Origin of the sequence: Deinococcus sp. Marseille-Q6407 (genome assembly GCF_946848805.1) — a bacterium.
Lineage (GTDB): Bacteria > Deinococcota > Deinococci > Deinococcales > Deinococcaceae > Deinococcus.
In genome coordinates this window covers 252,939-307,275 of the sequence record NZ_CAMPFU010000001.1, presented here as the reverse complement: position 1 = coordinate 307,275, position 54,337 = coordinate 252,939, and the positions used below count along the sequence as shown (strand labels likewise).

The following is a 54,337-nucleotide window of genomic DNA, read 5'->3' as shown; positions in this document are numbered from 1 at the left end:
TCGTGGGCAGCGTACTTCTGGCTGCGGGTCACGACCTTGCCGTACAGGGGGTGGGCAAAGCGGCGTTCCACTTTCACGCTCACCGTCTTGTCGGCCTTGTCGCTGACCACAGTGCCCTGGAAGGTCTTTCTCAGGGCGACTTTTTTCTGTTCACTCATTGCTGACCTTCCTTGCGCTGACGTTCACCGCGGATGGTGTTCAGCTGGGCCACTTCACGGCGCAGCTTGCTGACGCGGTGGGGCTGGGGCAGGTTGCCCATCGAAGCTTGGAAGCGCAGTTCCATCAGCTCCTTCTTGCGGTTTTCGATTTCCTGATCGAAGTCGGCCAGCGCCAAATCACGCATTTCACTGGGCTTCATCGTATACCTCGCGCTTGACCATCTTGGTCTTGATCGGCAGCTTGTGGCTGGCCAGACGGAAAGCTTCCTTGGCCTGGGCCTCGGTCACACCGGCCACCTCAAACATCACGCGGCCGGGCTTGACCACAGCCACCCAGAATTCCACGGCGCCTTTCCCCTTACCCATTCGGACTTCCAGGGGCTTTTTGGTCACAGGCTTATCGGGGAAGATCCGAATGTAGATCTTACCGCCACGGCGGAAGTGACGGCTCATCACGATACGGCAGGCTTCGATGTGGTTGGAGCGAATCCAGCCGGGTTCCATGGCCACCAGGCCATAGTCACCGAAGGCCACATAATCGCCGCCCTTGGCTTCACCGCGCATGCGGCCACGGAACTGCTTACGGTATTTGGTGCGCTTAGGAAGCAGCATTGGGTCCTCCTTGACGGCGGCGAGCAGTGGGGCGGCGGCGTCCGGCGGGGCGGTCGCTGCGGCCACGGCGTTCGCTGCCTTCACCGTCGTGTCTGCCGGAGCGGCCGTGACGGGGCTGAGCGGTTTCGGTACGTCCACCAATCACTTCGCCGTTGAACACCAGGACCTTGATGCCCAGCTGACCGTAGGTGGTGCTGGCAGTCGCGGTGCCGTAGTCGATGTCGGCGCGCAGGGTGTGCAGGGGCACGCGGCCTTCCAGCACTTTCTCTGTACGGGCCTGCTCGGCGCCACCCAGACGGCCGCTCAGGATCACCTTGACGCCACGGGCGCCGGATTCCATCACGCGCTGGGCCGCCTGCTTCATGGCACGGCGGAACGCGAAGCGACGTTCGATCTGTTCGGCGATACGCAGGGCCACCAGGGGAGCGCTGGTGTTGGGGTTCGGGATTTCCGCGACGTTCACAGCCACGGTTCCGGCTTCCACCATGCTTTCGATCTTCTGGCGGATGGCCTTGATGCTTTCGCCACCCTTACCGATCACGATGCCCGGCTTGGCCGCACTGATGATCACGTTGATCTGCTGACCGGCGCGCTCGATTTCGATGCGGGCGATACCGGCAGCCTGCAACTCGCGGTGAACCAGCTGGCGAATCTTTTCGTCTTCGCGCAGCAGTTGGCTGTAGTTCTTCTTGCCAGCGTACCAGCGGCTGTTCCAGCCACGGGTCACGCCGAGGCGGAAGCCGTTGGGGTTGATTTTATTACCCATTAGTTGGCTCCTTTTTCGCCGACCACGATGGTGATGTGGCTGGTGCGCTTGCGGATGATGTTGGCGGCGCCGCGGGCCCGGGGAATCAGGCGCTTCAGAGTGGGGCCGGCGTCCACATAAGCTTCCTTGACGAACAGCTGGTCTTCCAGCATGTTGTCATTGTGCAGAGCGTTGGCCTTGGCCGAGTTCAGCACCTTGCTGATGGGCTCACTGGCAATATGAGGCAGGAAGCGCAGGATGTCTTCAGCCTCCTGAACGCTCTTGCCGCGAATCAGGTCTACGACCAGGCGCACCTTGCGGGGGCTCATGCGCACGTACTTGGCACGGGCGTAGCCGGGCTTACGCAGCTTGTGCTCCTGCTTGCGCTGCTTCTTGTTGCGGTATTCAGCGGTCTGGGTAGCGGTCATTTCCTCTTGCTCCCTTTCGCATTCTTATCGGTGCCGTGACCGCGGTAGGTGCGGGTAGGGGCAAACTCGCCCAGCTTGTGGCCGATCATCTGTTCGTTCACGAATACCGGGGTGTGCTGTTTGCCGTTGTGCACCGCAATGGTGTGGCCGATCATTTCGGGCACGACCGTTGAGCGGCGGCTCCAGGTCTTGATGACTTTCTTCTCTTTGCGCTCGTTCTGGGCATCCACCTTTTTCAGGAGGTGGTCATCCACGAACGGGCCTTTTTTGAGGCTACGGGGCATTCTCTACCTTCCCTTACTTGCGGCCCTTACGGCGGCTGATGATGAAACGGTCACTGTTCTTGCGCTTGCGGCGGGTCTTCAGCCCCTTGGCCGGCTGGCCCCAGGGGCTGACAGGCACACGGCCGGTGCTGGTACGTCCTTCACCACCACCGTGAGGGTGATCCACCGGGTTCATGGCGCTACCGCGCTGGTGAGGCTTACGGCCCAGCCAGCGGCTGCGGCCGGCTTTACCCAGCACAACGTTCTTGTGCTCGGCGTTGCCTACAGCACCGATGGTGGCGTAGCACTCGGAGTGAACGCGGCGCAGTTCGCCGCTGGGCAGACGCAGGATGACGTAGTCGCCTTCCTTACCCTGAACCTGCACGCTGGTACCAGCGCTGCGGGCCATCTGGGCACCTTTACCGGGGACCAGTTCTACAGCGTGAACCACAGCACCGACCGGCACGAAACGCAGAGGCAGGGCGTTGCCCAGCTTGGGTTCGGCTTCGGGGCCAGCATTGACCTTCTGGCCGACCTTCATGCCTTCAGGGGCCAGGATGTAGCGCTTGACGCCGTCAGCGTAGTGCAGCAGGGCGATGCGGGCGCTGCGGTTGGGATCGTATTCGATTGCAGCCACAGTCGCGGTCACGCCAGCTTTGTCACGGCGCTTAAAGTCAATAACGCGGTACAGGCGCTTGTGGCCACCGCCGATGAAACGGCTGGTGATACGGCCACAGTTGTTACGGCCACCAGTCTTGGGCAGCGGCTGGGTGAGGGCCTTTTCAGGGCGCTTTTTGGTCAGGCCCGAGAAGTCGGCCGTGGTCATCTGACGGCGACTGGGGGTATAGGGACGGTACTTCTTCATAGCCATGCTGAATCTCCTTAGACCAGTCCTTCGAGGGCTTCGATTTTCTGGCCATCGGCGAGGCGAACCACGGCCTTCTTACGGTCGTTGCGCTGGCCCATGAAACGGCCCACACGCTTGCGCTTGCCGCGCACGTTCATGGTGCTGATGCCGGTCACCTGTACACCGAAAGCCTTCTGAATGGCTTCGCGAATTTCAAGCTTGGTGGCCTTGGGGGACACCCAGAACGAGTACACGCCCTTTTCCATGCCGGCGAATGCTTTTTCACTGACCACGGGGGCCTGGATAATGTCGTAGTGGCTCACTGCTGTGCCTCCTCTTGCAGGTCCTGAGCAGGTTCCAGAGCCACAGCGTCGATGACCAGGCGGTCGTGACGCAGGATGTCGTAGGTGTTCAGCCCGGCCACCGGCAGAGCGGTTGCCCAGGAAACGTTACGGGCGCTGCGCAGAACATTTTCGTCGTCGGTGATGATCAGCACTTTGTCGCTGCCGTCCATCCCGTTGTCCTTGGCCCACTTCACGAAGCTCTTGGTCTTGCCGTCGAGATCGAAGCCGTCTACAGCGGTCAGCATGCCGGCAGCCTGGCGGTCGGCCAGGGCCATCGCCAGACCCAGCTGACGGACCTTGCGGGGCAGGGTGTAAGCGTAGGTCCGGGGCTTGGGGCCAAAGGCCACGCCACCGCCCACGAAGGTCGGCACGGTACGGTCGCCGTGACGGGCGTTGCCGGTGCCCTTCTGGGAGAACATCTTCCGGCCGGTGCGGGCCACCTGAGCGCGGGTCTTGGTGCTGGCGGTGCCGCGGCGGCGACCGGCCAGCTGCCAGGTAACGACCTCGTGCAGCACGTGGGGGTTCACTTCAGGCAGGTCCAGCTCGATAGAGCGGCCGCCGTTCTTACCAACAACTTGAATCTGAGCCATTACTGGCCTCCCTTAACGGCGCCGCGCAGAATCACCAGGCCGCCATTGGCTCCGGGCACAGCGCCCTTGACCAGGATCAGGTTCTCGTCGGGGCGCACTTCGACCACTTCCAGGTTCTGGACAGTCACGCGCTCGTCGCCCATGTGACCGGCCATCTTCTTGCCTTTGTACACACGGCCGGGGGTCTTACGCTGACCGATCGAACCGGGACGGCGGTGCCACTTCTTGGCACCGTGGCTGGCAGGACCGCCGGCGAAGTTCCAGCGCTTCATAACGCCCTGAAAACCCTTACCTTTGCTGGTGCCGGTCACGTCGATCTTTTCACCTTCGCCAAACACGTCCACACGCACTTCGTCGCCTTCAGGATTGAAGTCGCGGAATTCACGCAGGTAACGCACAGGGCTCAGGTTGGCCTTTTTCAGGTGGCCCAGTTTGGGCTTGTTCAGGCCCTTTTCCTTGCGGTCGCCAAAGCCGATTTGCACAGCTTCATAGCCGTCTACTTCGTTGGTCTTGCGCTGAACCACGGGGCAGGGGCCGGCCAGGATCACCGTGACAGGCACGGCACGGTCGTCTTTCCAGATCTGCGTCATGCCGATCTTGGTACCGAGGATTCCCTTCATGCGCCGCCTCCAACAGTCTTGATTTCAATGTCCACGCCGGTCGGCAGGTCCAGGGTCATCAGGCTATCGATGGTCTTCTTGGTGGGGTTCTTGATGTCCACCAGGCGGTTGTGGGTCCGGATTTCAAAGTGCTCGCGGCTGTCCTTGTTGACAAAGGGGCTACGCAGCACGCAGAAACGGCGGATGCGGGTGGGCAGCGGCACGGGACCGCTCACGTCAGCGCCGGTGCGGCGGACGGTGTCCACGATCTTGCTGGCGGACTGGTCCAGAGCGCGGTGGTCGAAACCACGCAGTTTGATACGAATCTTGGGGGCAACCATTCTCTACACCAATTCCTTACTGGATAACCTTGGTCACGACGCCGGCGCCGACGGTGCGGCCACCTTCGCGGATGGCGAAGCGCAGGCCTTCTTCCATGGCGATGGGCTTGATCAGCTCCACGGTGAACTCGATGTTGTCACCGGGCATCACCATTTCCACGCCTTCTTTCAGCTCCACCACGCCAGTCACGTCCGTGGTCCGGAAGTAGAACTGGGGGCGGTAACCGCCGAAGAACGCGCTGTGACGGCCACCTTCGTCCTTGCTCAGGATGTACACGCTGGCTTCGAACTTGGTGTGCGGGGTGATGCTGCCGGGCTTGGCCAGCACCTGTCCGCGTTCCACGTCGTCACGGTTCACACCGCGCAGCAGCACGCCCACGTTGTCGCCCGCCATGCCCTGATCCAGCAGCTTACGGTGCATTTCCACGCCGGTCACGGTGGTCTTCTTGGTGTCGGTCAGACCCACGATTTCCACTTCGTCGCCAACCTTCACGATGCCACGCTCCACACGGCCGGTCGCCACAGTACCGCGGCCGGTGATGGTGAACACGTCTTCGACAGGCATCAGGAAGCTCTTATCGGTGTCGCGTTCCGGGGTGGGGATGTAAGAGTCGATCGCGTCCAGCAGTTCCCAGATGCGGTCCACCCATTCGTCTTCGCCGCGGGCGGTCTTGGGGTTGGCCTGCAGGGCTTCGAGAGCCTTCAGGGCGCTGCCCTTGATGATCGGCAGATCATCGCCGGGGAATTCGTAGTTGCTGAGCAGTTCGCGAACTTCCATTTCGACCAGCTCGAGCAGTTCTTCGTCGTCGACCATGTCGACCTTGTTCATGAACACGACGATGTAAGGCACGCCGACCTGACGGGCGAGCAGGATGTGCTCGCGGGTCTGGGGCATAGGGCCGTCAGCGGAGCTGACGACCAGGATGGCGCCGTCCATCTGAGCTGCGCCGGTGATCATGTTCTTGACGTAGTCGGCGTGACCGGGGCAGTCCACGTGGGAGTAGTGACGGCCTTCGGTGTTGTATTCGACGTGGCTGGTGTTGATGGTGATACCGCGGGCCTTTTCTTCAGGGGCCTTGTCGATCTGGTCGTAAGCCAGGGTTTCGATGGTGTCGTCCATCGCAGCAGCGGTGAAGGTGATGGCCGCGGTCAGGGTAGTCTTACCGTGGTCAACGTGTCCGATGGTGCCCACGTTCACGTGGGGCTTGGTGCGTTCAAACGTACCTTTTGCCATAGTTACTCTCCTCCAAGCGGTGGCACACACAAAAAGACCCTTTGATCGGGTTTGCCAGAAAGGACCTGGGAGGTCCAGTTGGGTTTTGCGGCCCACATTGGGTTGGTTCTCGCCGAGGCGGCAGTGTCCTGCCGGCTGGCACACGCTACGCAGAGACTTGCGTACCGACGTAAAAGTCTAGCGGATCTGCAGCTCAGGGGCAAGTTGGCAGCCGGGTGCTGGCCCAGACTGACACTGAGCGACTAGAAGTATAAAGTCTTGGTTAAGAAAATTCAGGCTCTGCCTGATCTTCAGGTGTCGGCCAGTTCCTCATGGTGCCAGTGTCCATGCTCACGCTCAGGGAAACCTTCTTCAGACAGCACCCGCAGGCGGCTGAGGGCAGCTGTGATGCTAGGGCCTTCGCCGTACATCTTGCAGGCTGAAGGGGTGATCAGGATTTCAGCACCCTGCTGCTCCTGAAAGGCACGGATCAGAATGCCGGCTTCGCTCTCTTCACGCTCGACAGTCACGCTGGCCGGGAGACCTTCGCGCTGGGCCATCTCTTTAAGGTTCATGCCTGTCATTGTGCCGTGTTCCGCGCTCAGGAGTATGGGCGGGCTTTAACGTGAGGGAATGACGCTGTTCGATCCCCCCGCTCCCCTGGCCGAACGCCTGCGCCCCCAGACCACTGCCGAAGTCGTGGGGCAGCGGCACCTGCTGGGCCCCGGCAAACCGCTGACCCGCCTGCTGGAATCCGGCCGGCTCCCCTCGCTGATTCTGTGGGGGCCACCGGGGGTCGGCAAGACCACCCTGGCCCGGCTGCTGGCCGGTGAAGTGGGAGCGCATTTTATCCAGCTCTCGGCCGTCAGTGCCGGGGTCAAGGACGTGCGCGAGACGGTGGTGGAAGCGCAGGCGCGGCGCGGACGTGGGCAGAAGACCGTGCTGTTTCTGGACGAGATTCACCGCTTTAACAAAGCCCAGCAAGATGCCCTGCTGCCGCACGTGGAGTCGGGCCTGCTGACCCTGATCGGCGCCACCACCGAAAACCCCAGTTTCGAGGTCAACCCGGCGCTGCGCTCGCGGGCGCGGACGCTGGTGCTGGAGCCACTGAGTCAAGACGACCTGCGAGGGTTGATCGAACGGGCGCTGAGCGACCCGCGCGGGCTGGAAGGCGTGAGCATAGAGCCGGACGCCCTGAACCTGTTGGCCCGGCTGGCCGACGGCGACGCGCGGCGGGCCCTGGGCACGCTGGAAGCAGCCGCAGTCCTGGCCAACCCGGTAGACGGGGAAGCCGTGACCGAGGCTTTCGGCCGGCATCTGCCAGCAATGGACAAGGGCGGCGAGGATTTTTACAACCTGATTTCGGCGCTGCACAAGTCGGTGCGGGGCAGCCATGTGGACGCTTCGCTGTACTGGCTGGCGCGGATGCTGGAAGGCGGCGCGGACCCCCTCTATGTGGCGCGGCGCATCGTGCGGATTGCCAGTGAAGATGTGGGTCTGGCTGACCCGCAGGCGCTGCGGCTGGCGATTGCCGCCCGCGATACCGCCGAGTTCCTGGGACGGCCCGAAGGAGACCTGGCGCTGGCGCAAGCCGTGGTATACCTGGCACTGGCGCCCAAGAGCAACAGCGTATATACCGCCTGGAAGCGTACCGTCCGTGCCGTGCAGGAAGGCGAAACACTGCCGGTGCCGCTGCACCTGCGCAACGCCCCCACCGAATTGATGCGTGTTCAGGGCTACAGCAAAAGCTACGCCTACTACTTCGACAACCTGGCGGGATCATTTGCCCAGGCTTACCTGCCGGAAGGTGCTGACCTGGACTTGTACCATCCCGGCAGCGAGGGCTGGGAAGGACGCGTGCAGGAGCGTTGGCGTAAGCTGCGGGCGGCACACGGAGAAGGTGAAGGCGCGGACGAATTGGACGAATAAAGCTGACGCTGCCTGCCTTTTCCAGCCAGAAAAAAGCTCCTCGCCGGAAAAGGCAGGGAGCCGGTGGGTCAGTGGCCGGAAGCGTCAGGGCTGTGGAAGTGAAAGTGAAAAAAAACAGTGCCCATGTGCAGCGTGCTGGGGAAGACAGTAGGTGTGACTGGCCCCCACCAGTCTGCATGGTTGCGGCTTGGCCCCCGCTGGGCTTCAGCCCTCGCCCGCCGGCCAGCCACTGACCCACGCCGGCAGTATAGCTAAGCCTCCTGCAGCTCGGTCAGCCAGTTGGCCTGCTGCAGGGCCGTGTCCAGTTCGCGGCGCTGCTTGGCCAGAGCGTCCGCCTGAGCCTGCCACTCACGGGCGTTGATCACCGGCACCCAGCGCACCTCACTCATGCTGTGGCGCTGGCGCTGCACTGAGGCTTCATCCACCACGCGGCGCAGCAGGTTCAGCTGGCCGTCCAGCAGGTCGCGCTCGGTCAGGGCCTGGGTCAGCGTGCGGCCATCGGCCAGGTGGGTGTCCAGGTTGGTGTGGTGAATGGCGGGAATGAGAAGGGCCAGCTGCCGCGACAGCTCGGCGTGTTCGGCCAGCAGGGCGGCGGGGTCTTCTGCGGGGGCGTCGCCTTCTTGCACCAGCACGTTCTGGGTCAGGCGAGCAGCCACCTGCGCCAAACGCTTTTGCAGGTCGGCACGTAGAATCAGAGCTTCGGCCAGTTTCATGGGGACAGTCTAGAGGGTGCGGGGTGAGTAAAGTCGGGAAGACCAAGGCCACCGCCCTATGCTCCCCGCCCTCTCCCCTGCGCTCAGCCGGTGTTCCTCACCCCGGCCGAAATGCCCTGCAAGGTCAGCATCAGCGCGTGCTCGTAGCGGTCCAGGCCGCCTTCCTCGGCACGGGCGCGGCGCAGCAGCTCAATCTGAATGCGGTGGATGGGGTCCACATAGGGGTTGCGCAGCAGAATGCTCTGGGCCAGGCGGGGCTCCTGGGCCAGCAGTTCGCCGCCCACCACTTCGCTGACCAGGGCGGCGGTGTCGCGGTGAGCGTCCTCAATCAGGGCCGCCAGTTCCTCGCCGCCGCGCAGCGTTTCGGGCGATTCGGCCCCGTGCAGCAGGGCCACGTACTCACGGAAAATGGTGGGGTCGGTCTTGGCCAGGCTCATCTGGGCGTTGTCCAGCATGGACCGGAAAAAGGGCCATTCGGCGTACATCTGCCGGGCCTGCTCGGTACCGATTTCGCGCAGGCCCACGTTCAGACCGTACCAGCCGGGCAGATTGGCGCGGGTCTGGGTCCAGCTCATCACCCAGGGAATGGCCCGCAGGTTGCTGAGGGTCGGGCTGCCCGGGCGGCGCACCGGCCGGCTGGCAATGTTCAGGCGGCTGATCTCGTGAATCGGCGTGACCTGCTCGAAAAAGGGCAAGAAGGCCGGGTCCTGCACAAAAGCGCGGTAAGCGGCGGCAGCAGCCTGAGCCGCCCGGTCCAGCGCGGCCATCCACTCGGCCGGCGGGTCCTGTGGCGGGCGGGCTGCCGCCAGAATCATGCCGTAAAGGGCCTGTTCCAGGTTGCGGCGGGCCAGCACCGGATGGCTGTACTTGTCGGCCAGCGCCTCGCCCTGCTCGGTGATGCGCAGCCCGGCGTCGATGGTGCCGGCCGGCTGTCCCAGAATGGCGCGGCTGGCCGGGCCACCGCCGCGTCCGATAGAAGTACCGCGCCCGTGGAAAAAGCGCCAGTGCACGCCAGCCTCACGGCACACGGCGCTGATCTGCCGCTGCGCCTCGTGCAGCGCCCAGTTGGCCGCCAGGAACCCGGCGTCCTTGTTGGAATCCGAGTAGCCCAGCATGATTTCCTGCACGTCGTCTCCCAGATGAGCGCGGTATTCGGGCAGCGCCAGCAGCCGGGTCATCACCTGCGGGGCACGCTGCAGGTCGTCCAGGGTTTCGAACAGCGGCACTGGCAGGATGCGGAATCCCACCTCGCGGGCCAGCAGCAACGGCTCCAGAATGTCGCTGACACTTTCAGACATGGAAATCACGTAGTGCCCGAAAGCCGCCGGGCCCACCTCACGGACACCGGCCTGCACCTCGCGCAGAGGGCCGACGGCCGTTTCCAGCGTTTCGGTGAGCGGCTCGCCGGCAGGCCACAGCGGGCGGCGGGAGCGCAGTTCACGCCGCAGCAGGGCCAGCTTGTCTTCCTCGTCCAGCGCCAGATAGTCCGCTTCGACGCCGGCCGCTTGCAGCAGCTCGGCCACCGCCTTGCCGGTCTGACCGGAATGCTCGCGGATATCCAGGCTGACCAGGTGCTGCCCGAAGATGCGGACCAGCGTCAGCGCCGGCAGCAGCAGCTGTTCGGCGGTGCGCTGCTGTCCGTCGCGCAGCAGCTGCTGGTACAGCTCGCTGAGCCGTGGGTAAAGGTCCACCGGCTCGCCGGCCTGCACCGCCACAAACAGCGCCCGCAGCTCCTGGCGGTAGGTGGGCTGCTCCTCGCCGGCCTCCAGGTCTTCCTGGCTCACCTCGGCGTAGGCCTGGCTTAGGGCCGCTGCCAGCAGTTCGCGGGCCCGCCCACGGTGCAGTTCAAGCGCGGCGCGGGTGGCTTCCGGCGTCACGAAAGGGTTACCGTCGCGGTCGCCGCCCATCCAGGAGCTAAAGCGCAGTGGCAGCTGGGTGGTGACCCCGGCCGCGCCGGACTCGCCGTAGACCGTCTCGAAAGCGTGGTCCAGGTCGCGTTCCAGCTCCGGTAGGGCGCGGGAAATCGAGGAAATATAGGTCAGCCCGGCCTTGACCTCATCGGTGACGGTGGGCTTGATGCGGCGCAGTTCCGGCGTGCCCCACAGCGCCTCGATATGCGCCAGCACCCGTTCCTGCGCCCCAGGCTGTTCCAGGCGCGGCAGCTGCTCTACCACGTCCACCAGATGCTGACGCACGGTGCGCCGGCGCATCTCGGTGGGGTGGGCGGTAAAGGTCAGCTCCAGCCGCAAGGTGGCAAGCAAGTCGCGGGCTTGCTGGGCGCTGAGGCCCTGGCGCTGCAGTTCCTCCACAGCCTGCTGCAAGCTCTGGGGCCGGGTGCCCTGGCGTTCCTGCAGGGTGCGGACCCGCTCGTATTCCTCGGCCAGGTTGACCAGCTGAAAGTACCAGCTGAACGCGCGGGCCAGGTTGGACGCCTCCCGCTCGCCGAGGCTCTGGAGCAGCCGGTTCAGCTCGGCCGGGTCGCCGCCGGCCCGCACCTCACGGACCAGGGCGCGGGTTCTCTCAACCAATTCGAAGAATTCCTCGCCTTCCTGTTCGCGCAGAATCTGTCCCAGCAGGCGGCCCAGCGTACTCACGTCACGGTTCAGTGCCATCATTCCTCTCCCCTCGCCGCCGGCGCCCGGGCAGGCGGGCCGGCATAATGTTTCCCTCCGTTTATCACATCGGCGCTGCCAGGGCCGAAATTGCCGCCTAACCGCGCTGCGAAAGCCCCCGGCGGAGGCCACATCCCGGGCCAGTCAAAGGAGTAGGAGTAGACTGGGCCAGTTTTTCCGCGCTGCTCGGGGCTGCTCAGAAGCTGTTCAGGGCCGGTGCTTTTTTTCTTCTTCTGCCATGAACAGCGTCTTTTCTTTTCGCCTGAGAAATCTTGGACTGGGCCGTTTCAGCCCCGCCCAGCTGATTGCCCTGACCTTTGGTGCCGCCATCCTGGCCGGCACGCTGCTGCTGTGGCTGCCGCTCAGCCATGAACCGGGCCAGACGGTCACTTTCCTGCAGGCCCTCTTTATGGCCACCAGCGCCGTCTGCGTGACCGGGCTGGGCGTGGTGGATGTCGGCAGCACCTTCTCGCCGTTCGGTGAAGTGGTCATGATGCTGCTGGTGCAGTTTGGTGGCCTGGGCCTGATCACGGTGGGCACCATGACCGCGCTGCTGCTGCGCCGCCGGGTGGGCGTGCGCAGCCGCCTGAATGCCGCCCAGCAGGTGAACGCTTCGCGCCTGGGTGAAGCGCCGCAGCTGGTGCGCACCGTGGTGCTGAGTGCCCTGGGCATCGAGCTGGCCGGCGCCCTGCTGCTCTCCCCCGACTTCATCGCCCGTGAGGGCCTGGGGCGGGGGCTCTATTTCGCGCTGTTTCACTCGGTCAGCGCCTTTAACAACGCCGGCTTCAGCCTCTACCCCACCGGGCTGCTGGGGCTGATCGGTGACCCCTGGATCAACCTGATCATTCCGCTGCTGATTATTCTGGGCGGCACCGGGTTTCTGGTGCAGGTTAACGTGCTGGCCTGGCTGCGCGACCGGCGCAATCAGCTGAGCACCAACACCCGCATCTCGCTGGCGATGATGTTCTTTCTGCTGCTGACCGCGCCGGTGCTGTTCGGGATGATGGAGTGGAACAACCCCGCCACACTGGGCAACCTCCCGTTGGAGCAGAAGCTGCTGGCGTCCTGGTTCCAGGGCATCACACCGCGCACCGCCGGGTTCAACACCCTCGATTACGCCCAGATGACTTTTGCAGGCCTGTTCTACTCGATGCTGCTGATGCTGATCGGCGGGAATTCCGGCTCCACCGCCGGCGGCATCAAGACCAACACGGTGTTCGTGATGGTGGTCAGCGCCTGGTCGCTGATCCGGGGCCGAAAAGACGCGGTGGTGTTCGACCGGCGCCTGGGCACCGATATCATCCTGCGGGCCATGAGCGTGGGGCTGCTCAGCCTGGTCATGCTGGCGCTGGGCATCCTGCTGCTGCTGGTCTTTAACCGCCACGGCCGGGATGGGCTGCAGTTTATTCAGCTGGTGTTCGAGGCGGTCAGCGCCTTTGCCACAGTGGGCCTCAGCATGAACGCCACCACCCACCTGAATTCGGCGCAGGAACTGGTAATCATCGCGCTGATGTTCCTGGGCCGCATCGGGCCGCTCACGCTGGCGGTCGCCTTTGCGCAGCGTGAGCTGCCGCCGCCCGTGCGCTTCCCCGAAACCAGCGACGTCTTGATCGGCTAAAAAGTTCCCGGAAGGCCCCCCGCTTTCCCTGCCGGCAAACTGTGCCGGCCGTGGGGACTGGGAACCGCTAGAGTAGATGCTCTGCCCTGAACAAAGACCAGTCCAGAGGAGAAAGAACGCTTTGAACGAACTGGAACTCGCCCAACGGGCCGAAAAAACGGCCGAGAAACTGATTGCCGACCGCCGGGTGCGCGCCGTGGCGGCCGCCGGCAGCTTTGATACCGACGACGCCTGGACCGGCAGCGTGCCCACCTACCTGGCTTTCGAGCGTGGCGTGCAGAGCATGCAAGAGGATCTGCGCAGCGGCGTGCGGGTTATCCGCTTTCCTTACGAGCAGCTGGAACGCTGGCGCGAATGGGACGTGGCCCGCGCCGAAGCCCCACTAGGTCTGCTGGCCAGCAGCCGTGCCCTGTACGACCCCACCGGCTACTTTGCCCGCATTCAGCGCCAGCTGTGGACCCTCAGCGAGGAGCGCCGGGCCGACTGGCGGGCAGAGACCCTCCGCAGCGTCAGCGAGGAACTGGTCGCCGTCAAGCAGACTTTCCGGGCAGGTGGAGCGGGCCCAGCCGAGCAGATCATGGCGCTGGGCGAGGCCCGCCGCTGGGCCACCGAGGCACTTTACCCGGCGCTGCTGACCCACGCGGGCCTCTGGCCGGAATTCGAGCTGCGGCTGCCACACGCCTGGCGCGCTGCCGCCGGGCTGAAATTTCCCAAATCGGTGTATCTGCTCGAGCAGCTGTATGGCTTCGGGGGCCGCGACGAGGCCCGCGCCGCGCTGCTGGCCACCCGTGGCCTGAAAATGTTGCCGCAGGAAAAACTGGCCCATGCCGCTTTCAATGCCGGCTACTACGACGGCGCCGTGCGCTACTTGCGCGACGAAACCTACGCCCTGCACCGCACTGACATCACCCGCTGGGCCCACCTTTCGGGCATGCGCCAGAACAAGCTCAGTATCCTGCTGGGCATCACCCGCTCGCCGCTGGGGCCAGCTGCGCTGAAAGTGACCGAGGAACTGCTCGCCACAGTGCGCGAGGGAGAGTAAGCAACACGAGCATAAGCCATAAAGCCAACTTCAGAGCATAAAAAAAGCCGCCCCGGAGGGCGGTTTTCTTATCCTGCTCTGGTCTTACTTCTCGGCGTTGACAACCAGCTTGAGAGGAATGCTCACTTCAGGGTGAGCCTTGTAGCTGATGTCGTACTCGCCAATTTCCTTGACGGCCTTGGGCATTTCGATCTTGCGGCGGTCCACGTCGAAGCCCAGGCGGTCCAGGGCGTCGGCCACGTCGCCGGAAGTCACGGCGCCGTAAACCTTGCCTTCACCGGCGCGCACGCTCAGCTCGATGGCAACGTTTTCCAGGCGGCTGGCGAGGTCTTCGGCGGTGGCCTTTTCCTCGGCCAGAATCTTCTGGCGGCTGCGGATGCGGGCCTCCAGCGACTTCATGTTGGTGGCGTTGGCCGGAACGGCCATGCCACGGGGAATCAGGAAGTTGCGGGCGTAGCCGGGCTTGACGGTCACGATTTCGCCGGTCTGTCCCAGCTTGCCGGGTTCAAGAAGAATCACTTGCATTGCTTCTCTCCTTACTTCCGGACCAGCTTCTCGGTGTAGGGCAGCAGGGCCATCTGACGCGCGACCTTCACGGTCTGCGAGATACGGCGCTGGTGCTTGGCCGAGAGGCCCGTGCGGCGGCGGGGAAGAATCTTGCCGGTATCGCTCACGAAGCGGCGCAGCATCTTCACATCTTTGTAGTCAGTAATTTCCAGTTCGCCGATGGAAAAAGGATCCACTTTCGGCTTGCGGGGGCGCTTGGGGCCCTTGCCGCGGGGTTTACGGTCAGGTTTGGTCATTTTGATTCCTTATAAATATCCGTTGAGGTCGGCAGAAGAGCGGGAATCAGGCTCGGGGATAGCCCCCCTGACCACATTTGATCCTCGCTCTCGTTTGTGCGCCAGCTTAGGCCAGCGCAGTCAACTCAGAACGGCATATCGTCTTCTTCTGGCGGAATGTCATTGAGGCCTTGATCAATATCCAAGCCCCCCGAACGGTTCCCCGTGCCGGCTCCTCCATAACTGGGGGCCGAGTACGCAGCACTGCCCGTGGCCTGACGGGGTGCTGCGGGGGTGGCTGCGGTGCTGCCAGTGCCCGCACCTCGGGAAAGGGCTTCGACTCGCGTCGCCTCTACTTTGGTACTGCTACGCTTGTTGCCGTCTTTGTCGGTCCACGACTCGTTCATCAGGCGTCCCTTGACCATCACCGGATCCCCTTTACGGAGATTCTGCATAGCTTCGGCCAGTTCGCGCCACAGGGTCACGTCAATCCAGTGGGTCTTTTCCTGCTTTTCGCCGGAGCGGTCCGTCCAGCTTTCGTTGACGGCCAGACCCAGGCTCAGGACAGCGTCGCCGCCAGGGGTGTAACGCAGTTCAGGGTCGCGGGTCAGATTGCCCACCACCAGCACTTCGTTCATACCACCTGCCATTCGCACGCCGCCGCCGGCATCTTCAGTCAGCGGAGCTTGTCCTGCCAGCTGCTCAATGCGCAGCGCCTTGACACGGACGATGCTGCGTTTGCCACCTTCCGGGGCGTCCCAGGCGTTGTATTCCAGGCTGCCTTCGACCAGCACCGGATCGCCGGCGCGGTAGCCTCGCTCGCCCTGCCATTCGGCGGGCTTGCCCAGCATGGAAACGCGGTGGTAATACGGCAGTCGCCGCTCCTTACCGTCGTGCCCCACGATATGGTCTTCACCGGCCACGGTGGCTTCGAACACAGCCAGTCCACTTTGGGTGTAGCGCAGTTCGGGGTCGCGGGCCAGTGCACCAACCAGAAAAACGTGATTCATTCCTCGGGCCATAGTCATTTCTCCTTTTACGTCGCTAGCGAGCTTACATGTGAATTGATATGTCTGAGGCTAGCGGCCCTGAATTTGCCCCTGTCTCTGCTCGCGGCCTGCTCTTTAAGCGGCCGGGCGAGGGGTGAATAAAGCATAGTGTGGATGCCGTATTATGTCAATGACATAAAAGGGCGAGCAAGCCGGAAAAGTTTGAACCGGGAAAAAAGGGCGCTCAGGCGCTCTTCTTGGTCTTCCACTCGGGACGGTCCTTGACCACCAACACGCGGTACACGTTGTCGCGCAGACGCAGGTTGCTGGCAATGTCCTTTTCAGGGTTGCCTTCCACGTTGATGGTGTACATCAGGTAGTAGCCTTCGCGGGTCTTGTTGATCGCGTAGGCCAGGCGGCGGTTGCCGAGTTCGTCCAGGTTGGTGATCTCGCCTCCCGCGTTGCTCACGGCGCGCTGGATGAATTCCTTTTCGGTTTCCACCTGCTCGGCGCTGATGTTGGGGTTCAGGATCAGGTTCAGGTCGTACTGTGCCATTGTTCATTCACCTCGCTCTCTGCCGCAGCGGAGCAGGTCAGACAGATGTCAGCCTCGCCCGGGCGGCGCAAGTGCGGATTATAGCAGAATCTAAGCGACGCCTCAGCCATACGCTACGCCTTTCCGCTATTACTGGAGCTATGGCCCGTTATCAGAAAGCTTCCCGAAGCACCTCCCGCAAATCCACCCTGCGCCGGCTGCTGCCCCTGCTGTTGCCTGTCGGACTGGAACTGCTGACCCAGTACCGGAGCAGCCAGCGTGCCCGGCAAAGCCGGCTCTACCGCCCCGGCCGGCGCGAACAGCTGTTCGACACCCTGCTAGATACTGCTAATCGCCGCTTTGGCCGCCGGAGCCAGAGCAGCCGTAAGGGACGTGGCTTCTTCTAGGCTAGGCGCTGAGATAAATACAGAAGAACCTCGAAGAGAGGCGGCAGGAAAACAATGTTCCTGCCGCCTTTCGCTTTCAGTCTCTCTTACTCAGTTCAGCGCCAGCGTTCCGGCAAGCCGTACACATTCCATAGGCGGTCCACCCGCGCCCTGACCGCCGGGTCCATCACGATCTTGGGAGGCCACTCGCGCACAAAGCCTTCTTGCGGGAGTTTGCGGGCGCCGTCCCAGGCCAGCAGCTTGCCTCCGCCAGGCGCATCCAGCACCCAGACATCGCGCTCGGCGTCAATGTTGTTCAGGACAGTCCACCACACGTCACCCGTGTCCTGCACATCGGTCTGCTCATCACAGATCAGTAGGTGCCGTATGCCAGCGGCAGCCGGGTGCGCCGCGAACGCTTCGGCCAGAGCGCGGGCCTGCTCAGCCTCGGTCTTGTTCAGGGCCACATACCAGTAGCCATCCGGCGTCTGCCGCTGCGCCAGCACTCCGGGGAAAGTGGGCAGCTCAGCGGCAGTGAAAGGCTCAAACACTTCGGCCACCACATCCTGCGCCTGGTCCTCACGGCTGCTGACACCCGCGCCAGTTTCTTCCGGCCGCTTGGTGGTCGCGTCAAGAATCAGCTTGCCGCCGTAGCCCCAGCCGCGGCTGGAATGGTCCAGCACGTCAATGGGGCCACGGGTGGTCAGGGTGTCGCGGCCCGGCACTGCCTTATGCACCACCTCGCGCCAGACGGCATCCATATCGTGGACCGGCACGCCGGCGTCTACCACCACCACCACCTTGGCGTTCATCATCTGCCCCAGCCCGAACAGGCCGTTGGCGACCTTGTAAGCCTGCCCAGGAAATTCCTTCTTGATGCTGACCACCACCAGGTTGTGGGCCACGCCAGCCGGCGGCATATGGTAGTCCACAATTTCCGGCTGAATCAGCTGCGCCGCAGGCAGGAACAGCCGCTCGGACGCTTCGATCAAGTAGGCGTCTTCCATCGGCGGGCGGCCCACGATGGTCGCCGGGTAAATCGGGTCACGCCGCATGGTGACGGCCGTGACGTGAAACAGCGGATACAGGTCCGGCAGGGTGTAAAAGCCGGTGTGGTCCCCAAACGGCCCTTCCACCACCCAATCTTCCTGCGGGTCCACGTAGCCTTCCAGGATGAATTCGGCGTTGGCAGGCACGTCCAGGTCCACCGTCAAGCCCTTCACCACCGGGTAACGCTGCCCGCGCAGGTAGCCGGCCAGCGCAAATTCGTCTAGGCCCGGAATGGGCGGCAGCGGCGCGGTCGCGGCATAGACCAATGCCGGGTCGCCGCCGATAGCCACCGCCACCTCAAGGCGCTGCCCCAGCTTCCTGGCTTTTTCCAAGTGCCGGGTGCCGGTCTTGTGCCGCTGCCAGTGCATGCCGGTGGTGTTGCGGCTCATCACCTGCATGCGGTACATCCCCATGTTGCGCTCGCCGGTTTCCGGGTCTTTGGTCATGACCAGCGGCAAGGTAATGAACGGGCCGCCGTCCTCGGGCCAGCATTTCAGCACCGGAATCTTGCTCAGGTCCACCTCGTCGCCGCGCCACACCACGTCCTGCACCGGCGCCGACCGTACGTGCCGGGGGGGCAGATTCATGGCGTCGCCCAGCTTGGGCACGTTGCTCAGCAGGCCCCGGACACCGCCCTGGCCTTTGAGGTCAATCAGGCGGTTCACTTTGGTCGCCAGCTCATCCAGGTCATCCACGCCCAGCGCCAGCGCCACACGCTCGCGGGTGCCGAGTGCCCCGATCAGCAGCGGGAAGTCGCTGCCCAGGACATTCTCAAACAGCACGGCTGGGCCTCCCTTTTTCACCAGTCGGTCGGCAATCTCGGTGATTTCCAGGTCGCGGGACACGGGCGCAGACACCCGCAGCAACTCGCCGCGGCTGTCGAGCAGCTGCATAAAGGACTGAAAGTCGGGGAAAGCCATAAGCCACAGCATACGGGCCGGGGCCGGGCCTTTCTGGAAGCAAGGTTCCGGCCGGGGCCACGAGGGAAGCCCCAGAAAAAGGCGCCCTACTCAGGCGTCGAAAGCATGCTGAACTGCGAAAAGGCAGTCAAAAGCTAGTGGCCGCGCGGCAGCCGCATGACTTCGCCCCAGTAGGAGGTCATCAGGCGGAGCATTTCGGTGTACTCCTGAAAAGAAGTCGGCTTGACCAGGTAGCCGCTGGCATGGGCCTGATAGGCCCGCTGCACGTCGTCGGCGTGGTCAGAAGTGCTCAGCACCAGCACCGGAATATCGCTGAGACGCTCGTCCTTCTTGGCATGTTCCAGGAAAGTATGACCGTTCATCACCGGCATGTTCAGGTCCAGCACGATCAGGTTGGGCCGCGACTGCGGCTGATCGTCGGAGAGGTCGTCGTTCAGCTGTTGCAGGTAGTCCAGCGCTTCTTGCCCGTTGGCCATATGAACGACCGTGGCATGCGCGGCCACATCACTCAATAGTTCCTGGAACAGCTCCGCGTCGGCCTGTTCGTCTTCCACCAACAACAGACAAAGAGGTTTTGAGGTGGTGTCTGACATCGGCATGAGGAGAAGTATAATGTAAAGGTGAACGCGCTGGCATCACTTCTGTCCTGCGCCTGCTCCTCACCGAGTGGAAGGTAGGCAGCAAATGGGCGCTGGCTTAGGTATATAGCCCGAACCAGCGCCTTGTGACGAAGGACCACTCAGTAGGTGTATTTGACGTTGGGCGTGCCGCGGCCGAACACCTGCACCCAGGAATACTGATGCCGCCGGGGCTGCACTTGCACGTTGGGCTCAGCGTTATAGACGTAGGCCGTACCGACGAAATCCCAGTCAGGGTTCATCAGGTTGTGGCAGTGAGAAGGGCTCTGCATCCAGGCTTCCATGACTTCGCGGGGAGTGGCGTAGCCGGTCGTCGTCTCGCCGCTGGCCGTCTGTCCAGGGGTGCCGCCCGCCACGTTCTCACCGGAGTTGCCAGCCACGAAATCGTAAGTGGGCGACAGGCCCGCTTCGTTCAGGCTGCGCTGGACCCGCTCACGCCGGGTGCTGCCATAAAAGAACCCACTATTGCCCGCCAGGGCGCGGTCCTCGTCGTGGGCCTGGTAGCCTACCCGGCTCATGTACTGGGCGTGACGGCCAGCGGCGCGGGCCAGAACACCGCTATAGGAGAGAGCTTTGAGCTGACCGGCCACAAAAGTATCTGCGACGCAGCTGCCTGGAATCACGTTCTTGCCGGCCACCGTGCCCCGGGTCCGCACCTCGTTGATCAGGAGCAAAAGCTCAGCTTCCTCGGCGGAGGGAGACACCGTCATGACACTGAGGGGATGAAGCTTGCTGCTCTGCCCGGCTGAAATACCGGCGGCCGGCGTGGCCTGGGCCCCGATGTTGGGCGCACCTCCGGTTCCACAGCCTGTCAGACCCAGCGCCACTGCCATTCCTACCCCTGCCCAGTCGTCTCCAGATCGCTCTCACTTCATCCACCTTGTTGCCTTTCTGGAAAAGGCATGGAATCTAGTTTCTGTATCGGTTAAGACAGCTTGTAATAATTAAAATCTGTATTTGGAATATTCCAAATATACTTCCTCTTGCTCCAATACCTCTGGGACACGCTTATTCAAAAAATATATTCCTCTTCTGCTTGGTCCATAATCCGCTCCCCGCTTCTGTCAGAGAAAACCTTGAAGGATTTAGTTTTGATTAAGGCAGAAGTCCGAAGCCGAAAAGGCAGCACCGTAACCGCAAAATGAGGGGACTTTCCAAAAGTTGCCCTGCCTCAGACTTGGAGACTGGTCTGAAGCAGGGCAGCTTGTGTTCGTACAGTTAGACTCATAACTTGCACCTTGCATAGCTGAGCGAATAGCCGTGCTGGAGAAGAAATTCTCGTTCTTTTTGGAGCTGACTCAGAAGATGGTTGAGCCTGACTACGGGGAACAGGGTGTAGAGGGCCAGGCGTGCCGCCTCTTTCAGGGTCATGTCCTCAGAGCGGTACAGCATGGTTAGGGTGAAGGCCAGGAAGACCATCAAAATCCAGCGGTCCAGACCCCTGGCAGTTCGCAGCGCGAACTGCGCCAACCCAAACTGATGCTTCCCTTCTTTGAAAAACGACTCCAGTGCCCAGCGCCGTTTTCCTTCAGCAAGGATGTCCTTCCCCTCTAACAGCTCAGACGACACCGCGAAGAATTCGCGGTCCCCACGGTCTATTCTCCCCAGGGTCAGCGTTTCCAGAGGCCAGTTGGCGAGGTTGACATACCCTCCGTGCGGACAATCCGCCACTGTCACCTGTCCAGGATGGTCTGTGCGCCGGTTGCTCCGCACACCCACCACGAACTCGAAACCGAGACGCTGCACACCGTCCAGAAAGACAGCGGATTCGAATCCGCTGTCCGCCAGTACGCAGACCTGAAAGCGTTTCCCCACGAAGTCTGGCACCTCTTCCAGCAAGTCGAGGGCCAGCGTGACCGGGGTGCTGGTGTGCTTGCCCTGGTAGATCCGGTAAGAAATGGGGAACTTCAGTTCCCCATACTCGGCGAACAGGACCACCAGATGGATGCCGTGCCTGCCGTTGTAGACGCTGACGTAGGGCAGTTGAGTCCCCACCTTTTCCACCGTGGTCAGGTCCACACTGAGACGCAGACGAGGTCTGCGTTTGTGACGAGCCGCGTCCAGCAACATGCGCCATTGGGTGTCCTGCATCTCTTCCCAGCAGCGGTCTGAATCCCAGTCGTAGATGTTGAAGAAACGGCTGAGTGCACTGGGGCTGACTCCCTCTGCCTGGCTGAACTTGGTCTTCTGACCTGGACTGTGGAAGAGGTGCAGCGAAGCCTCCAGGCTTCGCCGTTGGTACAGCGTCTCTGGAATGTCCAGAATCCGCTGTGAGAGAATATGGTTGCGCTCCCCTGAAGCCTGTTTGTACACACTTCCAGAATTTCAGCTCTGGGAGCGCTTTTTGTCCGCCTATTCAGGTGCAAGTTCTGAGTTAGACCCAAAGGCAGGCAGAGTTCAGCCGTCTTCGGCAGCGTCCGGTACCCGTTGGGCGTAGCGGTCCGCGAACTTGCTGCGCAGCGCCTGGGCACTGGCAGGCGGCACCATCGTCTCTATCGGGCCACCGTAACTGGCCACTTCCTTCACCATGCTGGAACTGACATAGCTCCAGTGGGTGGCCGCCATGATAAAGACCGTTTCCACACCGCCGATTTCGCGGTTGAGATGGGCAATCTGGAGTTCATACTCGTAGTCGCTGACGGCGCGCAGGCCCCGGACAATGATGCCGTGGTCGCTTTCCTTCATATAGTCCACCAGTAGGCCGTCGAAACTGTCGACCGTGACGTTGGGCAGATGCGCGGTGGCTTCCCGGAGAATCGCCAGGCGTTCTTCCAGGGTAAACAGGTGCTTCCCGCTCTTGCGGGCATTGTGCATCACAGTGACGGTCACCTTGCCGAACATCCGGCTGGCCCGCTCCAGCACGTCGAGGTGGCCGTTGGTGATGGGATCGAAGGAACCGGAAAAGACGGCATTCATGCGGGTTCCAGACTAGCAGCCTCGCTGCCGCTCGCCTGCGCCCCGGAACCCGGTGCATGATCCTGCTCGGCCGCGTGGGTATAGATGCTCAGGCTGTTGCTGCCGTAATGCCGGGTTTCACGCTCGAAGCCGGGCACGTCCGGCAAGGTCAGGCGCTTGTCGTGCTGAGCGATCAGCATTCCACCGGGCGCCAGCATGCCGGCTGCCAGAATCTGCTCCGTCAGCAGAGGAATATCCTGCGCATAAGGCGGGTCGCTAAACACAATGTCGGCCGGTTCCAGCCGTCCAGCCAAGGCGCCGGCGTCCCCTTTGAGAATGCGGACATTTTCCCACAGGCCCAGCTCGCGGGCGTTCTGTTCCAGAGCCTTCACGCTGCGCCCCTCTTTCTCGATCAGGGTGACCTGATACCCCCGGCTGGCCGCCTCCAGACCGATAGCCCCGCTGCCGCCATGCAGATCCACGAAGGTGACCGGGCGGCTGCCTTCGGGTGGGCGGCGATTTTGTAGCAGGTCAAAAAGGCTTTTGCGGACGCGGGCCCCGCTGGGGCGGGCCGACTCGGGCACTTTGAGGGCACGGCCTTTGGCACTGCCGCCCAGAATTCGCAGGCTCATGGGGGACAGCGTAGCAAAGGCCGCCTGGCCCTGACGCTGACCCGCAGATGTCTGTTATAATTTCCGTTTGGGAAAGCCGCCCGCGACCTCTTGCCAGCTGGTGCTCAAGCGTCGCCCCGATCTGGAACTGGCCCCTACATCGCCTGCCGGCCACTGCGCCGGGGCGGGGGCTGGCGCGGACACGGTAAATTCTTTGCTCCCGTAACGCTAAAAGGAGACGTCATGTCCTACATCAGCATGAAGCAACTGCTGGAAGCCGGTGTGCACTTCGGTCACGAGACCAAGCGCTGGAACCCCAAGTTCGGCCGGTTCATCTTTGGTGAGCGCAACGGTATTTTCATCATCGACCTGCAAAAGACCCTCAAGCAGGTGGACCGTTCCTTCGACTACATCAAGGAACTGGCCGAAAAGGGCGGCACCATCCTGTTCGTGGGCACCAAGAAGCAGGCCCAGGAAATCGTGGAACTGGAAGCCCGCCGCACCGGCATGCCCTTCGTGACCAGCCGCTGGCTGGGCGGCATGCTCACCAACTACCGCACCATCCGCACCCGCGTGGAGCGCCTAGACGAGCTGGACGAGCTGTTCGAATCGGGCCGCATCAACGACCGTCCCAAGGCCGAACGTGTTCAGCTGGGCACCGAGCGCGACCGTCTGCAGCGCTTCGTGGGCGGTATCCGCAAGATGAACCGTCTGCCCGACGCCATCTTCGTGATTGACCCCACCAAGGAAGTCATTGCGGTCAAGGAAGCCAACAAGTTGGGTATTCCCGTGATCGCCCTGGCCGACACCGACTCTGACCCCGATGTGATCGACTACATCGTTCCCGGCAACGACGACGCCATCCGCTCCATCCAGCTGATCACCCACCGCATCGGTGACCTGCTGGTCGAAGCCCGCGGCGCCGACGAGGACGTGGAGCAGGGCGAAGGCGGCGAACGCGTGGAAGACAGCAACGCCGACATCGAAGCCGCCGAAGCTGGCGAAGGTGTGGAGAACGTTCAGCACACCAGCAGCCAGGGCCGTTCCTAAGGGGAAAGCCCCCGCAGTGAAAGGGGAGCGGCTCCTGTGTGCCTCTCCCCTTTTTTAGGAACTCTATTTTCAGGGACGCTTTTTTGGGAACTCGTTTAGTCAAGGGAGCCCGGCGGCCGGCAAGCCGCTAGACTTGTCTAGGCTTCTGTCCCGTATCACACACACCTGACCCCCAGGAGGTCATCACCATGATGAAATCAATCAAGAAACTGCGCGAAATGACCGGCGCTGGCATGATGGACGTCAAAAAGGCCCTGAGCGACGCCGAGGGCAACGAAGAAAAGGCTGTGGCCCTGCTGCGCGAACGCGGCATTGTCAAGGCAGCCAAGAAGGCTGACCGCGAAGCCAAGGAAGGCATCGTGCGCTTTGTGGTGGAAGGCAACAAGGCTGCCATCGTCGAAGTGAACAGCGAAACCGACTTTGTAGCCCGCAACTCCGATTTCCAGAGCGCCGTGGAGCAGCTGGCCCAGGCGGCCCTGAAGGCCGGCACCAGCGATCTGGACACCTTCCGCGAGTTCCAGATGGACAACGGTGAAAAAGTGGGCGACTTTGTGTCGGCCCTGTCGGGCAAGATCGGTGAAAACATCGTGCTGAACCGCGTGGACTACCTGGAAGGCGACAACCTGGCCGGCTACGTACACTCGAACGGCAAGATCGGCGTGCTGGTGGACGTCCAGGGCGGCACCCAGGACCAGGCCAAGGACGTGGCTCTGCACGTGGCCGCTGAAAAGCCCGAGTACCTGACCCGCGACGAAGTGAACGCCGAGGACATCGAAAAGGAACGCGAAGTGCTGACCAACAAGGCGCTGGCCGAAGGCAAGCCCGAAAACATGGTCGAACGCATCGTGGGCGGCCAGATCGGCAAGTTCTACGAAGAGCGCGTGCTGCCCGAGCAGAAGTTCGTCAAGGACAACTCGCTGACCGTAGCGAAGTACCTCGGTGAAGCCACCGTCAACCGCTTCATCCGCTTCGAAGTCGGCACCAAGTAAAGCCCCCGCTTGCAGGGCGGCCGGCCGTGGCGAGAGCGCCGCCACCGCCCTGGCACGCAGGCGAGAGCCAAAAGAAAAACCCGGAGCCAGCCTGCGCGCTGCCCCGGGCTTTTTTTAGAACGCCCAACAAGAGACTCCTTTTCCCCTTCACTTTTCCGGTTTCCCTCTTTCGCCTTTTTCACTATCTATCTTCTGAGGTAACCCCATGTATAAGCGAGTTCTGCTGAAACTGTCCGGCGAGTTCCTGTCGGACGAAAGCGGCTTTGGCATCAACCCCGACACCACCCGGCAACTGGCGCAACTGATTATCAGCGCGCTGGACGGCACCGACGTGGAACTGGCCGTGGTGATCGGCGGCGGCAACCTGTGGCGCGGCACCCGCAACGGCAAGGGCATGGACCCGGCCACTGCCGACTACATCGGCATGCTGGGCACCGTAATGAACGCCATGGCCCTGCAAGACGCCATGGAAGCGGCCGGCAAACCCACCCGTGTGATGAGTGCCATTCAGATGCAGGCGGTGGCTGAGCCGTATATTCGCCGCCGGGCCATTCGCCATCTGGAAAAAGAACGGGTGGTCATCTTCGGCGGCGGCAACGGCGCGCCCTTTTTCACCACCGACACCACATCCACCCTGCGCGCCCTGGAAATCGGCGCCGACGTGGTGCTGATGGCGAAAAACAAGGTGGACGGCGTGTACGACAAGGACCCACAGAAGTATGCGGACGCGGTGCGCTTCGGTGCGCTGACCCACATGGACGTGGTGGAGCAGCGCCTGGCCGTGATGGACGCCACTGCCCTGACCCTCTGCATGGATAAGGGCCTGCCCATCGTGGTGTTCGACATTTTCCAGGAAGGCAACCTGAGCCGGCTGTTCCGCGGCGAGCGGGTCGGCACCCTGATCAGCACGCCGGATATCGTGGCTGCGGCGCGCGGCGCCCTGGACGCTCTAGAAGCTTCCGCCGAGTCCAAGGCCCAAAGCTAAACGGATGCAGCGCTAAAGGTGGGCCGGGGGAAGCCACAGCCCACCGCGCTAGACTAAAGCCATCAATCCAACCGAGGAGGACGAGAAACCATGAGTGACACCAACGCAATTTACAAGGACGCCCGTGACCGCATGGGCAAGAGCATTGAGGCCCTGGAAAGCAACCTGGGAGTGCTGCGCACCGGCCGCGCCCACCCCGGCCTGCTGAAAAAAGTAATGGTGGAGTATTTCGGCTCGACCATGCCTATCGATCAGGTGGCCACCGTCAACGCCCCCGACGCCCGCACCCTGACCGTGACCCCCTGGGACCGCGGCGCGCTGAACCCCATCGAGAAGGCCATCCGCGACTCTGACCTGGGTCTGAACCCCAACAACAAGGGCGACATGATCTTTATTTCCATTCCTGCGCTGACCGAAGAGCGCCGCAAGGAAATGGTCAAGAACGCCAAGGGCTACGCCGAAGAAGCCCGCATCAGCATTCGCAACGTGCGTAAATCGGCGCTGGACGAGGTCAAGAAGCTGGACGACCTGGGCGAAGATGAAGTTAAGCGCGCCGAAGCCGAAGTGCAGAAGATCACCGACGAGTTCGTGAAGAAGGTGGACGACGTGTTCGACCGCAAGGAATCCGAAATCCTGGGCTGAGGCCCTGCCCCCGCTCCTGAAACGGCAGTGCCGGCCTTCCATCTGGGGCCGGCGCTGCCGTTTCTTTACAGCCGGGGCGGCCGGAAGTGGGCTGGACCCGCTATAGTGACCGGGTTGCCCGCTGCAGGCGGAGCCGGACCCAGACGTCCGGACACGACACCCCCGGAGGCCCCCTGTTGGAAACCCTGAGTAGCCGCGTCAGCACCGCCATTATTGGTTTTCTGGTGGTCAGCGCCGTCGTGTACCTGGGCTGGTGGGCGATGCTGCCAGCGCTGCTGCTGGTGTCGGTGATGGGGCTGTTCGAGTATGTCCGGATGCTGGACTACAACGATATCGACGTGCGGCGCGGCACCCTGGCGGTGTTCGGCAGCGCCATCATCATCGCCAGCCTGCCGATGCTGCCGGGCGTGCCCTGGCCCGGCGGGTCGTGGCGCGAGGTGGTGCTGACGGTGGCGGTGGGCTACCTACTGGTGATCGAGGTGATCAAGCCTGGCGAGCGCCCGCTGGAGCGGATCGTGTACTCGGCTTTTGGGCTGCTGTATGTTCCGTGGCTGCTGGGCTATTTCCTGATGCTGCGCTACACGCCCGACGGCGAACTGGGGCTGCTTTATTTTGCGCTGCCGCTGCTGGCGACCTTCGCGGCCGATATCGGCGGGTTTTTCGGCGGCTACCGCTTCGGCAAGCGCAAGCTAGCACCCGAAATCAGCCCGGCCAAGACGGTGGAAGGCGCCATCAGCGGCCTGCTGCTCAGCTTTGTGGTGATTACGGCGCTGACCGAGTTCATCTACCCCATCTGGACGCCAATGGAGGCGTTCCTGTACGCCGTGCTGGTCGCCAGCGCTTCTCAGCTGGGCGACCTGGCCGAAAGTCTGCTCAAACGGGCGCTAAAGACCAAAGACAGCGGCACTGCGCTGCCGGGGCACGGCGGGTTTCTGGACCGGCTCGACAGCCTGCTGTTCGCCGTGCCGGCCACCTATCTGTACCTGCACATCAGCCTGCTGGGGGGCTAAGGCCCCCTCTTTCTTCAGGCAGGCCAGAGCGGTTACTGCAGAAAAGTCCGGTAAGCCGGGTTGCTGCTCTGCTCGGTAAAGTCGTAACCGACCTCTGCCAGTGACGCCTGAAAGGCCGGCAGCTCGGCGTCTGGCACCCGAAAGCCGGCCAGCACCCGGCCATAGTCGGAGCCGTGGTTGCGGTAGTGAAACAGGCTGATGTTCCAGCGGCCCCCCAGCCGCAGCAGAAAATCCAGCAGGGCGCCGGGGCGCTCGGGGAAGTCGAAGGAATAGAGCCGCTCGTACGCTGCCTCGGGGGCGCGGCCACCCACCATGTGCCGCACATGCACCTTGGCGACCTCGTCGCCGGTAAGGTCCAGCACCGGATAGCCGGCCTGCTCCAGCTGCTGCACGATGGCCGTGCGGTCGGCCGGCCGGGGCAGCTGTACCCCCACAAAAATGCGGGCGTTGCGGCGCGGCGCGTAGCGGTAGTTGAATTCGGTGATGGCAAGCGGACCCAGCTGCTGGCAAAAGCGCACGAAGGCGCCGGGCTGCTCGGGGATGGTGACGGCCAGCACCGCTTCTTTCTGTTCGCCCACTTCGGCGCGCTCGGCCACGTGGCGCAGCCGGTCGAAGTTCATGTTGGCACCGCAGGTAAGGGCCACCAGGGTCTGCCCCTCCTCTTCCAGCTGCCGGGCGTAGCGCTTGAGGCCCGCCACCGCCAGCGCCCCGGCCGGCTCCATGATGGAGCGGGTATCGTCGAACACGTCCTTGATGGCGGCGCAGACCTCGTCGGTGCTGACGGTTATCCACTCATCCACGTACTCCTGACAGAGGGCGAAGGTGTGCTCACCCACCTGCTTGACGGCCACACCGTCCACAAACAGGCCCACCTGATCCAGCCAGACCCGCTCGCCCGCCTGAATGCTGAGGCCCATGGCGGCGCTGTCCTCAGGTTCTACGCCCACGATCCTGACGGCCGGGTTCAGCGTCTTGAGAAAACCCGCCACACCCGCGATCAGTCCGCCGCCACCCACCGGGGCAAAGACCGTGTAGGCACCGCCGCTGCTGCCTTCCGCCTGCACCTGCGAAAGCAGCTCCAGCCCGATGGTGCCCTGTCCAGCAATCACCGCCGGGTCGTCGAAGGGGTGGATAAAGGTCAGGTCACGCTGCGCCTGGACCTCGAAGGCGTGGGCGGCCGCGTCGCTGAACGAGTCACCGTGCAGAATCACCTCGGCGCCGCGGTCACGGCAGGCCCGCACCTTGATTTCGGGGGTGGTCGCCGGCATCACGATCACGGCCTGCACGCCCAGTTGCTGCGCCGAGTAGGCCACTCCCTGCGCGTGGTTGCCCGCCGAAGCGCAGATGACGCCGGCAGCCCGCTCGGCCGCGCTCAGCTGCGCCATCCGGTTATAGGCACCGCGCAGCTTGAACGAAAAGACCGGCTGCTGGTCCTCGCGCTTGAAATAGACCTGCTGGCCCAACCGGCCCGAGAGCCGGGGCGCAGGCTGGAGCGGCGTGCGGACCGCCACGTCGTAGACCCGGCTGTTGAGGACATCGCGGACCAGGTCCATGCCGAAAGGAGTTGAAGAAGAAAGGGGCTGGGGATGTGGTGCAGTCATAAAAAGGTTCCTCGTGTTGGGGCAGAAACGGCAAAGAGAATCAAATGAAAAAGCGGAAGGCGCCGCCAAGTCTGCTGCGCCTTCCGCCTGCCTGGGGGCTGGCCCTCAGACTTCCAGTTCTTCTTGGTTGATAAACGGCATCCGGCTGCGCAGTTCCTTGCCCACCGTTTCGATCTGGTGGTTATGCATTTTGCCGCGCTGCTCATTCATGAACTCGAAGCCGCCCTGGTAGTCGGCGGTGAAGCGGTCGGCGAAAGTACCGCTCTGGGTATCTTCCAGCACCTTCTTCATTTCGGCCTTGGTGTCGCCGTTTACGATGCGCGGGCCGGTCACATAGTCACCGAACTCGGCGGTGTTGGAAATGGAGTGGCGCATGCCCTCGAAGCCCTTTTCGTAGATCAGGTCCACGATCAGCTTGACCTCGTGCAGCGTTTCAAAATAGGCGATTTCCGGCTGTTAGCCGGCTTCCACCAGGGTTTCGAAGCCGTTCTGGATCAGCTGGTTCACGCCGCCGCACAGCACCGCCTGCTCGCCGAACAGGTCGGTTTCGGTTTCTTCCTTGAAGCTGGTTTCCAGCACGCCGGCGCGGGTACAGCCGATGGCGCGGGCATAGGCCAGTGCCGTTTCACGGGCGTGACCCGAAGCGTCCTGCCCCACGGCAAAAATACCAGGCATTCCGGCACCTTCCTTGTATACGCGGCGCAGCATGTGGCCGGGGCCCTTGGGCGCCACCAGAATCACGTCCACACTCTCTGGCGGGGTGATGCGGCCGAAATGCACATTGAAGCCGTGGCCGAACAGCAGGGTCTTGCCTTCTTTCAGCTGCGGGGCGATCTGCTCCTCGTAGACCTTGGCCTGCTCCTCGTCGGGAATCAGCAGGGCGATCAGGTCGGCGGCCTCGGTCGCCTCGGCGATGGGCAGCACCTTCAGGCCAGCCTGCTCGGCCTTGGCGCGGCTGCTGCTGCCTTCGCGCAGACCGATGACCACGTTGACCCCGCTGTCATGCATGTTCTGGGCGTGGGCGTGGGCCTGCGAGCCGTAGCCGATCACGGCCACGGTCTTGTCTTCGAGAGGCTGCAGGGAAACGTCGGCGTCATAGTACATTTTTGCGGTCATGAGGGCTCTCCTTGGGAAGGAATGGAAGAGGCGAGGAAAAGACAAAAGGTCCGGAAAGGGAGAGAAGAAAAAGCGTGGTGGCTACTGCTCACCTCCGTCCCGGCTGCTGGCCTCGCGAGGTTCGGGGGCCGGTGCCAAGGCGTCCGGCGCCGGGGCCGCCAGTGCCTGCGACTCGCCGCCATAGACATGGCTGGCGATATCGGCATTGGAGCCACGAATCAGGGCGACCCGGCCGGTGCGCATGGTTTCCAGAATCCCGAAAGGCCGCATCTGCTCGATAAAAGCTGTGATCTTGCCCTCGTCGCCGGTGACCTCGAAGGTCAGGGCCTGCCGCCCGGCGTCCACGATCCGGGCGCGGAAGTCCTCGGCCATCTGCCGCACTTCCAGCCGGGTGTCGCGGTCCACCCGCACCTTGAGCAGCACCAGCTCGCGGTCCACGTATTTCTCGGCGCTGTGGTCAATGATTTTCAGGACGTCGTGCAGCTTTTCCAGCTGCCGGATGGCCTGCTCCACGATGCCGCGTTCACCGGCCACCACGAAGGTCATCCGCGAGACGCCGGGCGTTTCGGTGCTGCCCACGCTGAGGCTCTTGATGTTGTAGCCGCGCCGGCCAAACAGCGCGGTGATGCGGGTCAGCACGCGAGGTTCGTCGCGCACCAGCGCCGAGACGAGGTGGTCCTGGGCCAGCAAATGTGGCTGCTGCGGGCCTGCGGTCATGCGTCACCTCCGTCGGTCACCGCAAAGATGGGCGCGGCTTCCATGTCGTCGCCGGGCGCTTCCACGCCGTCAGGGGTGTCCTGCACCCGGCCGCTGCCCCTCTCTCCCCCGGCGCGGGCCAGCTTGGCGTGGGCCGGGTCGTCTTCCAGCATCTCGGCCAGCGAGGCGCCAGTCGGCACCATCGGGAACACGTGATGCTGGCTGGGCACCACCACTTCCAGCAGGGCCGAGCCGGGATGGTTCAGCCACTCGTCCAGCGCCGTTTCCAGGCCGGCGCTGTCCTCGGCGCGCCAGCCGGGCACTCCATAAGCGTCCGCCAGTTTCAGGAAGTCGGGGTTGGAAGGCCCGATTTCCACTTCCGAGTAGCGCTCACCGTGAAACATCTCCTGCCACTGCCGGACCATACCCAGGTAAGCGTTGTTGATGATGCAGATTTTGACGTTGCGGATGCCGGCGTGCGTCAAGGTCGCCAGTTCCTGGGCAGTCATCTGAAAGCCGCCGTCGCCGGCAATCACCATGGTCACCACGTCCGGCTCGGCCAGGGCGGCACCGATGGCGGCCGGAAAGCCGAAGCCCATGGTGCCCAGCCCGCCGGAGTTCAGCCAGCGGCGCGGGCGCTCGAAGCGGGCCAGCTGCGCGGCCAGCATCTGATGCGGCCCCACGTCACTGGAGAGGATGTCCTGGGGCCGCAGCCGGGCCACCACCTGCCGCACCGCCTGCGCGGCGCCCCAGTTTTCCGAATGCTGGCCGCGGGTTTTCCATTCTTCCAGCTGCCGGGTCCAGGCCTCGTGCGGGGCCGGCCGGGCGTCTTCCGCCAGGGCGCGGGCAGCCAGGGCAGCATCGGCGCGGACCGGGCAATGGGTTGCCACGATCTTGCCGATTTCAGCGGCGTCCACGTCCACGTGGATGATGTTGGCGTGCGGAGCAAAGTCGTGTACCCGCCCAGTCACGCGGTCATCAAAGCGCAGGCCAATACCCAGCAGCAGGTCCGCCTCGCTGATGGCGCGGTTGGCCGCCACGCTGCCGTGCATGCCCGGCATGCCCAGCCAGAGGGGGTCAGAAGCCGGAAAAGCGCCCAAGCCCATTAGGGTGGTGGCGACCGGAATATTCCAGGCCCGCGCCAGCGCCGTGACCTCTTCCGCAGCGTCCAGGGCGCCGCCGCCCACCATCATCACCGGCTTGCTGGCTGCCTGCAGCAGCTCACGGGCCGCCGCCAGAGAAGCCGCTTCGGGAGTGCGGGGCGGCGCCTTGTGGCGGGGGCGCAGCCCACTGAAGTCCAGCGCCAGCGGGCCAGCTGCACGTCCTTGGGAATGTCCACCAGCACCGGCCCGGGGCGGCCGCTGAGGGCCAGATAGATCGCCTCGGTCAGGATTTCGGTGACATCCTCGGCGCGGCGCACCACATAGTTGTGCTTGGTCACCGGCAGGGTAATGCCGGTGATGTCGGCTTCCTGAAAGGCATCGGTACCCATCAGGTAGCTGGGCACGTTGCCGGTAATTGCCAGCAGCGGCACGCTGTCCAGCATAGCGTCGGCCAGGCCAGTCACCAGATTGGTGGCGCCGGGGCCGGACGTCGCCAGGACCACGCCCAGCTGTCCGGTGGCCTTGGCCCAGCCTTCGGCAGCGTGAATACAGCCCTGCTCGTGACGGCCCAGAATGTGGCGAATCTGCGGGTAAAAGGTCAGGGCGTCGTACACCGGCATGATGGCGCCGCCGGGATAACCAAACACGGTGGAGATACCGTGGGCGTCCAGGGTGGCCCAGACGGCACCGGCGCCGGTCTGCCGGATGTCCGGCTGGGCGGGAGCGGCCTGGTTCTGCGGGGAATCTGGGGGTGGGGTCATTGACAGTTCTCCAGGGAGGCAAAAGCGGAAACCATGTTCCCGGTCAGGTGACAAGAGCGGCAAAGCGGCTGAGGTAATTCAGTACGCCGTTTAGGGCCTAGCGAGGTTGTGCGCGAGCTCAGTAGGTGACAACTTCACTTCCAGCCCCTCCTGGTGGGCAAAAAGGCTGGGTCAACAGGTCTAGGACAGCCATGAACTGTTGTGGTTTCCATCGTAAGGCATCCACGAGATGCTGAGCACCGTACCGCACCAGACTGACCGCTCTACGACCATGCTTGAGAATGGGGATGGACTGGGTCTGGCTGAGCCAGACCCCCAAGCGCAAACAAAACATCCAGGCCAGTGTCACAAGGCCGAAGAGCCGCTGAAGACGGCTCCTTTCCGTCATCCCAGTCCGCTCCAGGTCGAAGCCTCGCTTCTTGAAGCTGCTGAAGGTGCACTCGATTGACCAGCGCTGCTTGTACAGCTTCCAGGTCTTCCGAGCGCTGAAATCTGTGGCAATGATGACGAGGTCACCTGTGGATGACCTCGTCGCGACCACCCGCATGAGTTCGCCAAACACGAACACCTTTTCGTCGATTTCATGGAAATGACCGTGCTGGACGTGCTTAAACCATTCCTTCCCATTCATGTCGTCCAGCATGTCGCTGTGCCGAATGCGGATCGCCCGCTTGATGCCTTGACGACGGAGAAAACGGAACCACTCCGCACCGATGAACTCACGGTCAGCCACCAGGCCTTGCCAGCGTTTCGCTGGCAAGACGCGGAGGAGCTTCAATACCAACCACATACGGGCGTAGGTGTGGCTGTTCCCGGACTCATCAAGAGGAACCCAAATCAGGGGCAGGGTGAAGCCATGAACCACGGCTCCAAGCACCAGAAAATTGATGGGCGTTTCCCCATGCTCCCAATTGGTGCGGTCCAGACTCAGCAACACCTTCCCCGGTGGAAGATGGACGACGAGCAGAGCGATGAAAAAGTCCATGTCCAGCTGCTCATCCCGGAAGGTGCGGTCTGCCCGCCTTTTCTTAGCCTGGGGCATGCTGATACCCGGCATGTGGGCACTCAGGTCGTGATGATTGATGCTCCTCGCGGCAATCATCGCCAGAAGGACGTCAATCAAGCGCTGAAGGGTGTCAATGCGGAGATGACTGGCGTGCGCTTTGAAGTGCTGGGTGAGTGCGGTAGCCTGCTGAGCAGCGGATTCTGTTGTTTTCACACTCTCAGGAAACCGTGAACAGTCGGCCCCATCAAGCTTGATGGGGCCGACTGTTGGTTTTTGCCTTCTGGAACGAGGTCAAACTGAAGTTGTCACCTACTGAGGTGCGCGAGTACAGCCAGAACGACGCGGAGCTTGAGTGACGCCAGAGTTTTGGTCTGAACGGAACGAATTTGCGCTTCTACGAGCGCAGAGAAGACCGTTTCAATGCGTTTGCGAATTCTGGGATGGCGAGATTCTCGCCATCCCGTGTCGTATTTGGTGTTCTTCTTGGGTGGATACACGTAGCCTAGACAGCAATAGCCTTTGTCGCCAATGATGGTTGGGCCTTCAAACTCTGGCCACCTGAGATTCAGCTCGTAACTCACCGTAACGTCGTGGAGGTTTGCAGGTCGGATGACGTACTGAACGATTTGTCCACCTGGTGTGACCCAGGCGTGCAACTTGTATCCGAAGAACTCACCCTGAGTTCCGAAACCCCACTTTGCTCCTGGGAATTGACAAAGATGAGTGCGTTTGGGACGGCAAATGGGGAGGGGCATCGAATCAATCACAACCTCGGCGCACGGCTGAGCTGGGCTGGCAACATGTTCCAAGAGTGGTAAAAGCTTGATGCCCCTGGTGTAAGCCTGTGTGTAGGAAGGAAGACCGGGACGGTCTTCCTTGAGGATGTTCCACCAGATGGAAGCAAATGGATGCTTGAAGATGAGACGGGAGAGCAGCAGAGCAACCAGCATGGCATCTGTGACCTTCTGGTGCTGGCAGGATTTCCGGTCACTGAAGTGCTTCCTGGCCCAGAGATAGAGGTGGCGAATGACGTGTCGACGTCCTAAACTATGGTGGAGACGATATTTAGCCATGTCGTCTCTATTTTTATGTGCCTGAGACGCACTTCAACAGTGGTCGGTCAGCCCTAAACGGCGTTCAGTGTGGAACGACTATGTGACGCGGAAGCAAGCAGCGCAGACAGCTAAAAAAATTCCCCACCTCGGCGAAAGCGGGTGGGGAAAAATTCAACGACAGCAGGTCTGGTCTTATTTTTCCCCTGGACCAGAAATGCTTAGTACGTTGTTGACCGTAAGTAACATAGCTAAGAGAACTTTACGCGCAGCGGCAGGGAGCGTCAAGCCCTTCTCATAGACGCAAAAGAGATTTTATGCAGCTGAGTGTCTTCCTCTGGTCAGGCGGTGCTGACCGGAATATGGCCGGCTCAAGGCAGGGAAAGCTCATAACTGCTGGGGCGTTTATGGGTAGACCGTGCGCCAGACTGAGAAAACCCTAGCGAGCAGAGAAAGGTCAGCTGCCGAAGCATCGGCTGAGTAAGAAGCATTCGCACCTGGGAAGCCCTCTGTTACCAGCCGGGTCACAGAGCCGAGAGGGCACCGGGATGGTCAGATGTGTCGCCTGACTATCCCGGGCAGCCTTGCGCATCGCTGCGCAGCTGCCGCAGGTAAGTGCTGACCCGGCTCGCCTCTTCTGCTGGAAGGGCATAGCCGGTGCAGGCAGCGACCTCAGTGGCCGCCTCCTGAAACAGCGCCGTCATGGTCATCAGGGCGTTCCAGTTGGCTGTAGCTGCGGCGCCTGCGTAGGTGGCATCCAGGCGGGTCAGCCAATCTGGGGGCAATACGCCCACGAACCGTGAACTAAACTTGCCCGGATTCCTCGCCCAGCCACTGCGGCAGCCAAAAGCCCATTCCAGCATCCGCAGCAGTTCACCGCGCATCAGCGCGTCGAGGTGGTACTTGGCGTAGCCGGTCTGTCCGCGGCGCAAACCCTTGGCGACATAGGGCGCCAGCCACCAGAACTCGTTGCAACAATCGGCAAAAGCCTGGGCGTCCGGCGGCTGCGGGAAATGGTCGCCCTCATGCGGGCCTGGCAGATCGGCAAACAGCCTGTCCTTGTCCAGCAGCACTTTGGAGAGACTTTCCGGCTGGACCTGGGCCCGGCACTCCAGCGGCACCAGGCCCAGGTCCAGCCGGCTGCCATCCAGAAACTGCATCAGATAAAGGATGGGCGAGGCATGATCGTATTTTTTTTCGCCCATCAGCGCCGGAATCTGAAGAATCATTCGCTCGCCGAAGCGGTCTATCCAGCTCTGGTCAGCCGTGAACGACGGCAGGTGACGTACATACAGGGTGACGTCGAAGTCCTGAAAAGGGTCGGGCCGGATGGCCGGATTCACCCGCGAACCACTCAAGATGGTGGCTCGGACGCGGGTGTCGGTTTCGGCAAAGGCCAGTACGCGGCCCAGGAGCGAAGCTTCGGACATGCTCCCAGAGTAACGGTGCTTCCCGCGCGTCCCCGCCCATATGCGGCATCATGGAGCGCGTGAAGCTCACCGTTTTAGGCAGCACAGGCAGCATCGGCACCCAAACGCTGGAGGTGGCGCGGCAGCGCGGCTGGCAGGTCAGCGCCCTGGCCGGCGGGCGCAACCTCGACCGGCTGGCAGCGCAGGTGCGCGAGTGGCAGCCGGCCGCCATAGCGGTGGCCGATGATGCCCTCCCGGAAGCGCGGGCCCGCTTCACTGGCACCGAGTTCTCAGGCACCGAAATCCTGCCGCTGGACGAGCTGGCCGCCCGTGAAGCGGACGTGGTGGTCAACGCTATAGGGGGCCTTCCGGGCCTCTCCCCCACCCGCGCCGCCCTGGAAGCGGGCCGGGCGGTGGCGCTGGCCACCAAGGAAGCGATGGTGACGGCCGCTCCGCTGATCTGGGCGGCGGCGCAGCAGGGCGGCGGCAGCCTGGTGCCGGTCGATTCCGAGCACACCGGCATCTATCAGTGCCTGGTGGGCGAGCGCCTCAGTGACGTGGCCGAGCTGATTCTGACCGCGTCGGGCGGGCCGTTCCGCACCGGCCCCGCCGACCTGAGCAGCGTGACCCCCGAGCAGGCCCTGAAGCACCCCAGCTGGAACATGGGCCAGAAGATCACCGTGGACAGCGCCACTTTGATGAACAAGGGCCTGGAAGTGATGGAGTGCGCCGCGCTGTACGGCCTGCCGCTCTCGCAGGTGCGGGTGGTGGTGCATCCGCAGAGCATCATGCACGCGGCGGTGCGCTGGCGCGACGGCAACCTCAGCGCCAACGTGGGCCCCACCGACATGCGGCTGTCTATCGCCTATGCCATAGAAGCAGCGGCGGCCGGCGGCATGACCCGGCCCGGCGAGGTGGTGGGCGCGCAGCGCGGCGCCGGCGCCCCCGAACACCTGGCCTGGCCGCTGGAAGGACAGTGGGAATTCCACGCGCCCGACCTGGAACGCTTTCCCGCCCTGGGACTGGCCTACCGCGCCGGCGAGGCCGGGGGCCTGCTGCCCGCCGCGCTGAACGCCGCCGATGAGGTGGCGGTACCGGCCTTCCTGGCCGGGAAGATCGGCTTTCTGGACATTCCCCGCGTGATTGAACAGGTGCTGGACGAATGCCCCCAGGAACCGCTCGGCTGGGCCGCGCTGATAGACGTGCAGGCCTGGGCCACCGCCCGCGCCCAGGAACTGTGCAGGGCACTGCCGTGAACCCCCTGCAGGCCATCTCTGCGGCACTGACCCCGCTGGGTATCGTGTGGACGCTGCTGCTGCTGGGTATCATCACCGGCCTGCACGAACTGGGGCACTATTTCGCCGCCCGCCGCCAGGGCGTGAAGGTGGATTCCTTCAGCGTGGGCATGGGGCCGGTGCTGCTGCGCCGGCACTGGCGCGGCACAGAGTGGCGCATTTCGCTGCTGCCTATCGGCGGCTACGTGCAGATCAGCGGCATGGCGCCCGAGGAGGCACCCGACGGCACGCTGCGGCTGCCCACCACCGGCTTCGCGGCGCTGCCCCCGCTGGGCCGCATCGCCGTGCTGCTGGCCGGGCCGCTGGTCAATCTGGTGCTGGCCATCGGGCTGCTGACCGCCACTTTCAGCGCCCTGGGCGTAAACGCCGACGACCGCATCCGGGTGGGCGAAGTGGTGGCCGGTTCCCCGGCCGAGCGCCTGGGCATCCAGCCGGGCGACGAGATCGTGGCGCTGGACGGCCGCCTGCTGCCCAAACGCGCCGAAATAGACGGACAAATGCAGCCCGGCTACCGGCTGCTGGGCGAGATGCTTGGGGAGCCGGGGCGCCACACCCTGACCGTGCAGCGCACCGGCGAGGCCCAGCAGCGCCAGCTGGCCTTTGACTGGGCCCCCACCGTCAACGGCGAGCGGCAGTTGCTGGGCATTCGCTACGGCCCCGGCAGCGTGCCGGTCAGTGTGCCGCAGGCGCTGGGCCGCTCGGTGCAGGCCACTGCCGAATCGGTGCCGCTGGTGGTGAAATCGTTCGGGGGTCTGCTGCGCGAGATGTTCAGCCTGAACATCAAGGGCAAGGAAACGGACGACGTGGGCGGCCCGATCCGCATCACCGAGACGGTCAGTCAGGCGGCGGCGCTGAACGGCTGGGCGCTGGTGCAGATTGCCACCTTGCTGAACCTGTCGCTGGCGGTGTTCAATCTGCTGCCCATTCCGGGCCTGGACGGCGGCCGCATCGCGCTGGTCTTGATCGAGATGCTGCGCGGCCACCCGCTGACATTTGCCCAGGAACAGAGTGTCACGGCAACCGGCATCCTCTTTCTGCTATTTCTGATGGTCTTTGTGCTGGTGCGGGACGTGACGCGGTTTTTTTAGAGGGTTCAGCGTCAGCTGGAACTTTTTGCCCAGGGGCCACAGCGAATGATGCGGTATTCCCTGCCCAGAGCCATGTCCAGCCCATCCAGAAAATCGCTGACCTCAGCGTGAAACTCGGCTCTTTCTCCTGCCTCCCAGGGCACGGGCGGCCTGTACCATCCCACAGCTTCGTCCCAGTGTTCCATCAGGGCTTCTCCCCAGAGAATGAGGTCAAGGGGCAAGACCAGATCACGCAGGGAAACCGGGCCATGGAAACATTGCCAGGCGTCCGCGTTGGCGCTCCATAGGCAAATATGGCTGCCTGCTTCGAAGAAAAACCGAAACTCGTAGGTCGGTTCGTAGAGGTCATCCACCGGAATAGACCGGACAGTGGGTATATGCGGAGTCTAGACTCTGACCATGACCCAACCTGACTTTCCCACCCCGCTGGTGAGTGCCGAGTGGCTGCAAGCCCACCTCCACGACCCCGAGCTGCGGCTGCTGGACTGCCGCTTCGACCTGCGCGACGCGCTGCTGGGGCGCATGGCGTACTTCGAAGGGCACATTCCCGGCGCTGTCTATGCCGACCTGGAAATGAACCTCAGCGGCCCGCTGACAGAGTCGGGCGCCGGGGGCCGCCATCCCCTGCCGGTTCCAGAGACCCTGGCCGCCTGGCTGGGCGAGCAGGGCATCGGCCCGCAGAGCCGGGTGGTCTGTTACGACGCAGGCGGCGAACAGGGCATGTATGCCACGCGGGCCTGGTGGCTACTGCGCTGGCTGGGGCACGGGCAGGTGGCCGTGCTGGACGGTGGCTTGGCCGCGTGGCAGGCGGCTGGCGGCGAGCTGACCGCCGAAGAGCCGCAGCCGCAGCCCGCCACCTTCACCGCACAGGTGCAGCCGGGGTTCGTGGCGACTGCCGACGAGGTGGCTGACCTGCCCGCCGGCACCCTGCTGATCGACTCGCGGGCACCCGAGCGTTACCGGGGCGACACCGAACCGATCGACCGCCGGGCCGGGCACATTCCGGGCGCGGTGAACCGCAGCTGGACGGAAGCGCTGGACGCAGAAGGGCACTTCCGCAGCGGCGAGCAGCAACGTGAACGCCTGGGCGCTGCCGGGGAGCAGGCCACCGTCACCTACTGCGGCAGCGGCGTGAGCGCCACGCCCAACCTGCTGGCCCGCGAACTGGCCGGCGTGCCGCTGGGCCCGCAGAACCGGCTGTATGCCGGCAGCTGGAGCGACTGGGTCAGCGATGAAGCACGCCCCATTGCAACCGGCAGCGAAAAGAGCGAGGACTAAGCTGACCGTCTGTCAGGTGTAAAGAATCTTAGAATGAGAAGGCGGTGCATTTGGCCTTTCGGCCGCTTTCATGTTAGAAAATGTCATGCAAGCGGCTGTTCAACCTTCTAGCTGGAAAACTCGTCTCTCGGCCCTGGGGCCAGGCATCATGATGGCCTCGGCGGCCATCGGTGGGTCGCACATCGTGTCCTCGGCGCAGGCCGGTGCGCTGTTCGGGTGGCAGCTGGCCGGTCTGATTCTGCTGACCAACCTGCTGAAGTACCCCTTTTTCCGCTTCGGGCCGCAGTACACGGTAGAAAGCGGCCGCAGCCTGATCGAGGGCTACGCCGGGCAGGGCCGGGGCTATCTCTGGGTATTTTTTATCCTCTGCACGGTATCCTCGGTGATTTCCACCGCCGGGGTGGGCTTGTTGTCGGCGGTGATTCTCAACTCCATGCTGCCGGCCGGGTTCGCGGTCAGCGGGCCGGTGATGGCCAGCCTGATGATGCTGGTGGTCTGGGTGATGCTGATTGCCGGGCACTACAAGGCGCTGGACGGCATCACCAAACTGATCGTGATTGGCCTGACCGTCTCGACGGTTGCCGCCACCTTTATCGCGGCCAGCAAAGGTTCCAACATGATGCCGGGCTTCGTGGAGCCGTCACCTTGGAACCTCGCCACCCTGCCGTTCCTGGTGGCGCTGGTGGGCTGGATGCCCGCGCCTATCGAGATCAGCGCCATTAATTCCATGTGGGTGCGCGCCAAGCAGAAGATCAACCCCGCCAACTACGCCGATACCATTTTCGATTTCAACGTGGGCTACATCACTTCGGCCATTCTCGCCATCTTCTTCGTGGCGATGGGCGCGCTGGTGCAATACGGCAACGGCGAGAAGCTGGAACCGGCCAGCGCCGCTTACATCAATCAACTGGTGCAGATGTACGGCCGCACCATTGGTGACTGGTCGCGGCCGGTGATCACCTTTATCGCTTTCATGTGCATGTTCGGCACCACCATCACCGTGGTGGACGGCTACTCGCGCGCCAGTGCCGAGGCGCTGCGGCTGCTGCGCGGCGAGAAAGAACTGCGCGGCCGCTCGATCAGCCTCTGGATTACCGGGGTCAGCGTGGTCAGCCTGGCGATCATCCTGCTGATGCAAAATCAGCTGGCCGGCATGCTGAAGTTCGCCATGACCAGCGCCTTCGTGACCGCCCCGATTTTCGCGTGGCTGAACCTGCGACTGGTCAACGGCGAAAAGGACCTCTCGCCGGCCCTGCGGGTGCTGGCTTACGCGGGCCTAGCTTTCCTGGTCGGCTTCACTCTGCTGTTCCTGGCGAATCTGGCAGGCCTGCTCGGCTGAAGACAATACAGGGACAGCACCCATCAGAACAGGGAGGGCCAATGCCGGCTCTCCCTGTTTTCTGTTGTCCAGTACGTTGCTTTTCCCTTTGCGGGTTCTGGTCAGGCCAGGGCGCGCGGGTAACTGCCCACCACTTTCAGGAAAGTGGCCCGCTCGCGCATCTCCCGCAGGGCCTGGGCCACGCTCTCGTCCTGCTCGTGGCCTTCGATGTCAATAAAAAACACGTACTGCCACAGCCCGCCGCGCACGGGCCGGCTTTCCAGCTTGGTCATCGACACGCCCAGGCGGCTGAATGGTTCCAGCAGTCGGTGCATCGCCCCGGCATGTTCGGACTGCGGCGCGGCCACCACCAGGGTAGTGCGGTCCTGCCCGCTGGGGCCGGGGCTGACGTGGCCCAGCACCAGAAAGCGGGTGGTGTTGCTGGGGTCGTCCTCCACGTTCTGCGCCCGCATGTTCAGCCCGTAAAGGCCGGCCGCCGCGCCGGGGCCCAGTGCCGCCACGTTCTCCTCGCCCGACTGCGCCGCCAGCCGGGCCGCCTCGGCGTTAGAGCTGACCGGCAGGCGCTCGGCGGTGGGCAGGTGCCGGGTCAGGAAATCCTGACACTGCGCCAGCGCCTGCGGATGGGCGTAGACCCGGGTGACCTGCGCGGCACTGCGGCCCGGCGACATCAGGCAGTGGTGAATCCTGAGCGTGACCTCACCGCAGGCCCGCAGCGGCGTGGCCGGCAGCAGGTCGAGGGTGCGGTTCACAGCGCCCTCGCTGCTGTTCTCGACCGGCACCACCGCGTAGTCGGCCTGACGGGCTTCCACTTCGCGCAGCACCGCGTCGATGGTGGCGCAGGAGGCCAGCTGCGCCGCGCCCCCGAAATGCCGCCGGGCAGCCTGCTCGGTAAAGGTGCCCGGCGGCCCCAGATAGGTGACCGTCAGCGGCCGTTCCAGCGCCAGGCACTCGCTCATGATTTCGCGGAAAATGCGCTGCACCGCATTGCCATGCAGCGGCCCGCTGTTCAGCGCCGCAATGCGGGCCAGCACCTGCGCTTCTCTTTCGGGCCGGTAGACGGCAGCCGTGCCCTTGAGCGTACCGATGGCCCGCGCCTCGGCGGCCCGCTGGTTGAGCAACTCCAGCAGCTGGACATCTACCGCGTCTATTCGCTCGCGGTGCGGGGCAATAGCGGCAGCCAGAGCCGGCGAAACATCGGGCGCGGGATGCCCAGCTGCAGGGTGGCCGGGCGTAGGGTGCGCGGAGTCAGGCTGGTCGGACATGGTTCATTCTAGTGCGCCCCCGGCACTTCCTGCGGCCCTGCCACTGGGCACCCGGCCCTAGCCTACCCAGTCCCTAGCCCACCCGGTCCTTGCTCTGGGCCAGCATCACGCGGCTCTCGTTCAGGAATTGCTCGCCCAGCGGCCCGAAGAATTCGCGCACCTCCTGAAAGCGCCGGGTGAAGCCCCCACGGTCTTCGCCCTCCAGCAGCTCGATCACGTCGGCCAGGGTGGCGTGGTAATCGCGGATCAGGTCCAGGTGCTGGCGCTGTGACTGGATGATGTCGTAGTAGAGCCCCGCGTCCTGCGCGAACAGGCGCCCCACCATCATCAACTCCAGGCGGTAGATAGGGCTGGAGAGGGCCAGCAACTCGCCGAGGTCCGGCTGCTCGCGGCTGAGGTTCAGGCCGTAAGCGTAGGCGGTGGCGTGGCGCATGGCCTGAATCAGCCCCATGTGGCGGTCGTGTTCTTCGGGCTGCGCGGCGTGCAGGCGCAACCCCCACAGCCGCAGCTGTTCCAGCAGCCAGTCCACCTGCTCGGCAGTGCCGCGCCCGCGGCAGAACACGGTCACTTCCTTGGCGAAGGTCAATACATCGGGGCCGAACATGGGATGCAGCCCCACCACCGGCCCCGGGTGCTGGGCCAGCATGGCCTGCAAGGGCGCCGCCTTGACCGAGGTCAGGTCGGCCAGCAAGCAGTCCTGCGGCAGCGGGGGCAACTGCCGGATGACCGCTTCGGTATCGTGAATCGGCACGCTGATCAGCACCAGGCCGGCATGCTCGACCAGCTTGGCGGCGTGGTCCCAGTCATCCCGTTCCAGCACCGCCACGTCGTAGCCGGATTCGCGGAAGGCCTGCACGAAGCGGCGGCCCAGCCGCCCGGCGCCGCCCACCACCACCACCCGCAGGCCGGGGCGCACTCCTTTACTGTGGCCGTTTTCCTGCACATAGCTTTCGCGCATACAGCGGCGCAGCACGTCCTCGGCCAAGTCGGGGCTGATGCCCAGTGCGGCGGCCTCGGCGCGGCGGGCCTCCAGCAGCGCGGCTTCGCGCTCGGGCACATAGATGGGCAGGCCCTGGGCGCGTTTGACATCGCCCACCTGCCGGGCCAGGTCAATGCGCCGCTGCAACAGCCGCAGCAGCTCGCGGTCGCCGGCATCGATCTGTTCGCGCAGCGCGTCCAGCTCGGGCTGGGCGGCAGAGTCGGGCGCGGTCATGCCGGTTCCCCCACTTCCAGCAGGTAATGCACGCCCGTGCTGCGCCGGAAGCCATAATGGTCATAGAGGCGCTGGGCTGCCAGGTTGTCGCCGGCCGTTTCCAGGGCCACGCCTCTGGCGCCGCTCTGCACCGCCAGGTCACGGGCAGCGTCCAGCAGGGCCACGCCCACCCGCTGACCACGGAACTCGGAACGCACAAACAGGTCGTTCAAAATCCACAGCCGCTTCATCCGCACGCTGGAAAAGGAACGGTACAGCTGAGTGAAGCCGGCCGGCACACCGTTCAGATGCGCCAGCAAAATGACCGATTCGCCCAGCAGCAGCCGCTCCTGCAAAAAAGCGTGGGCCGCGGCCCGGTCGCTCGGCTGCCCGTACCAGACCCGGTACTCGTCAAAGAGGTCACTCAGAAGGTTCAGGTCGTCCAGGGAAGCATGACTGATCTGCGGCGGCATGGGTCAGTGTACCGCCGCACTCCGTTCAGGGCTCAGGCTGTACTGGTCCTGCCACTGCCTGCTCTGAGATCACCTGCACCGCCACGTCCCCGTCTGCAAAATGCAGGGTCAGCGGCTCATCCGCGCCGACCTGCGCCGCCCGGGTGACCGGCTGCCCGGCCGCGCCGCGCACCAGCGCGTAGCCACGGCCCAGTGTGCGCTCGGGCGACAGGCCCACTGCCGAACGCATCAGCGCAGTCATGTCTCGCTCGGCATCTGTCAGTTGCCGCCGGGCAGCGCCGCGCAGCCGGTCGCGCAGCCAGCGCACGCCGGCGTCGGCGTTCGTGGCTTCCTCGGCCCCAGCGCGGCGAATGGTCTGCCAGTCGGCCTGGGCCTGGGCCGCGGCATTCACCACCGTGCGGACGATATGGGCGGCGGCCTTGCTGGGCGTATCGGTGCGCAGGGCGGCCAGCTCGTCGGGCAAGGTGTCGTCGCGGGCGTGCCCCAGCCCGGTGATGACCGGCGCGGGAAACTGCGCCAGAGCACGGCCGAAATCCAGGTCGTTCAACCAGGCCAGGTCGGTGGTGGCGCCCCCGCCGCGAATCACCACCAGGGCGTCCAGCGGCTGCTCGGCGTGCAGGGCCAGTGCCTCGGCGGCGGCGCGGGTCAGGCTGGCGCTGGCCTCGCGGCCCTGGAAGGTGGCCGGCAGGTACAGCAGCTCCAGGGCGCCGGCCTCCTGCAGGGGCGCCACCTCGCGGTGAAAGTCGCCCAGGCCGGCGGCTCCCTCGGGAGCAATCACGGCGATGCGGGCGTAATCGGCCGGCAGCGGCAGGGCACGGTTCAGTTCGTAGACTCCTTCGGCCTGCAAGGTTTCACGCATAGCCCCCAGGCGGGCGGCCGCCTCGCCCAGCGTGAATTCCGGCGAGAGGTCGTGAATGTGCAGCGAGAACCCGTACTGCGGATGGAACTCGGCGGTGCACAGCAGCAGCACCGTCATGCCGGCGCTGAGGCCGCCGCCGGTGGCCCGCCGCAGCTTGCCTTCCAGGGCAAAGCGCTCGCGGGCCCACAAGTTGGCGCGGCACTTGGCGACCTGCTGGCCACCGTCCAGCTGAATCAGTTCCAGGTAGAGGTGCCGGCGGTCTGTCAGCTCGGCAATTTCGGCCCGCACCCACACCGCGCCGGGCAGGCCCCGGCCCAGCACCTGCCCCACATAGTCCAGCAGCTCGGAGAGTTCCAGCCACTGGGTGGGAGCGGCGTCTTCGGCGGCGGGAGCAGAGGAGCGGGCAGAGCGGCGGGGAGGCATAGGAGACAGTCTAGAGCAGGGCTGCGCAGCTCAGGCTGCCAGCAGCGGCTTTTGTGCTGCCCCGCGCCGAGCATGGTCAGAGGGTGGCGGCTGCCCGCAGGCCAGTCAGCTGCACAGTGGTGTTGGCGGGCAGCGATCCTTCTTTCAGCATCAGCCCCAGATGGCCCTGCGCGGCATGCGCCAGCTCGGTCAGGCTGGCGCCGCGCAGCAGCACGCTGGCCCCGGTCTGACCCGCTTCAAAGGTCACCGTGCCAACGGTCTCGCCGCCCGCGAGGCAACCCCGGTAGCCCCCGTAAGACAGGCAATTGACCGGCAAATCACGGGTCAGCAGCACATCCACCACCACGCGGGAACTGGCCGGGACGCTCAGCGTCGCCTGCCCTGTGACCGAGATGTTTTTCAGGCGGCCGTCCACCGGCGCGGGAAACAGCGGCGCTTCCTGAAACAGCCGCAGGCCCGAAGCCACCAGCGGCAGCGGCGTGGTCAGGGTCACGTCCGGCAGCGGCTGCGGGGGCAAAGTCACCAGGCTGCAGGCAGCCAGGGCAGGCACGGTCAGGAAGGCCAGGGCGGCTTTGGTCATAAGGCTCACTTTAGAGCCTGGCCGGGTGAGCGGCGGCTCACTTTGGCTCCCGCAGCTCAGCTGCCGCGGGCCGCCAACATCAACCTCTGGCCAGCAGCCCCAGGGCCAGCCAGCGGCCCAGCGCCGCCGCCAGCACGCCCCCGCCCACGCTGAGGCCCAGGTACAGTGCCGTTTCGGCGTAGGCGCCGCGGGCCAGCAGGGTATCCAGGTCCACGCTAAAGGTGCTGAAGGTGGTAAAGCCGCCCAGCAGCCCGCTGCCCAGTGCCAGCCGCGCCGCGTCGCTCAGCGCGCCCCGGCCCACCAGCGCCAGCAGCAACCCCAGCAGCAGCGAACCGAGCAGGTTGATCAGCAATACAGCCAGCGGCCAGCCGGCCCGCAGGGTCAGCGGGGCCAGCAGCAGCGTGGCTGCATGCCGCAGTGCTGCGCCCGCCGCGCCTCCCAGAGCGATATACAGCCAGGTCATGGGCCGATGCTAGTTCAAAGCGGGACCCGGGTGCCGGCCGCCTGCCGAGCCCAAGCGGAAAGAATTTCACATTTGCCCCCTATACTGACGGGGATATGCGTGACCAGACACGTTCTGGCCCGCCGGAGCGTCCGGACGGCCAACCCGCTTTTCCGGCTTCCGTTCCGGTGGCTGAACAGCTTCCCGCAGAGGTCCGGCAGCTGACCGAGCAGGCCGAAGTTGCCCTGGCCCAGAACCCGGCGCAGGCGCTGCAACTGGCCCGGCAGGCCGCCCCGGGCGGCCGAGCAGACCGGCACCGGCCCCCTGCAGGCCCGCGCCCTGGGCGGCCTAGGGGCCATCACCACCCAGACCGGCCAGTACGGGGAAGCGCTGCAGACCCAGCTGGAAAGCCTGCGGCTGGTGCAGGAGCTGCGTGACAGCGAGGGCGAGGTCCGCACCCTGAACACCATCGGCTACCTGTACATGCACCTGCAGGACTACGACCAGGCCCTGAAATATCAGCTGGAAGCCCAGGCGGGCGCCCGCGCCGCCGGGCACCTGCCCCTGGAAATCAGCGCGACGATCAACCTGGCGGCCAACCACGACCAGCGCGGCGACCCGGAAACGGCGCTGCGGCTCAACCGCGGGGCGCTGGACCGGATCAGCGGTCTGGACATGGGACAGTTTGCCGCCATCCTGCACGGCAACATCGCCACCAACCTCAAGAACATGGGACGCTTTGAAGAGGGCCTGGACGCCTGCCGGCAGACGATGGAGCTGGCCGAGCGGCTGAACCTGAAAGAAAGCCTGTGCGACGGGCTGATGACCCGTGGGGCCATCCTGCGGCGTCTAGGCCGCTCAGCCGCAGCGGCCGCCGACCTGCAAAAAGCACTCAACATAGCCGAGGAGTTGTCGGCCACCCACTACCTGCGTGAAGGCTACTGCGAACTGTCGTATGCGCTGGAAGAGCTGGGCGATATGGCCGGCGCACTGACGGCACTGCGGCGCTATCACGAGCTGAAAAAAGAGCAGCTGGAAACCATCTCGCAGGAGCGCACCAAAGTGCTGGCCACCCAGCTGCAGATTGACCGGCTGGAGTTTCATGCGGCCGAGCAGCAGCAGCGCGGCGATCAGCTGGCCGCCATGAACGAGACGCTGCAGGCGGCGCAGGCCGAGCTGGCTTACCGTGCCTCACACGACAGCCTGACCGGGCTGCTCAACCGCCCGGCGCTGGAAAAGCAGCTGGAAGCCATCTGCCAGACCCGCCCGCCTGAGGTGACGGCGGTGCTGTTTATCGACCTGGACCATTTCAAGCAGATCAACGACACCCTGGGACATCCGGTGGGAGACCAGCTGCTGAAACAGGTGGCCGAGCGGCTGCTGCACAACGTCCAGCCGGGTGACGAGGTGGCGCGGCAGGGCGGTGACGAGTTCACAGTGCTGCTGCGGTCGGTGGACTCCCCACAGGCAGCCGAGCAGGCCGCACAGCAACTGCTCGAACAGCTGGCCCACCCTTACAGCGCCGGGGGGCTCACGCTGCACACCACCGCGTCTATCGGCATCGCCATATTTCCCAACCACGGCCTGGACGTGATTACCCTGCAAAAGCACGCCGACCTGGCGCTCTACCAGGCCAAGCAGGAGCGCGGGCGTTACCGGATGTACCAGGCCACCCTGGGCACCGAGGCGCTGGAGCAGCTCACGGTGGAACAGGCGCTGCACACTGCGCTGCAAGAAGACGGCTTTTATCTGCAGTACCAGGCGGTGGTGGATTCGGGCAACGGCCAGCCGGTGATGATCGAGGCGCTGCTGCGCTGGCACAGTCCCTGGGGCGAAGTCTCGCCGCATGTATTTATCCCGGTGGCCGAGCGCAGTGACCTGATCCTGCAGCTGGGGTCCTGGGCAGCGCGGGCGGCCCTGCAGCAGCTGAGCGAGTGGCGGCAGCTCTGGCCACAGCTGAAAATCAGCGTGAATGTCTCGGCGCGGCAGCTGACCCAGCCGGACCTGGCCCGGCAGGTCAGCGCCTTGCTACAGGAGTACGGCCTGGACCCCGGCGCCCTGATGCTGGAACTGACCGAGGCGGCCGTGGTGGACGTGCGCCGGCTGCGGCCCTTTCAGGAGTTGCAGGCCGCCGGGCTGAGCATCGGGCTGGATGACGTGGGCACCGGTTACGCCAGCCTGGCGGGCCTGGCACAGCTGCCCATGCAGGTGCTGAAAATTGACCGCTCGCTCACCGCGCAGCTGACACCAGTCAGTGCCGGCCGCTCCACCCGGCCGCTGATGCACGCCCTGATCACCTTCGCGCAGGAATCGGGGCTAGACGTGGTGGCCGAGGGCGTGGAAACCTCCGAGCAGTTCGACCTGCTGCGGCGCTGGGGACCGATTCAGATTCAGGGCTACCTCGAAAGCCGGCCGCTGTCCACCGAGGACATGACCAGCTACCTGGAGTGGAAAGCCCAGGAAGCTGGCCTGCTGCCCTGACCCACCTTAGCTCTCTTACCTGCCTGCCTCCTTCCTCTAGCCCATCGCGCTTTCCCCGGTCAGGCCCCGGCCAGCGATCAGGGTGTGGATGTCGTGGGTGCCCTCGTAGGTGTCTACCGTTTCCAGGTTCAGCATGTGGCGAATCACCGGGTACTCGGTGGTGATGCCGTTGGCGCCCAGCAGTTCGCGGGCCAGCCGGGCGCCTTCCAGAGCGCGGCGCACATTGTTGCGCTTGACCAGGCTGACCTGGGTGTAGTCCATCGTGCCGGTGTCTTTCAGCACGCCCAGCCGCCAGGCCAGCAGCAGCCCGGCCGAGTGGTCGGTCGCCATCTTGACCAGTTTGTCCTGCACCAGCTGCCGCGAGGCGGTGGGTTGCCCGAAAGTGATGCGGCTGCCGGTGTAGTCCAGGGCGGTGGTCAGCATCAGTTCCAGGGCGCCCATCGCGCCCCAGCCGATGCCAAAGCGGGCTCCGGTCAGGCACGACAGCGGCCCTTTCAGCCCGCGCACACCGGGCAGCAGCGCCGACCCCGGCACCCGGCAGCCGTCCAGCACGATTTCCCCGGTCACGCTGGCCCGCATGCTCATCTTGCGGTGAATGGTGGGAGCGCTGTAGCCGGGGGTATCTGTAGGCACCACAAAGCCGCGTACCGTATCGCGCCCGGCCTCCTCCACCTGCGCCCACACCACCGCGATATCGGCCAGCGGTGAGTTGGTGATCCAGATTTTGTCGCCGTCCAGCACCCAGTCGTCGCCGTCGCGGTGGGCGCGGGTGCGCATGGCGCCGGGATCGGAGCCGCCGTCTGGCTCAGTCAGGCCAAAGCAGCTGATCAGCTCGCCGCTGGCCAGCCCCGGCAGATACTGGGCTTTTTGCTCGTCGCTGCCGTAAGCATGAATCGGGTACATCACCAGGCTGCCCTGCACGCTGGCGGCGCTGCGAATCCCGCTGTCCACCCGGTCCAGCTCGTACATCAGGGCGCCGTAGAGGTTGGAACTGGCCCCGCTGCCGCCGTATTCCGGCGGAATCATCGGGCCCAGCAGGCCCTGGGTGCCCAGGCCGCGCATCACCTCGCGCACCGGAACTTCTGCGGCGTCCCACCATCCGGCGATGTGGGGCATCAGGGCTTTTTCGGCGTACTGGCGGGCACTGGCGCGGGCCTGCCGCTCCTCGGGAGCAAGCAGGTCCATCACGGCAAACTGGTCGAACATGAGGGGGCCTCCTGTCGGGCGGTGCTGGGGGATAGATTGAAGGAACAGCCCCATTAAAGCAGAAGAGTTGCGGCCGCCCGGCGAAGTACTTGTTTCGGCCCCGGCCTCAGCTGGCCGCTCCGTCTCCGGCGCTGCCGCCCTTGCCGGCCCGGCGGCGGCTGAGCACCCACCAGATAAAGCCCAGCACCAGCAGGCCCAGAATGATCTTGGACGCCGGGTCCACATACTGCGCCACCCGGTCGTAGTGTTCGCCCAGCAGGTAGCCGGCACCGGCCAGCAGCGCCGCCCAGAGGCCCGAGCCGATCAGCGAGTACAGCAGGAACTGGGGCATGTTCATCGCATTGATTCCGGCCGGCAGCGACAGCAGGCTGCGCACACCCGGCACCATCCGCCCGAACAGTACCGCCCCAGCGCCGTGGCGGTCGAACCAGTCGCTGGCTTTTTGCAGGTCGTCGCCGCTTACAGTGAGCCAGCGGCCGTAGCGGTCGGCCCAGCGCTTGCTGCGTTCCAGCCCGAACACCTTGCCGACGTAATACAGCGGCAGGGTGCCGATCACGCTGCCCAGCGCCCCGGCCGCGATCACCCCGAAGATGTTCAGCTGGCCCTGCTCAGGCGAGGCAGCGAAGCCGGCCGCCGGCATAATCACCTCGCTGGGGATGGGTGGAAACAGGTTTTCCAGAACCATCAGCAGAAATACGCCCACGTATCCCAGCGAGTTCATCACGTTCAGCAGCCAGTCAATCACACTTCAGAATCTAACGTCCCCGGGTGAGGGGCGCATCATCCTTAAGGTGGGGGCACAGCGCCCGCGCCGTTTACACTGCGGCCTATGCGCCCTCTCTCCCGCACCGCCGCCCTGCTCACCTGCGCCGCAGGAGTACTGCTTTCACTCGTTCCGGCCGCCGCGCAGGAACAGTTTGCACAGGAACAGTTTCAGGTCTCGGCCGAGACCGACAGCCAGCGCCTGGCCCCGCTGACCGTGAACTTCCGGGCACAGGTGAGCAGCGGCACCGACGTACGCTGGAACTTCGGCGACGGGCAGGCGGCGCAGGGCAGGCAAGTGACCCACACCTACTACCAGCCGGGGCACTATGTGGCGGCGGTCAACCTCAGCCGGGGCAGGCTGCCGCTGGGCCAAAGCCAGCTGCCCATCGAGGTCAAGTCGCAGGGGCAGGAACGGGCCAAGCTGGTGGTGCTGCTGGGCCTGGACAACGTGCTGCTGAGCGACGTGGGCAGCGTGGTCTACCGGCCTTATCAGCCGCACTACTCGTTGAATGGACAGGCGCTGGATGACCGGGGCTCCGGCCGCGTCACGGCGGCGCTGCAGCCTGGAACCAACACCGCCAGCCTCAGCCTGAGCGGCGTGGGCGGGCCGCTGAAGCGTTCGGTCAGCTTCACGCTGCCGTCCAGCGTCCAGACCTCGGCCGTCTATGAGGATCAGGTGCTGCGGGCCATCAACCTGCTGCGCACCAGCCGCTACAACTGCGCCACCGGCCGCACCGACGGGGTGGCCCGCGCACCGCTGACCCGCAGCCGGGTGCTGGACCGTGCCGCACTGGCCCAGGCGCTGGCGATGCCGGCTGCCGGGTTCGTGAACCATGTCAGCGAGCTGGACGGCAGTTCTCCGGCGCAGCGCATTGCGGCCGCCGGCTACCCCAATGCCAACACCGCCGAGAACCTCGCCGTAGGCCAGCCCACCCCGGCCGAGGCCGTCTCCGACTGGCTGAACAGCCCCGGCCACTGCGCCTCCATCATGGGCGACTACACCGAAACTGGCCTCAGTTACGTGCGGGTGCCGGGCAGCGAGTACCTACATCACTGGGTGCAGGAATTTGGCAAGCCACAGCGCGCGGCGGCCGCCCAGTCCGCCAAAGCTGACGGAAAGTGAGAAAACGCCCTAAATTTCCAAGTGCCCTCATCAGCTCACCGTCACGTGGGCGCGGCAGACTTGGGCCATGAAAAAGACTTTGACTGTTCTGACCGCCGCTCTCGGCGCCGCCGCTTTCGGTTCTGCCCACGCTGCTCCCCAGATCAGCGCCCAGAGCATCATCGTGAACCCCGCCCCCACCCCGCTGACCGTGCAGGTCTGGACCGACCGCGACACCAGCGGCGCCCGCACCCCCAACTACTACGTGGGCAACAAGATCCGTCTGTTCACCAAGACCAACGAAAGCGCCTACGTTTACCTGTTCAACGTGGACCCCAACGGCAAGGTTGACCTGATTCTCCCCAACAACCTGCAGTCGGGCGGCAACTACCTGCGCGCCGGTGAAACCCGCGTGTTCCCCAGCGCCCAGGACAACTTCACCTTTGACATCGCCGCGCCCTACGGCGTGAACAAGGTGCTGGCCCTGGCCAGCCGCGAGAAGCTGAACCTGAACCAGCTGGCCGATTTCCAGAGCCAGAACGCCTTTGCCACCGTGAACGTCAGCGGTCAGCAGGGTCTGGCCCAGGCACTGAGCATCGTGGTGAACCCGCTGCCCCAGACCAACTGGGTGACCGACACCGCCTTCTACAACGTGGCCCGCGGCGGCACCACCACCCCGGCTCCTTCGACCCCGGTGGCTCAGGTTCCCCGTCCTAACTTCAACCAGGCCGTGTGGCGCTCCACATTCCGCATGAACACCACCCTGGAACGCGTGCACGCCCAGTACCTGAACCTGATGAGCAACCAGGGCTACCGCCTGACCAGCACCAGCCGCAACGGCAGCCGGGTGTACTCGACCTTCACCCGTTCGGGCCGCACCGCCAGCATCCTGATCGACCAGAACGGCTCCACCTTCTCCGTGAAGCTGGCCCAGTAAGGTCCCCCGTCTCTTCTCTCCCCAACCCCCGCCTGTGCGGGGGTTTTTTTGTGGGCGGCGTGGCTTGTCCTGCTGTCCTTGCTGCCTCTCCGGCCTCAGTCTCCGGCCCGGCCCACTGTGCCCCTGTCCCCCCGCGGCCTAAACTGGGTGCGCCATGTCTCCTGCCCCTGACCCGCAGCCCAGCACGTTCGTAGACCGCCGGCCCCCCTGGCGGCGGGCGCTGGGGCGGATGATCTTCGGGCTGAACAGTCCGGTGGCCCGGCTATACGACAAGATCGTGATCGTGATGATCGCGGCTTCGGTGCTGGCGGTGATGCTGGAAAGCATCGCGGGCCTGCCGGCCGAACTGCATGCCCTGCTGCGCTGGGCCGAGTGGGTCTTTACCATCGTCTTTACGCTGGATTATCTGGGGCGGCTGCTGGGGGCGCGGCGGCCTCTGCGCTACGCCATGAGCTTTTACGGCGCAGTGGACCTGCTGACCATCTTGCCTTCTTATCTCAGCCTGCTGTTTCCGGGCAGCCAGTACCTGCTGGTGGTGCGGGCACTGCGGCTGCTGCGGGTATTTCGGGTATTCAAACTGGCCCGCTACACCGATCAGGCCGCGCTGCTGGGCGAGGCGCTGGTGGCCAGCCGCGAACGCATTACGGTGTTTTTTATCTCGGTGCTGACACTGGTGATCGTGTTCGGCACGCTGCTGTACATGATCGAAGGCCCCGAACACGGCTTTACCTCCATTCCCACCGCCATCTACTGGGCGGTGGTCACGGTGACCACGGTGGGCTACGGCGACATCTCGCCCGGCACGCCGGCCGGCAAGTTCTTGGCGACCGTTGCCATGCTGCTGGGCTACGCAATCATCGCGGTGCCCACCGGCATCGTGACGGTGGGCCTGCAGGAAGTCCGCGAGGTGCGTAAGGGCCGCGTCTGCCCGCAGTGTGGCCTGGCCAAACACGACACCGACGCACACTTTTGCAAGCGCTGTGGGGAAAATCTGCCGGGGTGACGGCCCCGGCGCCCTGCAGCAGTTCTCCGAATGACCCGTGCGCCAGCACATCACCGCCACCCGCTCCATTCTCTGCTCCGCAGCTTTGCAAGTCTGTCCTGCTCTTTGGTTTGCACTCGCTTCGTTCGTCAAAAAGCGGTGCCGCCTTTTTGTCAAATGCTCTAGCGTGCCCAGCCCATGCCCAGGCCCGGCCGGGTCAGTTCCTCGTACATGTCCAGGGCGTAGCGGTCGGTCATGCCGGCGAGAAAGTCGCACACAGTTCGCACCTCGCCGGCCCCGGCCAGCCGGGCGGCGTAGGCTGGCGGCAGCATCTGCGGACGGGACAGGTACGC

The 54,337-nt window shown here is 64.3% G+C and carries 57 protein-coding genes and 2 pseudogenes (2 of these 59 only partly in view); 17 read left to right on the top strand and 42 right to left on the bottom strand.

All coding sequences use genetic code 11. The annotated features are described in order from the left end of the window. The 13 genes from rpsQ to OCI36_RS01425 all read right to left on the bottom strand — a co-directional run. Window positions 1–134, bottom strand: partial view of a 30S ribosomal protein S17 gene (gene rpsQ / locus OCI36_RS01485; RefSeq protein WP_315941231.1) — the beginning only. It extends 172 nt beyond the left edge of the window; only the first 134 of its 306 coding nucleotides appear in the window; it begins with the start codon at window positions 132–134; its stop codon lies off the left edge, out of view. Between the two features lie 20 nt (window positions 135–154). Beyond that, window positions 155–358 carry a 50S ribosomal protein L29 gene (rpmC, locus tag OCI36_RS01480; protein WP_261663299.1) on the bottom strand — a complete coding sequence of 68 codons (204 nt, stop codon included), beginning with the start codon at window positions 356–358 and terminating at the stop codon, window positions 155–157. Continuing rightward, window positions 345–770 carry a 50S ribosomal protein L16 gene (rplP, locus tag OCI36_RS01475; RefSeq protein ID WP_261663298.1) on the bottom strand — a complete coding sequence of 142 codons (426 nt, stop codon included), beginning with the start codon at window positions 768–770 and terminating at the stop codon, window positions 345–347. The genes rpmC and rplP overlap by 14 nt, the downstream gene beginning before the upstream one ends. Further along, window positions 757–1,536: a 30S ribosomal protein S3 gene (gene rpsC / locus OCI36_RS01470; protein WP_261663297.1), complete on the bottom strand. Its 780-nt coding sequence runs from the start codon at window positions 1,534–1,536 to the stop codon at window positions 757–759. Before rpsC ends, rplP begins: the two co-directional genes overlap by 14 nt. Further along, window positions 1,536–1,943, bottom strand: coding sequence for a 50S ribosomal protein L22 (rplV, locus tag OCI36_RS01465; protein ID WP_261663296.1), 408 nt, complete (start codon window positions 1,941–1,943; stop codon window positions 1,536–1,538). Before rplV ends, rpsC begins: the two co-directional genes overlap by 1 nt. Next, window positions 1,940–2,227 (bottom strand): 30S ribosomal protein S19, encoded by a 288-nt coding sequence (gene rpsS / locus OCI36_RS01460; protein ID WP_261663295.1) that lies wholly within the window; start codon window positions 2,225–2,227, stop codon window positions 1,940–1,942. Before rpsS ends, rplV begins: the two co-directional genes overlap by 4 nt. A gap of 13 nt (window positions 2,228–2,240) precedes the next feature. Then, complete coding sequence (gene rplB, locus OCI36_RS01455; protein ID WP_261663294.1) at window positions 2,241–3,077, bottom strand: 50S ribosomal protein L2; 837 nt, start codon at window positions 3,075–3,077, stop codon at window positions 2,241–2,243. Window positions 3,078–3,088: 11 nt separating this feature from the next. Continuing rightward, window positions 3,089–3,376 (bottom strand): 50S ribosomal protein L23, encoded by a 288-nt coding sequence (locus tag OCI36_RS01450; RefSeq protein WP_261663293.1) that lies wholly within the window; start codon window positions 3,374–3,376, stop codon window positions 3,089–3,091. After that, window positions 3,373–3,987 carry a 50S ribosomal protein L4 gene (gene rplD, locus OCI36_RS01445; RefSeq protein WP_261663292.1) on the bottom strand — a complete coding sequence of 205 codons (615 nt, stop codon included), beginning with the start codon at window positions 3,985–3,987 and terminating at the stop codon, window positions 3,373–3,375. The genes OCI36_RS01450 and rplD overlap by 4 nt, the downstream gene beginning before the upstream one ends. Continuing rightward, complete coding sequence (gene rplC, locus OCI36_RS01440) at window positions 3,987–4,607, bottom strand: 50S ribosomal protein L3 (protein ID WP_261663291.1); 621 nt, start codon at window positions 4,605–4,607, stop codon at window positions 3,987–3,989. The genes rplD and rplC overlap by 1 nt, the downstream gene beginning before the upstream one ends. Beyond that, window positions 4,604–4,927 (bottom strand): 30S ribosomal protein S10, encoded by a 324-nt coding sequence (gene rpsJ, locus OCI36_RS01435; protein ID WP_261663290.1) that lies wholly within the window; start codon window positions 4,925–4,927, stop codon window positions 4,604–4,606. Before rpsJ ends, rplC begins: the two co-directional genes overlap by 4 nt. Before the next feature lie 16 nt (window positions 4,928–4,943). After that, the gene (gene tuf / locus OCI36_RS01430) at window positions 4,944–6,161 is read right to left on the bottom strand and encodes an elongation factor Tu (RefSeq protein ID WP_261663289.1); all 1,218 of its coding nucleotides are present in this window, start codon (window positions 6,159–6,161) and stop codon (window positions 4,944–4,946) included. A gap of 290 nt (window positions 6,162–6,451) precedes the next feature. Continuing rightward, window positions 6,452–6,715, bottom strand: coding sequence for a hypothetical protein (locus OCI36_RS01425; RefSeq protein ID WP_261663288.1), 264 nt, complete (start codon window positions 6,713–6,715; stop codon window positions 6,452–6,454). A 58-nt stretch (window positions 6,716–6,773) separates the two neighbouring features. Between OCI36_RS01425 and OCI36_RS01420 the strand changes: the two genes are divergently transcribed. Beyond that, window positions 6,774–8,069, top strand: a complete 1,296-nt coding sequence (locus OCI36_RS01420) for a replication-associated recombination protein A (RefSeq protein ID WP_261663287.1) — start codon at window positions 6,774–6,776, stop codon at window positions 8,067–8,069. 251 nt (window positions 8,070–8,320) lie between these two features. On the opposite strand, the gene OCI36_RS01415 is transcribed toward OCI36_RS01420, so the two are convergent. Both OCI36_RS01415 and OCI36_RS01410 read right to left on the bottom strand, forming a co-directional pair. After that, window positions 8,321–8,782, bottom strand: coding sequence for a DIP1984 family protein (locus OCI36_RS01415; RefSeq protein ID WP_261663286.1), 462 nt, complete (start codon window positions 8,780–8,782; stop codon window positions 8,321–8,323). A gap of 83 nt (window positions 8,783–8,865) precedes the next feature. Further along, window positions 8,866–11,394, bottom strand: coding sequence for a phosphoenolpyruvate carboxylase (locus OCI36_RS01410; protein ID WP_261663285.1), 2,529 nt, complete (start codon window positions 11,392–11,394; stop codon window positions 8,866–8,868). A 238-nt stretch (window positions 11,395–11,632) separates the two neighbouring features. Here OCI36_RS01410 and OCI36_RS01405 point away from each other — a divergent pair, with 238 nt between their 5' ends. Next, entirely contained in the window at window positions 11,633–13,012 is a 1,380-nt protein-coding gene (locus tag OCI36_RS01405; RefSeq protein ID WP_261663284.1) for a TrkH family potassium uptake protein, read from the top strand. A 121-nt stretch (window positions 13,013–13,133) separates the two neighbouring features. Continuing rightward, a complete protein-coding gene (locus tag OCI36_RS01400) occupies window positions 13,134–14,054 on the top strand; it encodes a hypothetical protein (RefSeq protein WP_261663283.1) in 921 nt (306 codons plus the stop codon). An 84-nt stretch (window positions 14,055–14,138) separates the two neighbouring features. Here the strand turns inward: OCI36_RS01400 and rplI are convergent, their stop codons facing one another. From rplI to rpsF, 4 genes are all read right to left on the bottom strand, one after another. After that, window positions 14,139–14,579, bottom strand: coding sequence for a 50S ribosomal protein L9 (rplI, locus tag OCI36_RS01395; protein ID WP_261663282.1), 441 nt, complete (start codon window positions 14,577–14,579; stop codon window positions 14,139–14,141). Between the two features lie 11 nt (window positions 14,580–14,590). Next, window positions 14,591–14,857, bottom strand: coding sequence for a 30S ribosomal protein S18 (gene rpsR / locus OCI36_RS01390; RefSeq protein WP_261663281.1), 267 nt, complete (start codon window positions 14,855–14,857; stop codon window positions 14,591–14,593). 125 nt (window positions 14,858–14,982) lie between these two features. Next, complete coding sequence (gene ssb, locus OCI36_RS01385) at window positions 14,983–15,858, bottom strand: single-stranded DNA-binding protein (protein ID WP_261663280.1); 876 nt, start codon at window positions 15,856–15,858, stop codon at window positions 14,983–14,985. A gap of 211 nt (window positions 15,859–16,069) precedes the next feature. Continuing rightward, window positions 16,070–16,381, bottom strand: coding sequence for a 30S ribosomal protein S6 (gene rpsF / locus OCI36_RS01380; RefSeq protein WP_261663279.1), 312 nt, complete (start codon window positions 16,379–16,381; stop codon window positions 16,070–16,072). A 140-nt stretch (window positions 16,382–16,521) separates the two neighbouring features. Here rpsF and OCI36_RS01375 point away from each other — a divergent pair, with 140 nt between their 5' ends. Then, on the top strand, window positions 16,522–16,767 hold the full coding sequence (locus OCI36_RS01375; protein ID WP_261663278.1) for a hypothetical protein: 246 nt from the start codon (window positions 16,522–16,524) through the stop codon (window positions 16,765–16,767). Window positions 16,768–16,862: 95 nt separating this feature from the next. On the opposite strand, the gene OCI36_RS01370 is transcribed toward OCI36_RS01375, so the two are convergent. From OCI36_RS01370 to OCI36_RS01345, 6 genes are all read right to left on the bottom strand, one after another. Further along, window positions 16,863–18,716 (bottom strand): menaquinone biosynthesis decarboxylase, encoded by a 1,854-nt coding sequence (locus OCI36_RS01370; RefSeq protein ID WP_261663277.1) that lies wholly within the window; start codon window positions 18,714–18,716, stop codon window positions 16,863–16,865. 134 nt (window positions 18,717–18,850) lie between these two features. Continuing rightward, window positions 18,851–19,270 (bottom strand): response regulator, encoded by a 420-nt coding sequence (locus tag OCI36_RS01365; protein ID WP_261663276.1) that lies wholly within the window; start codon window positions 19,268–19,270, stop codon window positions 18,851–18,853. Window positions 19,271–19,455: 185 nt separating this feature from the next. After that, entirely contained in the window at window positions 19,456–20,064 is a 609-nt protein-coding gene (locus tag OCI36_RS01360; protein ID WP_261663275.1) for a CAP domain-containing protein, read from the bottom strand. A 514-nt stretch (window positions 20,065–20,578) separates the two neighbouring features. Further along, the gene (locus OCI36_RS01355) at window positions 20,579–21,667 is read right to left on the bottom strand and encodes a transposase (RefSeq protein ID WP_261663274.1); all 1,089 of its coding nucleotides are present in this window, start codon (window positions 21,665–21,667) and stop codon (window positions 20,579–20,581) included. An 84-nt stretch (window positions 21,668–21,751) separates the two neighbouring features. Beyond that, on the bottom strand, window positions 21,752–22,270 hold the full coding sequence (gene coaD, locus OCI36_RS01350; RefSeq protein ID WP_261663273.1) for a pantetheine-phosphate adenylyltransferase: 519 nt from the start codon (window positions 22,268–22,270) through the stop codon (window positions 21,752–21,754). Then, complete coding sequence (locus OCI36_RS01345) at window positions 22,267–22,881, bottom strand: RsmD family RNA methyltransferase (protein WP_261663272.1); 615 nt, start codon at window positions 22,879–22,881, stop codon at window positions 22,267–22,269. Before OCI36_RS01345 ends, coaD begins: the two co-directional genes overlap by 4 nt. A gap of 222 nt (window positions 22,882–23,103) precedes the next feature. On the opposite strand from OCI36_RS01345, the gene rpsB reads away from it, so the two are divergent. The 5 genes from rpsB (at window position 23,104) to OCI36_RS01320 (ending at window position 27,536) form a co-directional block, all read left to right on the top strand. Beyond that, window positions 23,104–23,910 (top strand): 30S ribosomal protein S2, encoded by an 807-nt coding sequence (gene rpsB / locus OCI36_RS01340; protein ID WP_261663271.1) that lies wholly within the window; start codon window positions 23,104–23,106, stop codon window positions 23,908–23,910. Between the two features lie 188 nt (window positions 23,911–24,098). Continuing rightward, window positions 24,099–24,899, top strand: a complete 801-nt coding sequence (gene tsf, locus OCI36_RS01335) for a translation elongation factor Ts (protein WP_261663270.1) — start codon at window positions 24,099–24,101, stop codon at window positions 24,897–24,899. A gap of 205 nt (window positions 24,900–25,104) precedes the next feature. Further along, window positions 25,105–25,884, top strand: coding sequence for a UMP kinase (pyrH, locus tag OCI36_RS01330; RefSeq protein ID WP_261663269.1), 780 nt, complete (start codon window positions 25,105–25,107; stop codon window positions 25,882–25,884). A gap of 90 nt (window positions 25,885–25,974) precedes the next feature. After that, window positions 25,975–26,526 (top strand): ribosome recycling factor, encoded by a 552-nt coding sequence (frr, locus tag OCI36_RS01325; protein WP_261663268.1) that lies wholly within the window; start codon window positions 25,975–25,977, stop codon window positions 26,524–26,526. Window positions 26,527–26,702: 176 nt separating this feature from the next. Then, on the top strand, window positions 26,703–27,536 hold the full coding sequence (locus OCI36_RS01320; RefSeq protein ID WP_261663267.1) for a phosphatidate cytidylyltransferase: 834 nt from the start codon (window positions 26,703–26,705) through the stop codon (window positions 27,534–27,536). Window positions 27,537–27,568: 32 nt separating this feature from the next. Here the strand turns inward: OCI36_RS01320 and ilvA are convergent, their stop codons facing one another. The 7 genes and pseudogenes from ilvA to OCI36_RS01285 form a co-directional block, all read right to left on the bottom strand. Next, window positions 27,569–29,137, bottom strand: coding sequence for a threonine ammonia-lyase, biosynthetic (gene ilvA, locus OCI36_RS01315; RefSeq protein ID WP_261663266.1), 1,569 nt, complete (start codon window positions 29,135–29,137; stop codon window positions 27,569–27,571). A gap of 105 nt (window positions 29,138–29,242) precedes the next feature. Then, a pseudogene (gene ilvC, locus OCI36_RS01310) lies at window positions 29,243–30,253 on the bottom strand (ketol-acid reductoisomerase). 81 nt (window positions 30,254–30,334) lie between these two features. After that, a complete protein-coding gene (gene ilvN / locus OCI36_RS01305) occupies window positions 30,335–30,970 on the bottom strand; it encodes an acetolactate synthase small subunit (RefSeq protein ID WP_261663265.1) in 636 nt (211 codons plus the stop codon). Then, window positions 30,967–32,813: pseudogene (gene ilvB / locus OCI36_RS01300) on the bottom strand (biosynthetic-type acetolactate synthase large subunit). The gene ilvN and the pseudogene ilvB overlap by 4 nt, the downstream one beginning before the upstream one ends. Window positions 32,814–32,931: 118 nt before the next feature. Further along, window positions 32,932–33,915 carry an IS4 family transposase gene (locus OCI36_RS01295; RefSeq protein WP_261663408.1) on the bottom strand — a complete coding sequence of 328 codons (984 nt, stop codon included), beginning with the start codon at window positions 33,913–33,915 and terminating at the stop codon, window positions 32,932–32,934. Window positions 33,916–34,124: 209 nt separating this feature from the next. Beyond that, window positions 34,125–34,892, bottom strand: a complete 768-nt coding sequence (locus OCI36_RS01290) for an IS982 family transposase (protein WP_261663264.1) — start codon at window positions 34,890–34,892, stop codon at window positions 34,125–34,127. Window positions 34,893–35,440: 548 nt separating this feature from the next. Next, entirely contained in the window at window positions 35,441–36,301 is an 861-nt protein-coding gene (locus tag OCI36_RS01285; protein WP_261663263.1) for an aminoglycoside 6-adenylyltransferase, read from the bottom strand. Between the two features lie 50 nt (window positions 36,302–36,351). On the opposite strand from OCI36_RS01285, the gene dxr reads away from it, so the two are divergent. Further along, on the top strand, window positions 36,352–37,536 hold the full coding sequence (dxr, locus tag OCI36_RS01280) for a 1-deoxy-D-xylulose-5-phosphate reductoisomerase (RefSeq protein WP_261663262.1): 1,185 nt from the start codon (window positions 36,352–36,354) through the stop codon (window positions 37,534–37,536). Further along, window positions 37,533–38,663, top strand: a complete 1,131-nt coding sequence (locus tag OCI36_RS01275; protein ID WP_261663261.1) for a M50 family metallopeptidase — start codon at window positions 37,533–37,535, stop codon at window positions 38,661–38,663. Before dxr ends, OCI36_RS01275 begins: the two co-directional genes overlap by 4 nt. An 11-nt stretch (window positions 38,664–38,674) precedes the next feature. On the opposite strand, the gene OCI36_RS01270 is transcribed toward OCI36_RS01275, so the two are convergent. Beyond that, window positions 38,675–39,016, bottom strand: a complete 342-nt coding sequence (locus tag OCI36_RS01270) for a hypothetical protein (protein ID WP_261663260.1) — start codon at window positions 39,014–39,016, stop codon at window positions 38,675–38,677. Between the two features lie 46 nt (window positions 39,017–39,062). On the opposite strand from OCI36_RS01270, the gene OCI36_RS01265 reads away from it, so the two are divergent. Then, on the top strand, window positions 39,063–39,941 hold the full coding sequence (locus tag OCI36_RS01265; protein ID WP_261663259.1) for a sulfurtransferase: 879 nt from the start codon (window positions 39,063–39,065) through the stop codon (window positions 39,939–39,941). 85 nt (window positions 39,942–40,026) lie between these two features. Beyond that, entirely contained in the window at window positions 40,027–41,280 is a 1,254-nt protein-coding gene (locus tag OCI36_RS01260) for an NRAMP family divalent metal transporter (RefSeq protein ID WP_261663258.1), read from the top strand. Between the two features lie 101 nt (window positions 41,281–41,381). On the opposite strand, the gene pheA is transcribed toward OCI36_RS01260, so the two are convergent. From pheA to crcB, 6 genes are all read right to left on the bottom strand, one after another. After that, a complete protein-coding gene (pheA, locus tag OCI36_RS01255; protein ID WP_261663257.1) occupies window positions 41,382–42,542 on the bottom strand; it encodes a prephenate dehydratase in 1,161 nt (386 codons plus the stop codon). Between the two features lie 73 nt (window positions 42,543–42,615). Beyond that, on the bottom strand, window positions 42,616–43,755 hold the full coding sequence (tyrA, locus tag OCI36_RS01250) for a bifunctional chorismate mutase/prephenate dehydrogenase (RefSeq protein ID WP_261663256.1): 1,140 nt from the start codon (window positions 43,753–43,755) through the stop codon (window positions 42,616–42,618). Further along, a complete protein-coding gene (locus tag OCI36_RS01245; protein WP_261663255.1) occupies window positions 43,752–44,207 on the bottom strand; it encodes a GNAT family N-acetyltransferase in 456 nt (151 codons plus the stop codon). Before OCI36_RS01245 ends, tyrA begins: the two co-directional genes overlap by 4 nt. 25 nt (window positions 44,208–44,232) lie before the next feature. After that, a complete protein-coding gene (xseA, locus tag OCI36_RS01240; protein WP_261663254.1) occupies window positions 44,233–45,489 on the bottom strand; it encodes an exodeoxyribonuclease VII large subunit in 1,257 nt (418 codons plus the stop codon). Between the two features lie 76 nt (window positions 45,490–45,565). Continuing rightward, entirely contained in the window at window positions 45,566–46,069 is a 504-nt protein-coding gene (locus OCI36_RS01235) for a hypothetical protein (protein WP_261663253.1), read from the bottom strand. A gap of 79 nt (window positions 46,070–46,148) precedes the next feature. Beyond that, complete coding sequence (crcB, locus tag OCI36_RS01230) at window positions 46,149–46,532, bottom strand: fluoride efflux transporter CrcB (RefSeq protein WP_261663252.1); 384 nt, start codon at window positions 46,530–46,532, stop codon at window positions 46,149–46,151. Between the two features lie 219 nt (window positions 46,533–46,751). On the opposite strand from crcB, the gene OCI36_RS01225 reads away from it, so the two are divergent. Beyond that, on the top strand, window positions 46,752–48,992 hold the full coding sequence (locus tag OCI36_RS01225; RefSeq protein WP_261663251.1) for an EAL domain-containing protein: 2,241 nt from the start codon (window positions 46,752–46,754) through the stop codon (window positions 48,990–48,992). A 36-nt stretch (window positions 48,993–49,028) separates the two neighbouring features. Here OCI36_RS01225 and OCI36_RS01220 read toward each other — a convergent pair whose 3' ends face one another. Both OCI36_RS01220 and OCI36_RS01215 read right to left on the bottom strand, forming a co-directional pair. Then, entirely contained in the window at window positions 49,029–50,198 is a 1,170-nt protein-coding gene (locus tag OCI36_RS01220) for an acyl-CoA dehydrogenase family protein (RefSeq protein ID WP_261663250.1), read from the bottom strand. A 106-nt stretch (window positions 50,199–50,304) separates the two neighbouring features. Then, a complete protein-coding gene (locus OCI36_RS01215) occupies window positions 50,305–50,943 on the bottom strand; it encodes a DedA family protein (protein WP_261663249.1) in 639 nt (212 codons plus the stop codon). An 84-nt stretch (window positions 50,944–51,027) separates the two neighbouring features. On the opposite strand from OCI36_RS01215, the gene OCI36_RS01210 reads away from it, so the two are divergent. The 3 genes from OCI36_RS01210 to OCI36_RS01200 all read left to right on the top strand — a co-directional run bounded on the left by OCI36_RS01210 (window position 51,028) and on the right by OCI36_RS01200 (window position 54,005). Next, a complete protein-coding gene (locus OCI36_RS01210; protein ID WP_261663248.1) occupies window positions 51,028–52,086 on the top strand; it encodes a CAP domain-containing protein in 1,059 nt (352 codons plus the stop codon). A 67-nt stretch (window positions 52,087–52,153) separates the two neighbouring features. Continuing rightward, window positions 52,154–53,002 carry a DUF4384 domain-containing protein gene (locus OCI36_RS01205; protein ID WP_261663247.1) on the top strand — a complete coding sequence of 283 codons (849 nt, stop codon included), beginning with the start codon at window positions 52,154–52,156 and terminating at the stop codon, window positions 53,000–53,002. Window positions 53,003–53,156: 154 nt separating this feature from the next. Continuing rightward, window positions 53,157–54,005 carry an ion transporter gene (locus OCI36_RS01200; protein WP_261663246.1) on the top strand — a complete coding sequence of 283 codons (849 nt, stop codon included), beginning with the start codon at window positions 53,157–53,159 and terminating at the stop codon, window positions 54,003–54,005. A 161-nt stretch (window positions 54,006–54,166) separates the two neighbouring features. Here the strand turns inward: OCI36_RS01200 and dgt are convergent, their stop codons facing one another. Continuing rightward, on the bottom strand, window positions 54,167–54,337 hold the final stretch of the coding sequence (dgt, locus tag OCI36_RS01195) for a dGTP triphosphohydrolase (protein ID WP_261663245.1). Its footprint extends 969 nt past the window's final position; the window shows 171 of its 1,140 coding nt (coding positions 970–1,140); the start codon falls outside the window, past its right edge; it ends in the stop codon at window positions 54,167–54,169.

Coding starts and splice junctions, on each gene's coding strand:
- rpmC (WP_261663299.1), bottom strand. CDS start 358: ATGAAGCCCAGTGAAATGCGTGATTTGGCGCTGGCCGACTTCGATCAG.
- rplP (WP_261663298.1), bottom strand. CDS start 770: ATGCTGCTTCCTAAGCGCACCAAATACCGTAAGCAGTTCCGTGGCCGC.
- rpsC (WP_261663297.1), bottom strand. CDS start 1,536: ATGGGTAATAAAATCAACCCCAACGGCTTCCGCCTCGGCGTGACCCGT.
- rplV (WP_261663296.1), bottom strand. CDS start 1,943: ATGACCGCTACCCAGACCGCTGAATACCGCAACAAGAAGCAGCGCAAG.
- rpsS (WP_261663295.1), bottom strand. CDS start 2,227: ATGCCCCGTAGCCTCAAAAAAGGCCCGTTCGTGGATGACCACCTCCTG.
- rplB (WP_261663294.1), bottom strand. CDS start 3,077: ATGGCTATGAAGAAGTACCGTCCCTATACCCCCAGTCGCCGTCAGATG.
- rplD (WP_261663292.1), bottom strand. CDS start 3,987: ATGGCTCAGATTCAAGTTGTTGGTAAGAACGGCGGCCGCTCTATCGAG.
- rplC (WP_261663291.1), bottom strand. CDS start 4,607: ATGAAGGGAATCCTCGGTACCAAGATCGGCATGACGCAGATCTGGAAA.
- rpsJ (WP_261663290.1), bottom strand. CDS start 4,927: ATGGTTGCCCCCAAGATTCGTATCAAACTGCGTGGTTTCGACCACCGC.
- tuf (WP_261663289.1), bottom strand. CDS start 6,161: ATGGCAAAAGGTACGTTTGAACGCACCAAGCCCCACGTGAACGTGGGC.
- OCI36_RS01425 (WP_261663288.1), bottom strand. CDS start 6,715: ATGAACCTTAAAGAGATGGCCCAGCGCGAAGGTCTCCCGGCCAGCGTG.
- OCI36_RS01420 (WP_261663287.1), top strand. CDS start 6,774: ATGACGCTGTTCGATCCCCCCGCTCCCCTGGCCGAACGCCTGCGCCCC.
- OCI36_RS01415 (WP_261663286.1), bottom strand. CDS start 8,782: ATGAAACTGGCCGAAGCTCTGATTCTACGTGCCGACCTGCAAAAGCGT.
- OCI36_RS01410 (WP_261663285.1), bottom strand. CDS start 11,394: ATGGCACTGAACCGTGACGTGAGTACGCTGGGCCGCCTGCTGGGACAG.
- OCI36_RS01405 (WP_261663284.1), top strand. CDS start 11,633: ATGAACAGCGTCTTTTCTTTTCGCCTGAGAAATCTTGGACTGGGCCGT.
- rplI (WP_261663282.1), bottom strand. CDS start 14,579: ATGCAAGTGATTCTTCTTGAACCCGGCAAGCTGGGACAGACCGGCGAA.
- rpsR (WP_261663281.1), bottom strand. CDS start 14,857: ATGACCAAACCTGACCGTAAACCCCGCGGCAAGGGCCCCAAGCGCCCC.
- ssb (WP_261663280.1), bottom strand. CDS start 15,858: ATGGCCCGAGGAATGAATCACGTTTTTCTGGTTGGTGCACTGGCCCGC.
- rpsF (WP_261663279.1), bottom strand. CDS start 16,381: ATGGCACAGTACGACCTGAACCTGATCCTGAACCCCAACATCAGCGCC.
- OCI36_RS01375 (WP_261663278.1), top strand. CDS start 16,522: ATGGCCCGTTATCAGAAAGCTTCCCGAAGCACCTCCCGCAAATCCACC.
- OCI36_RS01370 (WP_261663277.1), bottom strand. CDS start 18,716: ATGGCTTTCCCCGACTTTCAGTCCTTTATGCAGCTGCTCGACAGCCGC.
- OCI36_RS01360 (WP_261663275.1), bottom strand. CDS start 20,064: ATGACGGTGTCTCCCTCCGCCGAGGAAGCTGAGCTTTTGCTCCTGATC.
- coaD (WP_261663273.1), bottom strand. CDS start 22,270: ATGAATGCCGTCTTTTCCGGTTCCTTCGATCCCATCACCAACGGCCAC.
- OCI36_RS01345 (WP_261663272.1), bottom strand. CDS start 22,881: ATGAGCCTGCGAATTCTGGGCGGCAGTGCCAAAGGCCGTGCCCTCAAA.
- rpsB (WP_261663271.1), top strand. CDS start 23,104: ATGTCCTACATCAGCATGAAGCAACTGCTGGAAGCCGGTGTGCACTTC.
- tsf (WP_261663270.1), top strand. CDS start 24,099: ATGATGAAATCAATCAAGAAACTGCGCGAAATGACCGGCGCTGGCATG.
- pyrH (WP_261663269.1), top strand. CDS start 25,105: ATGTATAAGCGAGTTCTGCTGAAACTGTCCGGCGAGTTCCTGTCGGAC.
- frr (WP_261663268.1), top strand. CDS start 25,975: ATGAGTGACACCAACGCAATTTACAAGGACGCCCGTGACCGCATGGGC.
- ilvA (WP_261663266.1), bottom strand. CDS start 29,137: ATGACTGCACCACATCCCCAGCCCCTTTCTTCTTCAACTCCTTTCGGC.
- ilvN (WP_261663265.1), bottom strand. CDS start 30,970: ATGACCGCAGGCCCGCAGCAGCCACATTTGCTGGCCCAGGACCACCTC.
- OCI36_RS01295 (WP_261663408.1), bottom strand. CDS start 33,915: ATGATTGCCGCGAGGAGCATCAATCATCACGACCTGAGTGCCCACATG.
- OCI36_RS01290 (WP_261663264.1), bottom strand. CDS start 34,892: ATGGCTAAATATCGTCTCCACCATAGTTTAGGACGTCGACACGTCATT.
- OCI36_RS01285 (WP_261663263.1), bottom strand. CDS start 36,301: ATGTCCGAAGCTTCGCTCCTGGGCCGCGTACTGGCCTTTGCCGAAACC.
- dxr (WP_261663262.1), top strand. CDS start 36,352: ATGGAGCGCGTGAAGCTCACCGTTTTAGGCAGCACAGGCAGCATCGGC.
- OCI36_RS01265 (WP_261663259.1), top strand. CDS start 39,063: ATGACCCAACCTGACTTTCCCACCCCGCTGGTGAGTGCCGAGTGGCTG.
- OCI36_RS01260 (WP_261663258.1), top strand. CDS start 40,027: ATGCAAGCGGCTGTTCAACCTTCTAGCTGGAAAACTCGTCTCTCGGCC.
- pheA (WP_261663257.1), bottom strand. CDS start 42,542: ATGTCCGACCAGCCTGACTCCGCGCACCCTACGCCCGGCCACCCTGCA.
- tyrA (WP_261663256.1), bottom strand. CDS start 43,755: ATGACCGCGCCCGACTCTGCCGCCCAGCCCGAGCTGGACGCGCTGCGC.
- OCI36_RS01245 (WP_261663255.1), bottom strand. CDS start 44,207: ATGCCGCCGCAGATCAGTCATGCTTCCCTGGACGACCTGAACCTTCTG.
- xseA (WP_261663254.1), bottom strand. CDS start 45,489: ATGCCTCCCCGCCGCTCTGCCCGCTCCTCTGCTCCCGCCGCCGAAGAC.
- OCI36_RS01235 (WP_261663253.1), bottom strand. CDS start 46,069: ATGACCAAAGCCGCCCTGGCCTTCCTGACCGTGCCTGCCCTGGCTGCC.
- crcB (WP_261663252.1), bottom strand. CDS start 46,532: ATGACCTGGCTGTATATCGCTCTGGGAGGCGCGGCGGGCGCAGCACTG.
- OCI36_RS01220 (WP_261663250.1), bottom strand. CDS start 50,198: ATGTTCGACCAGTTTGCCGTGATGGACCTGCTTGCTCCCGAGGAGCGG.
- OCI36_RS01210 (WP_261663248.1), top strand. CDS start 51,028: ATGCGCCCTCTCTCCCGCACCGCCGCCCTGCTCACCTGCGCCGCAGGA.
- OCI36_RS01205 (WP_261663247.1), top strand. CDS start 52,154: ATGAAAAAGACTTTGACTGTTCTGACCGCCGCTCTCGGCGCCGCCGCT.
- OCI36_RS01200 (WP_261663246.1), top strand. CDS start 53,157: ATGTCTCCTGCCCCTGACCCGCAGCCCAGCACGTTCGTAGACCGCCGG.